The organism is Pseudomonas sp. NPDC087358, assembly GCF_044900785.1.
Lineage (GTDB): Bacteria > Pseudomonadota > Gammaproteobacteria > Pseudomonadales > Pseudomonadaceae > Aquipseudomonas.
In genome coordinates this window covers 130,708-188,378 of sequence record NZ_JBJDOA010000011.1, presented here as the reverse complement: position 1 = coordinate 188,378, position 57,671 = coordinate 130,708, and the positions used below count along the sequence as shown (strand labels likewise).

Below are 57,671 nucleotides of genomic sequence, written 5' to 3'. Positions count from 1 at the left end.
TGCCCATGTGACCGACCAGACGCTGCATATGGCGTTGGTGGAACACATCACGAACCAGACCGTTGTCCTTGCGCAGGAACAACCGGCCGTCATGGCTGGTCACGATACCGGCAGCGTCCTGGCCGCGGTGCTGGAGGACGGTGAGCGCGTCATACAGCGCCTGATTGACGTTCGACTTGCCGACGATACCGACGATGCCACACATGCGACACAACCCCTACTTAGTGGAACTGGATTTACCGAGCACTTCCTGCGGCGTTGTAGGCCCCAAGAGGTGATCCTTGAACGGGATATCAACAGGTACGCTGATCCCGCTGGCTAGCCACTTGCTGGACATCCCGAGAATCAGGTTTTTCGACCAGTCAGCGACCGTGACAAACTGCGGCAACAGCCTGGACTGCTGCCACCATTGATCCTGTTGTACCGGGCCCAGGCTCAACAGCCCGGCCGCGATCACCACCAGCAGGCCTCCACGCGCCGCGCCGAAGACCATGCCCAGAAAACGATCGGTTCCGGAAAGGCCGGTCACGCGGATCAGTTCTCCAATCAGAAAGTTGACCATGGCGCCAACCAGCAAGGTGGCGACAAACAGGATGGTGCAGCCCGCAATCACGCGGGCCGAAGGTGTTTCGATGTAATTGACCAGATACTGCGAAAGCGAACCGCCGAACATCCAGGCCACGGCACCGGCAATGATCCAGGTCAGCAACGAAAGCGCTTCCTTGACGAAGCCACGCTTGAGACTGATCAATGCCGAGATGGCGACAATCGCAAGGATCGCCCAGTCAACCGGAGTAAAAGCCACGTTGAAGCCTGCAGACGGATAAGGCGGCGGATTTTAACAGAGCGCTCGCTCGGCGGTAAGCAGCGATTGTGGGTAGGTGCCAATTAAAGCGAACTATTGGACTTTGGAAGTATCTGCGGGTTTGGTCATCTGCAAGATTGCTGATGATGCGCTTCTGGCCGAAGGCCGTAGGAGCCGGCTTGCTGGCGAATGCGTCAGGTCAGCCACTAAGAGGGTGGCTTCACGACCGAATCGCCAGCAAGCCGGCTCCCACAGGATTGGACGCGCCTTAACCTGCGGCGCCTCGCGAGTTACTTACGCTCAGGCACGAAGCGCACGACGATGCCCTTGAGCTTTTGCTGCTTGTCGAGCTGATCACGCAGACGATCGGCTTCGGCACGCTCGACCAGTGGCCCCACGAATACCCGGTTCACACCCTCGGAGGTGCGGATATAGGCGTTGTAGCCCTGGGTACGCAGGGTTTTCTGCAGGTTGTCGGCGTTGGCCCGATTGGACAGGCTGGCGACCTGGACCGCCCAGGTAATCGACAGGCCATTGGCATCGACCCGGTTGGTATCGGCAGCCAGGGCAGCGGGCGCCGCCGGTGCTGGTGCTGGAGCCGGTTTGGCCGGTGCTGGAGCAGGCGCCGCCTTGGCCGCCGACGCAGACGCCACAGGCCTGGCGGGTGCCGGCGCAATCGGCATGGCCGGAGCTTGCTGCCGTACAGGCGGCTGGGCGGTTTGCGCCAGATCCTCGTCGGTCGGCACTGGCTCCTGAGGCAGCGGTTGCTGCTCGGGAACCGCCACCGGATCGACCTTGACCTGCGAAACGGCAGGCGCTTGCGGAGCAGCCGGGGCATCCACCTGCACATGGCGTGCTTCGTCCTGACGCGAAAACAGCATTGGCAGGAAAATCACCGCAATGGCGATCAGCACCAGGGCACCGACCATGCGTTGCTTGTACGCCTTATCCAGCAAAGCCATGTGTCACTTCCTCCGTGACGCGCCAGCAAGCCATTCCAGGGCCTCGGCTACGCAATAAAAAGACCCGAACAGAACAATTTCGTCATTCGCGGTGGCGTGTGCACATTGCGCTTCAAGCGCCTGCGCAACACTGGGGTAGGACGTCACACGGGCGCCAAGGTTCTCCAGTGCCTGTGCAATCTCCTGCCCTGAGCGGCTGCGCGGGGTGGGCAACGGAGCCACGGCCCAACTGCTGAAGCAGCCGGCCAGCTCGCTGAGCACGCCATCGAGGTCCTTGTCATTGAGCAGACCGAACACCGCAAGGCGCTCGCCCGCCATTGGACGCTGGCTCAGGCGCTGCGCCAGGAAGGTCGCGGCATGCGGGTTGTGCCCGACATCGAGCAACAGATGCAGTTGCTTACCCTGCCACTCGAACGAGCGACGATCCAGGCGCCCGGTTACCCGGGTATTGAGCAACGCCGACCGGATCGACGCTTCGTGCCAGGGCAGATCCATCAGCACGAAGGCCTGCAGCGCCAAAGCGGCGTTCTGCATCGGCAAGTCGAGCAGCGGCAGATCGCGCAATTCGACACGCTGGCCGCTGGCATCGGTGCCGAACCAGTTCCAGCGCGCGGGTTCGACACTCAGGTCGAAATCGCGGCCGCGCAACGACAGCGGACAATCCAGCGCGCGGGCCTGATCGAGCAATGGTTGCGGCGGATCCAGGTCACCACACAGGGCAGGACGGCCCGCACGGAAGATACCGGCTTTCTCGAACGCCACTGTTTCACGGGTATTGCCCAGCCATTCGACGTGATCGACACCAATACTGGTGACCAGCGCCAGGTCGGCGTCGATCAGGTTCACCGCGTCCAGCCGTCCGCCCAGACCGACTTCCAGCACCACCGCATCCAGCGCGGCTTGCTCGAACAACCAGAAGGCCGCCAGCGTGCCCATTTCAAAGTAGGTCAGCGAGATATCGCCACGCGCCCTTTCGATGACCTCAAAGGCCTGGCACAACTGCGCATCGCTCGCCTCCAGCCCTTGCACCTGCACGCGCTCGTTGTAACGCAGCAGGTGGGGCGAGCTGTAGACCCCGACTTTCAGACCCTGGGCCTGGAGCAGCGAAGCGACGAAGGCACACGTGGAGCCCTTGCCGTTGGTGCCGGTGACCGTGATCACCCGTGGCGCCGGACGGCTCAGGCCAATCTGCAGCGCTACCTGCCGCGAGCGATCCAGACCCATGTCGATGGCAGACGGATGCAACTGCTCCAGGTAGCCAAGCCAGTCGCTCAGCGAGCGTTCGGTCATATGTTCGCCGGAGCCGGTGGCACGACGATGGGTTCAAGCTTGGGCGCAACGAACTTCGGCGTCGGCAAGCCCATCATCTGAGCCAGCAGGTTACCCAGACGCTGACGCAGCTCCTGACGGTGAATGATCATGTCGATCGCGCCGTGATCGAGCAGGAACTCACTGCGCTGGAAGCCTTCGGGCAGCTTTTCACGAACGGTCTGCTCGATCACGCGAGGGCCGGCAAAACCGATCAGCGCCTTGGGCTCGGCGACGATCACGTCGCCGAGCATGGCCAGACTGGCCGAAACACCGCCGTAGACCGGATCGGTCAGCACGGAAATGAACGGTATGCCTTCTTCACGCAAACGCGCCAGGACTGCCGAAGTCTTGGCCATCTGCATCAGGGAAATCAGTGCTTCCTGCATCCGCGCGCCACCGGAAGCGGCGAAGCAGATCATCGGGCAGCGGTTTTCCAGCGCATGATTGGCGGCCTGGACGAAACGCTCGCCGACGATGGCGCCCATGGAACCGCCCATGAACGAGAACTCGAACGCGCTGCACACCACCGGCATGCCCAGCAGCGTACCGCTCATGGAGATCAGCGCGTCCTTCTCGCCGGTCTGCTTTTGTGCAGCGGTCAGGCGGTCCTTGTACTTCTTGCTGTCGCGAAACTTGAGGCGGTCGACGGGCTCCAGATCAGCTCCGATTTCATCACGGCCTTCGGCGTCGAGGAAAATGTTCAGGCGCGCGCGAGCGCCGATGCGCATGTGATGGTTGCATTTGGGACAGACGTCCAGGGTCTTTTCCAGCTCTGGTCGATACAGCACCGCCTCGCAGGACGGACACTTGTGCCAGAGGCCTTCAGGTACCGAGCTTTTCTTGACCTCGGAACGCATGATCGAAGGGATCAGTTTGTCTACCAACCAGTTGCTCATGCTTTCTTTCTCCAGTACCGGTGGCTGGAGCGCGATGGCGATCAATGCCACGCGCATGCCTTAATCAATGTTCGTTTGCAGTGTCGCGAACCCGGTTGCAACGATCGGTGCCAGCGCCTGACCTGCTGAACCGGCAGTTCGTCGATCACTGCCCGCTGTTTGCTTCGCGAGACGCCAGTGGTCTTCGCCTGTTCAATTTTGGCAACCCACGTATCGTGGTCGCAGGCTAGTGGACGGCGACCGCCGGTCCGCCGTCACATCCGTACACACCGCAGCGGAAAAAACCCTCATGCCCCATGCACCGCGCTCATGAATGCGCGAATCTTGTCGTGATCCTTCAACCCCTTGGCTTTTTCCACCCCGCCGCTGACATCCACTGCGTAGGGACGTACCTGGGCGATGGCTTGGGAGACATTGGCTGAAGTCAGCCCGCCAGCCAGAATGATCGGTTTGCTCAACTGCTTTGGAATCAAAGCCCAGTCGAAAGTTTCGCCGGTGCCGCCCGGCACTCCTGCGACATAGGTGTCGAGCAGGATGCCGCAGGCCCTGTGGTACAGGGCGCAGCTCGCCGCGATGTCGTCGCCGGCCTGGACGCGCAAAGCCTTGATGTATGGGCGATGGTAGCCTTCACACTGGTCCGGGGTTTCGTCGCCATGAAACTGGATGAGATCCAGCGGGACGATATCCAGCAGCGTCTTCAACGCCTCACGCTCAGCGTTGACGAACAGCCCGACCGTGCTCACGAAAGGCGGCAGCTGGGCGATGATGGCCTGCGCCTGCTCTACGGTGACCGCCCGCGGACTCTTGGGGTAAAAGACGAAGCCAAGGGCGTCGGCTCCCGCATCGACAGCGGCCAACGCGTCTTCTATGCAGGTAATCCCGCAGATCTTGCTGCGAACGGCTGACATGTAGTGAATACCTCAAGCCTGGCGAAAGTCCCGGATGGTAGCAAATGCTGTTCCTGACGTCAGCCGCCAAGTTCCGTGAAGCCTGTGAGAAAGTGCGGTCCCACGTAGCGCTCCGGCAGCGGGAACTCGTCACGGTATTCGACCTGCACCAGATACAGACCAAATGGATGCGCGGTCACGCCGCCAGTGCGGCGCACACGACTCTGGAGCACCTCCCCCGCCCATTCGACCGGCCGCTCTCCCGCGCCGATGGTCATCAGCACACCGGCGATGTTGCGCACCATGTGGTGCAGGAAAGCGTTGGCACGTATGTCGATGACGATCATCTTGCCGTGGCGCGTGACGCGCAGGTGGTGCAACTGCTTGATCGGCGATTTGGCCTGGCACTGCCCGGCGCGGAACGCACTGAAATCGTGAGTTCCCACCAGATACTGCGCCGCCAGCGCCATGCGCTCGACATCCAGCGGCCGGTGGTTCCAGGTGATTTCCTGGCCCAGATGCGCCGGGCGGATCTGGTCGTTGTAGATCACATAACGATAGCGCCGGGCAATTGCCTTGAAGCGTGCATGGAAGTGCGCCGGCATCACCTGGGCCCAGGTCACGCTGATGTCGTGAGGCAGATTGATATTGGCGCCCATGGTCCAGGCCTTCATGCTGCGCACCGCCCGGGTATCGAAGTGCACCACTTGCCCGCAGGCATGCACGCCGGCATCGGTACGACCGGCGCACATCAACGAGACCGGCGAATCGGCGACTCTGGACAGGGCATTTTCCAGCGTTTCCTGGACCGTCAGCACGCCGGTGGACTGGCGCTGCCAACCGCTGTAGCGCGAACCTTTGTATTCGACGCCCAGTGCGATCCTGGAAAAACCCTCGGCGGCCATCTCGGCTGCCGCTGTCTGTGCCTCAGTGTCTGTAGTTGCCAAGAGCTTAAAGCCTGTCGATATGCGCAAGGGCGGCCATTATACGGATCGAAAGCAAAGACGCTATTGGCAAACCCTTGCACACCCTCGGGGCAGGCATACGCCCGGCAGCAATCCAGCCGGGCGGCGTTGCGCTTGCTGGCGGCAGGGGTCTTGGACTCGCTTCGTCGGCTAGGCGTTCTTTAAGCCAAAGCAGCACCAACAAAAAAAAAGACCGCCGAAGCGGTCGTTGCGGGTACAGCGTAGAACCGGATCAGACCAGGCGCGACAACATGTCCTTCGCTTCGGTCTTCTGCCCGTCGTCACCTTCGGCGACCACTTCGTCGAGGATGTCACGGGCGCCATCGGCGTCGCCCATCTCGATGTATGCACGCGCCAGATCCAGCTTGGTCGCCGCCTCGTCGGTACCCGACAGGAAATCGAACTCTGGTTCGTCGTCGGCCAGCAGCGCGTCGTTCTCGTTGAAGGTCGGGGTGTCATCGAACGGCTTGGCCGCCGACGGCTGGTCCAGGCCCTGCGACAAACGCTCGAGCTCGGCATTGACGTCATCGATTTCGGATGCGAAGGCGTCAGAGGCCTGCTCGGTTTCCATCTCGTCCGCCAGCGACAGATCGAAATCAGCCGGCAGCTCGAGATCATCTTCCTGGCCCGACTTGCCGGCACCCAGATCGGCTGTCTGCTCAAAGGCAGGCAGATCGCGCAGCTCGTCTTGCATGCCCAGCAGGTAATCATCCTCAGCCTTGAGCCCTGGCTGATCCTCCGCCAGATCCAGGTCAAAGTCGGCCAGATCGGTGGACTCGCTGTTCTTGGCCTCGGTCTGCTCACGCAGGATGGCATCGAAATCCAGGTCGTCCGGGGTGTTGGCGAACGGAGCATCCAGGTCCAGATCGTCGTCAGCCAGCGGCTTGCTGTGATCCTGCACCTCTGCAGGCGAAGCGGCTTCCAGGTCATCCAGGCTCAGGTCGAAAGCCGTGTCGAAGTCGTCGGGCTGCTCGGCGACCGGCTCTAGAACGGGTTCAGCCGCAGCGACCGGTTCCGGCTCCGATTTGTCGTTGAGCAGGTCTTCGACGTATCTGGCGTCCAGCTCCGCAGCCAAAGCCGCCGTCGCCGCAATACCCGCAGCGGCCGCAGCGGCGACCGCCATGGCGGGAAAACGGCTTTTCAGCTGTTCGACTTCAGCGTGGTTCTTTCCCGTGGCCACCAGTTGCCGCTCCTGGGCGACGAAACCTGCCTGATTGTCTTGCTGGGCATAGATCTCCATCAGCTTGAGGCGCAGATCACTGCGCCCAGGCTCCTGCTTGATGGCATCTTCCAGCAACGCGGCGGCCTGATTGATCCGACCATAAGCGATATGGATTTCTGCCTGTACCAGCACATCAGCCGGCGTTTCGCGGGCCGGCTCGATGATTGCGCTCGGCACCGGTGCCATCTTTACATTGGGCGCAGGGACCTCGAGACCCTCGAAACTGCTTTCAGGTAGATCCATGTCAGAAGCGAAATCGGCCTCGTCTGACAGAGCGCGAGCCATTTTCCGATGTCTTTCGGCCTCGATCATTGCGTTGCGGCGACGTGCCAGCAGCAACAAGAGCAATAGCAGGACCAGCAGCGCGCCGCCGCCGATCAAGCCCATGAGCATCGGGCTTGCGAGGATCTTGTCCAGCGCGCTCTGGTTGTCAGTGTTGGCCTGGGTATCGGCCGGTACGGTCAGCGGCTGGTCGGGCGTAGCGGCCGTCACCTTGGCACCATCGACCGGCAGCGCGTCCTCCGGGGCGATTTCGTTCGGCGGCTTGCCGGCCGCGTCTGGCGCTGCCGGAGCCGGCACGATCGCGGCCGGCATGGCCGGATTCGCGGCATTGTTGGGGTTGGTCACGCTATTGGGGCTGACCGTGCTGTTGGCATCGTCGACTGGCGCAGGCACCGCAGCACCGGCGGCCTGCATCTTGGCGAGCTGATCATTCTTGAGCTGAATCAGGCGCTGCAGTTTGTCGAGCTGGCTTTGCAGATCGCCCATGCGGCTCTTGAGCTCGGCATTGTCACGGCGGGTGCTGTCCAGATTTTCCTGGGCCACCGCCAGCTTGTTGCCCAGCTCGGCATCACCGGCAGCGCCCTTGGCGCCCGGTTTGGCATTGGCCGATACCAGACTCAGGTTATCCTTGGCATCGATCTGCGCCGGGGCAGCGCCTGCGCGGTCACGGCGGGTGGCGTCGACCTGACGTGCGCCGGTCGGCATGCGACGGCCTTCACGCCAGGCGCGATTCTGCTCGGCGACCTCGGCAATGGCACGAGGCTGGGGCGTGGCGCTGACTTCTGTCGGCGACGGCAGGCGCAAGACCTGGCCTTTCTTCAGACGGTTGATGTTGCCAGCGATGAAAGCGTCCGGGTTGAGCGCCTGAATCGCCAGCATGGTCTGCTGCACCGTGCCACCGTTGCGTACACGGTCGGCAATCTCCCACAGCGTGTCGTTGTTGGCCGTGGTGTATTCGGTGTACTTGGGCTCGGCGGGTGTTGCCGGAGCAGGCGCAGCGGCGGGAGCCGGCGTCTGTGCGGCAGCTGCCTGGGCCGGCGCGGCGGCTGGCGCGGTGGAAGGCAGTTGCGCTGCCGCCGCTGCCGCCTGCGGCGAGAACTTCGGCGGGTCGAGCAGCAAGCTGTATTCACGCAGCGCGCGACCGTTTGGCCACAGGACCTGCACCAGGAATTTCACGTAGGGGTCGCGAATCGGTTTGCTGGAGGTGATGCGCAGCACGCTCTTGCCGCCGGGATTGACCACCGGGGTGAACGTGAGGTCATCGAGGATCGCCATGCGTCCCACGCCCGCCTGCGCAAACTCGGCGGAGGTGGCCAGACTCGGCACCACCTGTGCGGAGTTGAGATCCTGCACCTGCGTCAGTTCGATTTCGGCAAGCAGCGGCTGATTCAGGGTCGACTTGACGGTCAGACCACCGAGGCCCAGCGCCTGGGCCATACCCGACGACAGCGCCGAAGCCGCAGCGATTGCCAAAACCAGTTTACGAACCTGAACCATAGCCCATCCCTTGTTTAAAATTTCCCCGGCGACCGAGAAGATAAAGCCTGCTAGGGCGTAGGGCGTTTCGACACGCCGCAGCTAGAATGATTCTTTGAATTGTTGGCAAGTATCTTTTACACAACGTCTTTTATCAACAATTCAGCCACCTGCACAGCGTTCAACGCCGCGCCTTTGCGCACATTGTCCGACGTCACCCAGAAATTGAGTTCGCAGGCGTCATCGATCCCGGTGCGCAAACGTCCTACATAGACAGCGTCCTGGCCCACGGCATCACCCACCGGCGTCGGATAATCGTCCCTTTCCACCAGATCAATGCCCTGGGCGGCATCCAGCGCGGCAGCCACCGCCGCCAGATCCACCGGCGCTGCGGTCTGCACCGACACGCTCAAGCTGTCGCCGAAGAACACCGGCACCTGAATACAGGTCACACCGACCTTGATTAAAGGCAGGGAGAGCAACTCGCGCAACTCGCTGACCAAACGTTTTTCCAGCGGCACGTGCCCTTGCGCATCGGGTATGCCCACTTGAGCAAGCACATTGAAGGCCATCTGCCGGTCAAATACCCGCGGTTCCAAGGGACGCACGTTGAGCAACTCAGCGGTTTGCCGGGCCAGCTCCGTGACGCCTTCGCGCCCCTGACTGGAGACCGCCAGACACGCCGTCACACTGATTCGCTGCACCTCCAGCAAGCCCCGCAACGGACCCAGCACCAAGGCCAGCGCCGCGGCAGCCGGGCTCGGACAGGCAACTTGATGCGGCCTGACCTGGCTCGCCAGCTGTTCGCCGTTGACCTCTGGAACCACATTCGGCGCCTGCTCGACCGGCAGCCCCGCAGACAAGTCAATCACCGCACACCCCGCGGCAGTCGCGCGCATGGCATGAGCGCGGGTCACGGCGGGGCCCGCTGCGAAAAACGCGATGTTCACTTTGTTGAAATCGAATGCATCGACTTCCCGCACACGCACGTTCCTGCCCCGATACGGCACGGAGCTGCCAGCGGACCCGGCGCTGGCCAGCAGGTGCAGTTCTCCAATCGGGAAATCGCGCTCTTCAAGAATCTGGACGATGGTTTCGCCGACAGTACCGGTGGCGCCGATCACGGCGATATCAAAGGACTGGCTCATGCAAAAACCTCAGAAAAATCGGGGGGCGGCACTTTAACCGCGAGTTGACAGCCAGGCAATCGACCGGCTCGGACAGACACGTGCAAACCGTGCGCCGGTCAGGGCTCCAGACCGATCGGGAAGAACGTTCCACTGCTCCACACACCCAGCCAGCGCTGCCCCTCGATCTCCTGGGTGACCGCAAGCTCGACCAACTGGTAGAAGACATTGCGATGGATCAACGCCTCAAGATTGTTGCGTACCAGAAGGTAAGGCGCAGGCTGCTGAGTCGTCGGATCGATGATGACGCGCAATGGGTGCTCAGCCCCCGCCTGCACCTCGTCGTCGACGTTGGTGGTAAAGCGCAGGACCTGTGATTGCCCTTGACCTTCAACGTGCAGCAGCACCGCTACGAACGGCGCGTCATCGACCGTGATACGGACTTTCTCGACCGGCGTGATCAGGAAGTAATCATCGCCGTCACGGCGAATAATCGTGGAAAACAGGCGCACCATCGGCTTGCGGCCGATCGGTGTTCCCAGATAGAACCAAGTGCCGTCGCGGGCGATACGCATGTCGATATCGCCGCAAAAATCCGGGTTCCACAAGTGCACCGGTGGCAAACCCTTGCCGCTATTGGGTAGTTGTGCCAACAAATCGTTGGCTTTGCCCGGGCCATTCATACGCTACTCCTCAGCGGGCAGGAACGCCCAACAGGCTACGAGCGTAATCCTCCATCGGTGGACCTAGCAAATCCTCAGGCTTGGTATCGTGCAGGGTGAGCAGGCCGCCACGGCTGTGAATCCGCGCCGAATCGATCAGATATCGGGTGTTGGTTTCGATCAGCATCAGTTGAATCACACCGCTATCGATCCCCAGACGGTCCACCGCTTCCTGATCGGACCACTCGTCAAAGTTGCCGATACGGTCGTCGGCCTTGGCGAAGCGGGTATACAGCAGGTAGTGGGCGCCCGCAGCGCGCGCCTCGTTCATTGCCTCATCCAGACCTTCCGGCGCACGGGCGCGACGCACCATCGGGAAGTATTCGACGAAACCATTGAAGGCCTCTTCGGCAACCACATTGGGGCGCGGATAAGCACCACCCGGCGGGACGAACGAACCTTGGGCGATATAGATGAAGGAGTCAGGTTGCAGACGGAAGTTGTTGATCCGACGTGTCGAGCTGTGATCCAGCAGACCTGCATCGCTGAGCTCGTCATGAGCGCCCTGTGCCAGATCGCTGACGTGCATGCAGCCACTCAATGCCAAGGACGCCAGCAGTAAAACCAGGCTACGCATTATTTCCTCCAAAGTCCGGTGACGGAAAACCGGCGAATGGCGGGGTAATGCAGCTTTTGCGCCATGTCGGGTATTGAGCCAGGTAATGCAGGCAGGGCTCATCGAACGTCGCTCCCTGTGCACTCCGCTGTAGCAGCCCGGGTCGCCGGCGGCAGCGCGGACCAGGAGGCAACCGCGGGCAAGCCGGACCGCTACAAGTCCTGGGTGAAACGATGAGTTTCGATGAACGATGGGCGTGAGGAATCATCCACCAATGATCTTCATCACTGTCGCGCCGCCGGAAAACGCCACCGGCTGCTTGTCGCCCAGTGCCTTGACCAACAAACGTTGCAGCGCGGGCAAGGCCTCATGCCTTGGTTTATCCAGCAGATCGCCGACGTAGTGGCGGTTGCTCGAAGAAAGACAGCCGTGCAGCCACCCTGTGGAAGACAACCGCAGACGCGAACAACTGCGGCAGAACGGCACACTCTCGTTGGCGATGATGCCAAAGATGCCTTTGCCAGGAATTCGGTAGCGCACAGCCGTAGCGTCCGCCGCTGCGTCGGTTTGCTGATAGGGGTAACGTTCGCCGATCAGCGCCAGCAACTGCTGCAGGCTGACGAATTGCTGCGCGAACGCGTTTCGATCACCGGCAAGGTGTCCCATGCGCATCAGCTCGATGAAACGCAACTCGTAGCCGCGCTGCAGACAGTAGTCGAGCAACGCCAGCACCTGATCGAGGTTCTGTCCGCGCAACGGCACCATATTGACTTTGATCCGAATGCCGGCCGCCCTCGCCTGCTGCATGCCATCGAGCACCGTTTGCAGGTCGCCGCCGCGGGCGATCACTCGAAACGCAGCCGGGTCGAGGGTGTCCAGCGACACGTTGATCCGGCGGATGCCCGCATTGAGCAAAACCGGCAGTTTGCGTGAGAGCAGTTGCCCGTTGGTGGTCAGACTGACGTCTGCCAGCTTCATCTGCCCCACCTGACTCATGAAGCGCTCAAGCCGCGGACTCACCAGCGGCTCCCCACCGGTAATGCGCAGTTGCTCGATCCCTGCGACTTCAATCAGGTACTCCACGGCGCGGGCCATGGCATCAGCCGACAACTCGTTCTGCGCGGCAACCAGGCGCTTGCCGTCAGGCACGCAATAGGTACAGGCATAGTTGCAGGCGGCCGTCAGACTGATCCGCAGATTGCGGAAACGTCGGCCTTGGCGATCTACGATCATGGAGAACTCCGGAAAGATTACAGCGCGCAAAAGCTGACTCATAAATCAGCTTTTAGCAAGCGGCATTCCGGCAAACAAAGAGTAGCGTGATCGGCAGACACCCATGGGTGCCTGCCGGGCCAGTCGATTGACCGGCGGCGGGTGTCAGGATTCGGAGATTTGCGGCTTGAGATCGTGACCGGTTTCCGGATCGCGCTTGCGCTTGTTGCCCATGCGCACGCCGATATCCATCAGGAACTGGAAGAAGCCTTCCTGATCTTCCAGCACATTGCTCCAGAACGGCGAGTGGTAGAGCGCAACCGCGCCGTGCACCAACGCCCATGCCGCGCAGTAGTGAAAGTAAGGCGGTACGTCTTCAAGCTTGCCTTCGCTGATACGGCCCTTGATCAGCAGGGTCAGGTGTTCGAAGTTCGAGGCACGAATCTTGTGCAACTGCTCGACCATCTCCGGCACCTGGTTACCCTTGACCACCTTCTCCTCAAGCCTGTCGAACAAGCGATAGCGCTGCGGGTCACGCATGCGGAATTCAAAGTAGGCCCGCGAGAGGGCTTCCTTGTCCTTGTCGACATCGGCAGAGTGCAGCAGCTCGTTCAAATCACGCTCGTAGTCGAGCATCAGGCGCAGGTAAATCTCCGCCTTGGATTTGAAGTGCTTGTAAATGGTGCCTTTGCCAATACCCACGGCATCAGCAATCATCTCGACGGTGACACTGTCTTCACCCTGTTCGAGAAACAGCTTGAGCGCGGTATCGAGAATTTCTTGCTCACGGCGCCGAAACTCACGGACCTTACGAGGTTCTTTCTGCATAGGAAGGGGCTGTGGGTTCAAAATCGAAGCCGCACATTATGCCTAACTTGCAGCAAATTGCACGGATCATCCGACCATGTCTACGTTTCATGACGAATTCGCCCAATCCGCCGATCTGCGTTATCTGAACCATGCAGCGGTCGGCCCATGGCCAAAACGCACAGCCGCGGCGGTGCGCAAGTTCGCCGAAGAGAACGTTTTGCTGGGCGCGCGGGACTATCCGGACTGGATGAAGGTCGAGCAGCGCCTTCGTGAACGCCTGGCTCGCCTGTTGAATGCACCGTCGACCGACGACATCGCCTTGGTCAAAAATACCTCGGAAGCCCTGTCATTTGTCGCTTTTGGCCTCGATTGGAAAAGCGGCGACCAAGTGGTCATCAGCGACGAGGAGTTCCCCTCCAACCGCGTGGTATGGGAAGCCCTCAAACCCCAGGGCGTCGAGGTGATTCAAGTCAGTCTCAAAGGCCCGGACCCCGAAGGCGCCCTGCTCGCGGCCTGCGGTCCGCGCACCCGCCTGCTGTCGGTCAGCTCTGTGCAATTTGCCACGGGCACGCGTCTGGATATCGAACGCCTCGGGCAAGGCTGCAAGCAGCGCGGTGTGTTGTTCTGCATCGATGCAATTCAACACATCGGCGCCCTGCCCTTCGATGTACAGGCCAGCCACTGCGATTTCGCCATGGCCGATGGCCACAAATGGATGTGCAGCGCGGAGGGTCTGGGGGTGTTCTACTGTCGTGCCGAGCTGCGCCAGCAACTCAAGCTGCACGAGTACGGCTGGCACATGCTGGAGCACTCTGGGGACTATGCGCGCCGCCAATGGCAGCCCGCTGCCAGCGCTCGAAGATTCGAATGCGGCAGCCCCAACACCCTCGGCGCGATGGCGCTCGATGCAAGTCTGTCGCTGCTCGAAGAAGTCGGCATGCAGCAGATCGGCGAAGCCGTCATCGAACGGGTGATCTGGCTGGAGCAAGGCCTGAGTGCCATCAAGGGCGTGCGCTTGCATTCATCCCGGGCAGCGCAACGCCGCTCAGGGATTCTGACCTTCAGTATCGAGGGTCAGGCTGCGGCGCATGTCTGGGAACAGCTGATGAGCAATCAGGTGGTGTGCTTGCCTCGCGGACCAGGTATCCGTTTTTCGCCGCATTTCTATACCCAGTCGCGGGTGATCGAAGAGACATTGGCCATAGTCCAGCGTATCGCCATGCATTGAGGTATCAAGAGCCGAATCGGTATTCCAAAACTGTTTAAAAAACGTACAGTTCTGCGCTGGACGGCTGCCAAATCTGACCAATACTTATATTCGCTGATGCGGCATCTCCCCCAAGTGTTGGCATCGGTAAAGGCACCAAGGGATAGTGTGTCTTTGTTTTACTCCTAATGGTCTTAACCCGGATTCACCCCCCAGAACCCGGGTTTTTTTTGCCTGCGATTCGGCGACCTCAAACGGCGGTGGTCACATGTGCCAAAGGGAACAGACGCTTGAAGTTGTCAGTGGTCTGTTCGGCGAAGCGCTCGTAGCTTTCGCCACGCAGCATCGCCAGGAACTCCGCCACCTCGCGCACGTACTGCGGCAAGTTGGGTTTGCCGCGATAGGGAATCGGCGCCAGATACGGCGAATCGGTCTCGACCAGCAGGCGGTCACTGGGGACCTTGCTGGCCACCTCGCGCAGCGCGTCGGCATTACGGAAGGTCACGATCCCTGACAAGGAGATATAGAACCCCAGGTCCAGCGCGGCCTTGGCCATGTCCCAGTCTTCGGTGAAGCAGTGCAGGACGCCCGCCTGTGGCAATGCCGCCTCGCGCAGCAAATCCAGCGTATCGGCGCGGGCGCCCCGGGTATGGACGATCACCGGTTTGCCCGTGACATTGGCCGCTTGCAGGTGCAGGCGGAACGACGCCTGCTGCAGGGCGGCCGCTTCAGGCTCGTAATGGTAATCCAGACCGGTTTCGCCAATGGCGACCACGCGCGGGTGATTCAACTCGTCGAGCAACCAGTTCAGCGCCGGCTCCTCGCCGGGCTTGAGGTCCAACGGATGGATGCCGACCGAGCAGTCGACATCCTCATAGCGTTCGGCCAGCGCCTTGACCGCAGCGGCGTTGTCAGCGCTGACGCCAATGCACAGGAAATGCCCCACCCCACGGCCGCGTGCGGCTTGCAACGCGTTGTCGAGCGAGCCTGCGTGTTCGGTGAGATCGAGACGATCAAGGTGACAATGGGAATCTACGAGCATGGGAACCGTGACACTTACATCGTATGGGTGGGACGGTCGGACTTGAGGGCGCCGGCCAGGTAATTTTCGATCATGTTGCGGGCGGTGTTGTCACCGTCGTTGAACTGCACGCCCACCCCCGCTGCGCGGTTGCCTTGAGCCCCCTTGGGGGTGATCCAGGTGACCTTGCCGGCAACCGGAATCTTTTCAGGCTCATCCATGAGGTTGAGCAGCATGAACACTTCATCGCCCAGCTTGTAGCTCTTGCTGGTGGGAATGAACAGCCCGCCATTCTTGATAAAGGGCATGTAGGCAGCGTACAGGACAGATTTGTCCTTGATGGTCAGGGACAGAATGCCGTTACGTGGACCCGGGCTCAGTGGCACGCTCATCTCTACTCCTCGGCTGATACTGATGTCATGCAGATGGCCAGTCTAACCCTGTCCGGTCAAGGATGCCCACTGCACCAATAATGCTTCGAGCAACAAAACGCGATTGAGGTTCGCCTTGGACAGCACTTTCTGACGCTGCAACAGCACCCAGTCCTGCATCGCCAGCACCTTGCCCTGCGACGACTTCTGCGCCAGATACTGCAGGACCTTGCGCATGTCAGGCAGGCCGAGACCGCTTTCATCGTCGGTCAGCTGATAACGCAGGATCAGGTTCGACCAGTCACAGAACCAGTCGAAGAGCAGCAGCAGCGGGACATCCTTCCAGCCTTCGGCCAGTTGGGTCGGCGACTGCTGGCCCTTGAGCAGCTTTTTGACGCCTTCCACCACCAACGCGCGCTGTTCGCGAACACCTTGGGCCTGAAGACTGACGGCCGCCAGTGGAGATCCAGCGGCCAGGGTCAGCAGTTCGCTGCGTTCCTGCTCGGTGCATTCGGGCAAGGCATCGGCCAGCCAGGCGATGCTCATCGACTCGCTCGGCAGCGGACACGCCTGCTGCACACAACGACTCTTGATGGTGGCCAACAAACGGCTCGGCTGATGGCTGACCAACAACAGTACGGTATTGCCTGACGGCTCCTCCAGACTCTTGAGCAGGGCATTGGCAGCGTTGATGTTCATCGACTCGACGGGCTCGATGAGCACAACCTTGCGACCGCCCATCTGCGCTGTCTGCACCACGAAACTGACCAGATCGCGGACCTGATCGACCTTGATCGCCTTGTCCGCTTCCTCCGGCTCCAGCACGTAGTTGTCCGGGTGACTGCCCGCGTTGAGCAGCGAGCAGGACTTGCAATGACCGCAGGCCTCAAGCCCCTGTGGCTGCTGACACAGCAGCAGGTACATCAAGCGTTCGGCCAGCGCCCGCTTGCCGATACCGGCAGGCCCATGCAGCAGATAAGCGTGAGCGTGCTGGTTGCGTCCGGCCAGGTGCTGCCAGAGACTGGCCTGCCAGGGGTAGGCGTTAGCCATGTCGCCGTTCCGCCAGCATTTGCAGCAGCTCAGGCAGCAGCGTGTCGAGCGAAGCCTGGACCTGATCCAGCGGCAAGGCGGCTTCCACCAGGCGATACCGCTGGGGGGCGGCTGCGGCGCGATTGAGATAGGTGCTGCGTACCGCGTCGAAAAACGCCCGGCCCTCCTGCTCGAACCGGTCCAGACGTCCCCGCGCGCTGGCACGCGCCAGACCGATTTCCACCGGCAAGTCGAACACCAGTGTCAGATCAGGACGCAGCTCGCCCTGGACGAAGTTTTCCAGGGCGGCGATGCGCTCCACCGACAGCCCTCGCCCGCCGCCCTGATAGGCATAAGTGGCATCTTGTATTCGTTTCTGATGAGAGGTAAACATAGACTTAATATACGGCCCATTCATTGCAGGTAAACAACGTATACTGATACTATACCCAGTTACGTCAGTGGAGTGATCAACAGTAAATGCCAATAATGATAGGCCTAGCAGCGAAAGCTAGATCTGGGAAGGATACGGTCGCAGCGATGCTGCTTGAGCATCCCGAGGTCGCAGCGTACGCATTAGCAGACCCGCTAAAGGAAGGGTGCCAAGCCCTGTTTGGCCTAACCGACTGGGAGACTTGGTCCGACGAGGCCAAGGAGCTAATGATCCCAGACTGGGGCATGTCGCCACGCCAGATGTTTCAACAAGCAGGTACGGACTGGCTGCGCGATCATAACCCAAACCACTGGCTCATGCGCGCTGAACGGCAGCTCAACCAGCCCCCCTCCCCCACTACAAGCCCTTCTATATATAGAGAAGCCTTTGCCCCCGATGCGGCAATTTGGTTTGCTACCAAGGCGTTCTGGGGCCTGAGCGACTCCCAAGCCTGGGATGAATCGGAGCGAGGCCAAGTGGATCCCTTCTGGCATCTGCGCCCAATCGAGATGCTCTCCATTATCAAGACCCATCTTGCCAGGGATATTCCAACTTACGCAGAAGCTAGATTCCGCCTTCTTCAATCGCGCCCCATTACCCCGCCGTTTCCGAAACATCCCGACCTGCAAGGGAAAACGGTCCTGGTAATAAAAGACATCCGCTTCGAAAATGAAGCCGATTACCTTCGTTCGCGAAACGGCATCATATGGCACATTTCGCGAACTTCAGCTGCGCAGGTAAATCTTCATTCATCCGAAGCCGGTATTTCCATCCAACCTCTTGACACACATATCGATAACAACGATACAATTGTGTCATTGCGGTTACAAGTAGACAAAGGCTGGTCGCGATTGCGCTTGTAAAGCTCAATTCAAGGACGCAGATCACCTGCGTCATTGAAATGAGAATTATGGATGACGATAGATGAAACACTTAGGCTTGCCAAAGTTGTGGCAAGAAACGGAAGAGTCGTACCGGCGAAATACCTAAATCACCCGTACTTTGATAAAACCTCGAATTTGTGCCTAACGCTGCACTATGCTTTTGTGCGATACGTGCCTACAGTGGCGCATACGCACGGACACGCAACGGGCCGAGCAATAAACCTCTTCTTTGACTACCTCGCAGAACACAGAGCCATTAATCCTGCTGCCTTGCATCCAAGACAGTACACCGATATTTCCATAGAGATCCAACTTGGCTTTCAAGACTATCTATTGAGAACTGGGGGGACTCCACTCCATGCCGAGGCTCTGAAAAAATGTGCTAATTCGGTTGCCAGGAATTATGGCACGATCCCGATGGTCATGATTGCGCATATCAATCGCAGGCAGCCAAAGCCAACCGAGCCGCTGAGCGACGGGGCGTATGACGCCCTGACGGCGGCGCTGGTCCGCCATACGGACAAGCTGTATCAGAAGCTTGAGTGGCGCAAATTGGTAGATGCCGCAATTCCGCTAAGCCAGGAAAGCGTTGACGCACACCAAGGCCCCGTCTGCAAATGGGTTCCAGAACATACCCGCAGCTTGAAGACGCTACTCAACCATGGCTTCCCCATGCAGCTTTCGCTCGAACAAATTTATGAGTTCACTGGGCGTCCTAATCTGACTAGCTTCACAAGAATCCGCACTGAAGTTCTGAAGGCGATAGGCCACAAGTACATTGTTCAGTCTGTATCTGGCATAAAACTAGATCAGCTCCTCGAAATGTACTTCCCCACAGTCATAGACCAATGCGCAATCGGCCTATTCTTGATGCTGCAATCTGGATGGAACAAAGAGACCGTATTATCAATAGACGGAAATGACTTCGAGCATATTCTGACTGGCTCAATTGACGACGATATGGCTGTCATTTTTTCAGAGAAGTTCAGGTCGCAAAGCAATGGCTTGCCTTATGATGCTCCGAAACAAATGACTGCTTCGAGCGATAAAAATGATAAGTACTCTATCTACAACTTGATCATCCTGGCTGGAAACCTATCAAAACCGCTGCAAGGTTTTGAGTTTGATACTGATCCGTTTCAAAATGTTGGCTTTGAGCGAAACGAGCTGTTTCTTTTTCTACGTACATTTGGAGACTGGTACAAAAACGGCAGTCGTCACTCATCAATCAATATTGTCAACTCATGGCAATACGGCATCGAGAGCTTTCTCCGCGAGTACGAAATCATCGACAACGGGCGCAGGCTCACTAAGACTGGTGAACTCGCGCGCCGGTTGCGCTCTACTTGGCTGAAGCACAAGAAGAGGACTATGCCCATGGGCATGATCAGCGCACATTTCGGGCACTCCGATCCATCGACAACGGATGTCTATTACAACAGCTCAGGCGCAGCTATGCAGGAGCGCAAAGAACGCCTACGGACCGAGCTTGATGCGGTTGTGGAGTTGTTGGTGACTGGTCAGTTTCGCGGCCTGCTTGGCAAGCGTGCAAACGACCAAGCTTCAGCTGCTGTCACGCTCTTTACGATCCCTGGGCATGATCGTCCGATGTGGGGGTGTGAAGATCAAACTTCGCCAGATTGGAAGGGACATGAGGATCAGGTAGCCCACGGCAAGCGTTGCTTCCGGATGGAAAAATGTATTGGCTGCTCGCAGATTCGGCTGTTTGACGATTCGCTGCCGTATCTGTTGGAGCGCGTATCTCACATTGAGCATGAGCTTGACTCAGAAAACAGCAGCGCACGGAACGATGACCTGGAATGGGAAAAACAGCTATTGGAGCATCTGATTCAAGACTGCCATGACGACGATGAAATCAACGCAGCCGCTCGATACCGGCGAAAGCATTCTCCGTTGTTGCCCCGCGACCTCTCCAGCCTGCGGGTGATTTTCGACGAGGAGCTTGCTGATGTCTGACTACATCGAGATGCAGGATCGCATTATTGAGGAATTTGAGAGTGACGCCGAGGAGGCGGCTCTGGAGCGCTTCGAATCGTTGCTTGATGAGACTGCTGACGCACTGGCTCCCAGTCAGAGCGGTCTGCGTGCGAAACTGGCACTTTATCCGGAGGGCGATTTTCCGGTATCGGCACTCTCTCAATACCAGTCATCCGCCTGGCGATTTGAAGGATCGGAGAAGACTATCTACTTCCGTTCAGATATTCCTGGACTGAACGAGCTGAAGCGCGCCCTCACTTATCAATACATTCCTGCGTTTACACCCTACGCGCGGATCAAATCTTTCATGTCCACGTATCAGCACGCTTCGCAATTTCGGCTCATCGAGATTTACTTGCTCACTCCGAATCGGTTGACTGGACTGCCAGGGCATCTGGCCATGATCACCAACAGAATGATCAACCGCGCGCTTGACGATGCTAAAGCCTCGACCATGTCAAGTCACTATCTCCAGTTGTTCATGATGATGCGGACCTGGGCAGCGCTGTCAGTTCAAAAGCTGCTCCCGGAGGAAATGTGTCTGCCTGCGTCGGCTCAGAGCGTAGATACCCGTGAAAGGAGTCGCGATGTACAGGATGTCTTCGCGGGATCGATCCAGTCTTGGATACCTTTCTCAGAAAACGAGCTGGAAAAGCTCGTCAACCATTCGCTTTTCTGGATCCAGAAAGCAATGCCAAGACTGCTTGAGGCCAGGACTTTTCTGATCGACTCTGGGATCTCCGAATTCCATAAGGGCGTGGTGAGACGGGCTAAGCGGCAAATCGACATTGAAGAAGCGCTGACAATCGAGATCGACGGCATTCAGGTGCTGACTGTAAATCGTAAAGATGGAATGAATAGTGGTCGGCCATCTTTTACATACAGGTGGGTGTCAGAGTTTGGTCATGCCATTGATGAGGTCAGAAACGCGGTTTTTGTGTTCGTCGCGCTTGTGACTGGAATGCGAAAAAGCGAGCTTGGCATACTTTCGTTCGACGATATCAGAGAGGGCGAGTCTGGCATTTTTTGGGTAGACATGACGCGATTCAAAACCTCCAACGATCCCAACCATAACGGAGAGAAGGAGGAATTGCCTTTGCCCAGCTTCGTCGGGAAGTTACTGATGAAATTCAAGGTGCTGCGGAGCTTCTGGTCGTACTACAAAAAAGGGCTCGTTTTCCAAAACGCCTTTGCAAACATAGCAGTCGGGGACGGGAACACATTTAATGTCACAGCGATCACATCAGCCTTGGAACAGCCGTGCGGCGTTGACCGAATTCACGCGCATCGGTTTCGAAAGACTATTGCCGAGATTTTGATCAACCGGAGCGAGCGGAATATTGACCTGATCCGTATGCTTTTTGGGCACCACAGCTACAAAATGACGCTCCAGTACATATCGCGCAACCCTTACATGGTGAGGGCTGTAGCCCAAGCACTTGAAGAGAGCTATTCGAAAGAATTTCATGAGATCGTGACTGCGGTGCGGGATGGAAGCTTTTCGGGCCAGCCTGCGGAACGGCTTGCGAATCAAATGATCAAGCGCCCGGAAGAGTTCAGAGGCAAGCGACTCAAGACATCGATTCTGGTCTACATCGCACACTTGCTCAACTCTGGCACACCATTGTTTGTGGGGCGGACGGCTGTCGGAACGTACTGCGTGACCGGTAATGACCTTGACCGAAGCTCTCCTCCGCCGTGCCTCCACGGGCGACCGCTGCCAGAGGGGCGTATCTTTCCTGACCCATCAAATTGCCAGATTGAATGCCGGAATGCCGTAGTAGTCGCCAAGGCAGAAAAGTCCTTGGCGGAAAACGTGCAATTTTACGAGTCCCTGCTGGCAAGCGGTGGTGAAGTGCTGCCACCAAAAACACGCCGAAAAATCATGGCGAGAATTGAGGCCCACAAAGCGCACCTGGTCAATTTGAGAGATAAGGGCCCGAAAGAGGCCGCAGCTTTGTTGGGACTGGCTGCGCTTATCCCAATGGTAGAGGTGGCCTGATGGAGCACAACAAGACTCACCAGAGGCTCGTTGAGCTTATCATCGACCACCACACCGTATTTCCTGGGACACCACTGGGAGTGAAAGCCCTTTCGGACCAAGCGGGCATCTCAAGGCAGGCTTTTAATCGCTACTACAGTGGTTTGAAAGACTATGCCATAGGTGTTAAACCATTGGCTGATTTGTTGAGCGGTGCAGGAACATTCCTTTCGCACGAATTGATCAATCAAAATCAGGCGACGATCCGAGATCTTCAGAATCAACTCAAGCAGGCTGAGTCCAGATATGAAAAGAAGCTGCAAGACACGCTAAAGCACTACATAACGACACTTATGATCGGGGATATAACTGCTCACGCGGCAAATGATATGCGTGTCAGCCTTGAACGCCAGAGCCTTTACGCCAGTGAAATGAGAGCCCAAAACAACACGCTTGAGCTTGAGCTAAGCAGAGCCAAGCAGAGCCAAGCTTGCGCTGGAAAACGACCGCATGGACGTGAAATCTCTTGGGGTATCTCTGGACGTTGGCCAAAAGCAGAAGGTGGACGTTGATCTTGCGGGAGCGGTTGCTGCCTATAACAAATCGGGCGACATCGAGGATTTCTTCAGCCAGAAGGATCGCGCCCTCGACATGGCCTGCAAGTCAATCAAAACCATGTCAGGCGATGCGGAGTGCACGGTTGTCATCTTCGCCGAGCGTTACATAAGCAGGTTTAACATTTTCGTAGATAACTTCAAGCCGAGCGATAGCTCCAAACACATCATTGTGAGATTCCCGGTATTTGATCGAACAATGCTAGACCTTTACAGACGCCGCCTTCCACCTGTCAAAAGCACGGTGATATACATTCCTTACTTACAATCCGAAAGTGACATTAATGCCCAGCGGTCGTTTTTCTTCAAAGGGATACCTGAAGAAGAGTTGAATCAGGCTGACAACGCAGACCCGATCAATATTGCACATGGCTATGAAGAGGTTGTTCATTTTAAAGTAAGGCAGGGCAACTGATGACGTTCAGCATAAGCCGCCAGATAATTGAATATGAAACACCCGATACCGGGCTGCATGTCCGGCACCACATATTGATCGCCGGTATTGGTAACAGGAACCATTTGCTGAGTCATGCCAATCTATACCTGCTGAATTATGCTCGCCAATCGCTAAAGACTTCCAATCGCTACTCAAGCGTGATTTCAATGTTTTATCGATATCTGTCGGCTGAGCCGAGATTCGCTGATAAGGATATTGCAAATTACCATGTCTTTGTGACCAACAATGATATTCGTAGATGGCAAATATCGCGTCAAGTCACTAGGGTAAGAAACCAGAGTGCGGGACCGGTTTCTGAAACCATCTTTGAAGACGCGAAGGTGCTCCTTGGCTATTTTCATTGGCTCAACACCAATGGCTACCTTACGAACGTAGAGGTGGCATTGAAGACCTGCATCGCAAATTTCAAATCGGAGAGAATGCTTGCATACGTCAAAGCAAAGGCGCGCGTAACCAGGAGCGGCAAAAATATTCAAACGCTTGATAAGGAGTCCAGACAGTGCCTTTTCAATTCCCTGATTACCTCTGATGAAATCAGGCAATATCTAGATGCTTTTGCTGACCCAGTGTACCAAACGCTATTCAAGCTTGCCCTAGGTACAGCGATGCGCCCTATCGACCTCTGCAAGTTTCCTTATCTGGGTGACAGAAAAAATGTTCATATATTGCCGTACTCCGAAATGGACCATGAGAAACTGACATTCGAGTACACGGCATACGGCAGCAAGGGAAATAAAACAAGGACAATCGTTATCCACAGAGATGATCTTAGAATGATTGACGAAAGCTATATAAAACCGCTGTATCAGGATAGGCGTAAGTTATATAAGGAGCGCTATGGAAAAGACTGTCCGCTGTCAGTGCTTTTCTTGAACAGCCAAGGTGTTCCCATTACTGAGACTATGATCTCCTCGCGTGGAACCGCAGCGAAGAAAAAAGCTCAGGCAACCCATAAAGGTTTCAGGGACAGTGTGACGTTCTACGATTCACGACACTGGTGGCCTACGGTTTTTCTGATCAAGTATTTTGGAGACGACTTGCTGACCAAGGCGGTAGATTTCCTTTGGGCTGCATGTGCAGAGGCGCTAAAAACTCAGATGGGCCACGAGAGCCTGGAAACAACTTTCCACCACTACGTCGATAAGGCCCGCGTTGTGATGGCTGCGGCGAAAGGAAGGACGACAGAGTTGGTGACGCAGGCAAATTCCGGCGTGCACGCAATGATCGCTGAATTTCATTGTCTTCGTTGAAAAAAACGAAACGCCTTCTTGCTGAGGTGTTCACCCTCGGAATCCAAGGTTTTGAGTCATGGCGCCCTTCCAACGACCCCACTTAGTCTCGAACATCACTGCCATGGGCAGTGCAGCGGCTCCTTGCCCACTTATCGGTAGTTACAAGGCTGCCAGGAGATCCGCATACCTCACAGACCCTAATGGACAATCTACGTGCGAATTCGGCCCAGGCCGTCGTCTGCGGGTGATTTACGCTGGTCTGAATCCTTAGCTCTCCGAACTTTTCCTTGAGGACCGCTATTGAGAGCCCTTCTGGTAGTCCGTTCGCATCATCCTCCATCAGCACACACAGCACCTCAATGATGCTGAACCATCCGCTTCCACACTCGATGCGGACCGATGATGGCCCGAGGAGCGCGGGGAAATTTTCCCGCAGCTGGGTAACAAGGTCTGCTCGCATCTCTACTCCTTCGTCAGCTCGGATGTATCGTCAGGCTGAACTTGGTCACGAGGCCGGTCGAAATTCAATGGTTTGACGGAATCACTATTAGCTTGCGACCAGTTAGCTGTGTTGGTCGCGATCTGGGCAACCATTGCCCTGATGTCGCTCGCCAGCTTTTCAGGGTATTGCGGATCAATCTGCGGCCTGCGTGGTCGGCCGACGTGGCCATCTACTGATGTGGGTACGCGAGGGGATGCCTTCGTGACTTTCTTCGGTCTGAAGAGTTTTGAATAGTCGATATCATGGAGCCGATCCACGATAAAGTCTGGCTTCAGGGGTCGCCCTGGTTCAAGCGCCTGGTGAGCCTTGTACAGGCTACCAATGTGGGTCCACCCTAATGGTGCGAATGAAATGATCCCGTAGACGCCGCCCGTTTCGGTTTCTATCCAGATGCTGTCACCTGACACGCGAATCAAGCTTATGACTGCGGTAACAATCCTCTGGCCATCAGAGAACTGCCCCTCAGGCGTCACGCGAACGTGCTGCCATACCCTTCCTACGAGTCTGAGAGAAGGCTGGATGTTGGCATCCGCGATGTACGCGGTGAATGATTCAATTCCAGAATCGTCCCGTAAGCGAGCCATCGCATCTTCGAAAGTCTCTAGCATCCCAGGCTCCGTAATGTATCCACCAAATTGGCTCCTTCTGAATCTTCGATCTGAAAAACGCATACCGGATTCGGAAAATTCGCGGAAATAGTCAGCCGCTTTTGCTGCGCGCGCGCCTATCCACAGACAGAATCAGCTCGCCCGTAAACAGCCTCCTGAGCGCCAATCGGTCGCCTTCTTGCCATCCAAGATGCACACAGAGGCCTGGGGCTGGAAGTAGCACCAAGGGTCCTTCCGGCGAGCAGTGCACATGCATCTTCCAGATCGAATCGGCCTGATTGCTAAGCGACCGCCGCATGATCACCTGATCCTGCTCCGAGACCTCTGGACGATGTTCAGAGCTAAGCGTCCAATACGCGGCTCGCCCAGCGTTTTTGTAGGCATCCGAGCCAGTCAGATCCTCATCATCGGCGCTTACGATTCCGTCTTCAGAGATTCGTATAAGTCCCGGTTGAAGCCGTCTCCTGCGAAAATAACTGTCAACGTGATGGCGCACTCGCAGCCAGATACGAAACATATCTCCTCCTAGGCGCCTACCACCCACCTAGCCCGGCCCATGAGGGAGCGAACGTTGGATAACTAAAGCCTATATAATATCGACGAAACGCTGAAAATGTGTCGAGTTCGATATGGTACTTTACATATCGGGCCTGCCTGATGCTACCTTTTTGTGGGGGTAGCTGGTGGAGCTGAATAAAGCCTATGGCATGGCGCTGAGGCACGTGCGCAAGCAGAAAGGGCTCACCCAGGAAGATTTTGAGCCGGTCACCTCACGCGCTTATATCTCAAGAGTCGAAGGTGGGTACCATGTCCCAACGCTGGAGAAAACCGTGGAGCTTTGCACAAGACTCGCGGTATCGCCGTCATTGCTTCTGAGCTTGTGCTTTCTAATCGCTGAAGACTCGTCCAGCGGAACTGACCTGCTGGCAGTCCTGAAATCCCAACTGGAAGAGATTGGCCTACCCCAGCGCTAGGTGCCTAGACCGGTAGTTGAATGCCGCGAGACAGGGACACAATGCGGCCTGAACTGATACTCAGGCGCCTCGATACAACCAGGTAATGGAAGCCAATATTTTCAAATCATGGAGCGAACTGAATGCTTTCAATTTTATATCCCAAGGTAGCTTGGCTTGTGCGGGAGCTTACGATGGGGCTCATGCCGTTCACCGCAAAAGCCGACTCGATACCCAAGCTTATAGTCAAGATATCCAAGGAAGGGATCCTAGCTGCGAAGGTACGACAAGGTTTTTCAGTTCACTTGGTCCCCTATGATGTGGATGGGGTTAAGTCAGTTGGCTTTTTAGCAGCATTCTTCGATGACCAACAGCATCCGCTGATAGCAGGCGGAGCATTCATCAAAGAGTTTTTTGGCCGACAGCTGGCCCGTCTGCTCCTGTCAAAAGAAGTAGATGTGCATTTTTTTGATGAGGCGGGCCACGAGCTGCTTGCTTACCGCGCCGAACTTAATACAACGAAAAAACATCGAAATCTGTTGATGGAAGCGGTATTTCCAAGCCTAGAAGACATGCATCAAGGCCGAGTGATGAACGCCATGTCAGAGTGGTTTCAATTAAGCACTCCTGATGATGACGCAACGGCGGTTAAGGTTATTTTCAAATACCCCTTAATGGATGAAGATATCGTTATCTTCGATCTACGACCGGAATATAACTCATACCAAGGCAGTCCAGGTTTCAGTTATGTGACGCTGGAGCGCGAAGAACCGGGCGCCTTTCAGGAAAAAGAAATCGCTCGATTATTGCAACGCACCTTTGCAAATGAAGATATTTATTTATCCCCGCTGCGCACTTATGACAATGAAGAAATCACTGACCTTCTGATCATCAGCGAAAACAATGTTCTTATCATTCAGGCGAAAGATAGCCCTAATATTGAGCGCATAGTAAACAACACCATCGAGCGGAAAAGAAAAACCGTCAACGGTGCTCTGAAAAAAGGATTGGCTCAAGTGACAGGTGCAGTCAGTTACCTCAGTCGCACCTCTCCAATGATAATGCGGCTTGATGGTAAGGATATTGAAGTCAGCTTAGAAGGCAAGACCATATATTCGCTAGTGATATTGAAGGAGCTATTCAGCGATGACTACGACGAATACACGCCGCAGATAATGGCCGTCGCTAATTCAACAGGGGTGCCATGTATAGCATTATCATACAGCGAACTTCACCAGTACACGCGCCATTTAACGACAGAAGATGCATTCTTCAAAGCGTTCATGACCGTATTTAATCACGGGGTTCAATCAGGAATGTTTCCTCGCCTAAGAGTTCACGCGCCCGGAGCGATGGGGAGCTAGGAGGTCCAACTGAGCTTGTTCAGCCATATCCCTTACCCAGTCGCGCAACCTGATCCGATTTTCAGCTTTTTCGCTTCCGCATCAATAAATTTTATTGCGAATTCAATGCGTTAACCTCGCTTAGATTCCTCATTGCGGCTGTTCAAGCCGCTCCACCCTCGCCTAGGAATCAACCATGGCATCAGATAAAAAACAGGCTAAGCGAGCAAAGCGCTCCAAGTCGAAAGCCAAGCAGGCTCGAATAGTCCGAAATGGCTCGGCTCAGGGCGAATATGTAGAAACGATTGAGGTCGCAGAGGGAATGGTCAACTTACTCGTGCGGATGGCAGAAGCTGAGGCAATCAGCCAAGTCGAAATGCTTACCACCATTATTGGTGACTCGGGGATGTCCAAAGCAGAAACGTTAGACGACGAAATCGATATGCAGATCGTAATTCTCAAGGTCTATGGAAGGAAGATCGAAGGAAGAACAGATGACTGGATGGAACATGCTGGATTCCTTGAAGCTTATGCGGAAGCTGCTCGTATTCTCGGTAGAGAGGAACTCATCGACGCCTGGCATGATGCCCATGACTTTTAATGGCAGGTCGCAGCGGAGTCGGAGCGGTCGAGCGCCTTCCATATGAAGAGTCTTCTTTGGCATGTGCATTTCGTGACGAGGGCCGCCAATCCCAACCCGTCGATTCATAGAGCAGGCACTGTGATGCATGTGCCTGAGTCCTAATGTATCGATGCCGTAAAGCGGATGGGACACCGTCAAGAGACCGCACCCCTCCCCCTCGACACCGCCAGTGGTCACCTTCGGCGGAGCCGGTCATGAGCTTCATCCATACCGGCTTTGCCGAATGACCCAGTGGTGGTTGCTGTGCTCATCCTTGGCTGGGCGGAGGGACGCCGGTGAAGGCTGTTGGCCTCCCTAGCACTGGATAAAGTCCTCTCAGGACCAGGCTTCTCGACCACAATTTCCCCGCCTGGATCAGTCCCTTGGAAAGTTGGCTATTATTGGATTGCTCAGATCATAAGCGTGCAGTAGAGCCGACAGCTGCAACAATAATTGATCACTGGCCTAAAGCTGGGATTGCTCAATAAAACGGTAGGTATCCGCCAATATCTCTCGGGTTTCAGCTTTGCGGGCACTCTCGGTGACTACCCTCGAATGGCTATGAAGGAAGCCGCTCACATGATCGATGGACCTAAGCGTATAAAGCCGTACCTACTCACGGAGTTGCCAGTGGACTTAACCGTGAGAATGAAGCTGCTCGCAGGCATTGACACAACAGTCCCTGAACGACATGAGAAAGGGGATTTTGATAGGAATGACCGCGCTGAAATCTACACGATCATTAATGCCCTATTGATTGACCCGCATTTACCAATCCCTCTGCCGGCCTCAGTGTTCCATTCCGACAGACCGGACATAGTAGTTCGAAGCGCAACAAGCGCCATAGGAATCGAAATCGTTGAAGCGGTGTCCCAGACCACAGCTGCAATGGACTGCGAAAGAGCCCTCCTACCAGATGCGCCTGAATTTCATTGGGCAACGAAGCAGCTATTGGGCGAGGGGAAAAAATTTGCTTGGGAGGTTCGCGACATGATTTCCAATAATGAACCTGGCGAAGGGTTCATCGGTGACGGAGCCGTTGATTGGGCAAAGGCCATGGCGAATTTTGTTCGCCGCAAAATGGCTACGGTTTCCAAGCCAGGATTTCAGCGATTCGAAAAAAATTGGCTCCTGGTTTACGATAACTGGAGAGAGCCAGCCAGGGATCTCGAAAAAGCAGATATTTTCCTTGATGGATTGCTGAAAGAAATGACGGCCTTCGCAATCTTCGACCTGATCCTGGTTCTCGATGATGCGCGGCTCAGCGTTTTCCGAGCGTAGTACATTTGGTCTGGTTCGAAACCGCTTATACAGGTATTGACCCGCTTGTTGTCTACCTAGCGGTCTCGCTTATTGCTCTGTAGATCGTAGAGCGATGAACATCAAAGAGCTTAGATATCTCGGAGATCGGACGACCAGCATTATTCAGCTCTCGCACATGTGCTATCTGCGATGCGCTCATCGATGGCTTCGGCCCGAATCGTACGCCGCGAGCTTTCGCAGCCAGTCGGCCAGCGGTGGTACGCTCTGAGATCAATGAGCGTTCGAAGTCAGCAATTCCCGCAAAGACCGTCAGAATCATTCTGCCTGCTGGAGAGGTCGTGTCTGCCCATGGCTCAGCCAATGATCTTAGGCCTGCGCCACGGACTCGCAGCAGCTCTGCGATCTGCAACAGATCAGATGTAGATCTGGCCAAACGATCCAATCGAGTAACCACCCGGATGTCGTCGGATCGAAGGTGGTCGAGCATCCGGATCAGCTCTGGCCGATCCCGCTTTGCACCACTCAGCTTCTCCTCAAAAATTCTCGCGCAACCTTGATCGATTAACTGCGAACGCTGCTGCTCAAGGTTTTGACATTGGGTCGAAACCCTCGCATATCCAATTAAGTGATTCATGAAGACTCCGTCGCAAGTTATATCTCAAGTATAGCACAATATGCGACAGACTTATGCGACACTTAAAATCAATTGCAAAAGGCACGCTCATCGTGTCGCATAACTTCTAACTTGTGCAACAGCACCGCCGCCAGCTCACCTCCTAGCTGTGGGATTACGCTCTAGTTATGCAACGGTCTTTTCTCACGAAATTTAAGTGTGAAGGGACGCCAACGGCTTGCTGATGGTCGGCGATAGCGTTAAGCAGCCAAATGCACTTGCGATATCCCCCCATCACATTTTTGTTGTTTTGGCCACCTTGGTCGTGGCTGGCTTAGGAACTTTACAGCTTAGTACGACTTCCAGAACGGTAAGAGTTTTCGATTTCTAGAGCGGAGCGACGCAGGCAGCACTGTTAAAATTTTAGGCATGGCTTGTTGTTTTATTTGCTGTCGTATTAGGATAAATACTCTGCAACTTCGGGAGATAGATCCAGTCTATTGCTTGGCAGTAAGTGAGGTGAGCCCGATAGTGAACACACCTACTGTATCCACCAAGCTATGGTGTTGAATGGAGTAGCTTATAAAGCGAAGCCAAAAATCATGTCGCAGGCTTGCAGCATAGAGATGACTTTTAAGATTAATAGATTCAAGCATCGGAAAGGGCCAGCGCATTCGCCACACCGGCGGCGAATGCGGTATAGAGTTTTCATCTCCAACTGTATTTTTTTGATGGCAGCATCTACAAATGTAAGCTAAGCCGTTACAAAATAATATTTAATAGCTCAGGGCGCCCTAACTGGCAGTAGAACATGGTTTCCATCAAAGGATGTTGCTCTTTGACTGCCGTAAAAAGTTCAGCGTCTCCCACCCCCAGAACTTGCGACACTTCGTTTATTAAATAATCGTACCAGGCTGGGTCTAAAGAATTAATGCGCAGATTTACTTCGAAGTGTATTTTTTTGTTATCTTTATCTGTCAAACCATACTCACTATTGGTAAAGAAGTCTAGGACGTCGGTAGAGTAAGACATTTTCAAAAATTGTGAAATGCAAACTCTCCAAGTGATCGCGTCGTATCCCATACCTTTTAGCAATGGAAGAAAAGTGTCTACTCGATAAATAATTCTTGCCATGAACGCAGAAGAACTGAGAGCATCAACCGGGAGAAAGGTTCCGATAACACTTAGGGCCCCACAACGTAAGAAGCCATTGGCAACCGATGCGTGTGATCCGCTAATTGCAGATGTCGAACATGCACTCAACATCACGATAGGCGGAATTTTAGCTTTGCCGTGCAACTCCCAGCTTATCAGTTTCTCCGTCCCAATTTCTAACCACCCGGTATCCTTAATACCCCCATGGTTACCATGACAATCAAATATTACGATTGCCCCCTCAAATGTATTGAGCGCGGCAACCACCTCCTCAATTGATGAAACATCTACAATAGAGATTTTTGATTTAGTACTTATTGGAAAGAGCTTGATAGCAGCTTCCAAATATAAGCCTAACTTGTCAGACTTACTAAAAGATCGAATAATGAGGATATTCTGTAACACGTCGAGTTTAAGCGTGGTAAAACGGCCCATAGTCGACAGCTGCAAAAGCATGTTGCCAGGAGTCATTGGTATTTTACTAACTTCATGGCTGATCATTAGAGGTAGTTTGTCTAGATAGACCCACTCAAGCGGGACATCGCTACAGATTTTGCAGCGAAGAACCCGGCTCGCAATTATATAATAAAGTTTCGAGCCAAATGCTGAGCGCAGAGAATCTGACAGAGCTTTAAATTTTACTTGGAGAAGTAGCTTAGACTTTTTGTCATCCATATTATAGATGCGCTCAATCTCCTTAAGCTTGGATAAGTGGAGATTTACAGAGTTCGGAAGCCGGATCGCAGGTAATGACTCAGTACCTGCAAGAAGTCCAACTGTAAAATTTGTTATCCGTAACTCCCTCTGACGCTCCTTTGTTATCGTAGAGGTCATGGGGTCTTTCGATGGATGATCCGTGTCCGCATTTGCGTTATTCACTGTCCATCCGGAATATTCTGGATTCTTAATAAGTCCATTTTTAATAAAATTTCTGTGAAAAGGAAGTTTTATTTCTCTTAATATTTGATTCCAAAAATGAGAATTAACATCATAAAGTGCTCCGTAGATAGCAGGTGAATATATGATGGCCTCATCTACATGCTCCTTGTGCTCGTCAGTCATAGCAAGGACTGCCTGGGCACTTTCATAGACGGCGTCATAGTAATTTTCAACTTTTCTAGGGTCAATGTATTTATGCATTGAAGGCCTGAAGCCGAGCCCTATTAGTACCAGCTCGTTCGCTACTGTGCATCCTGCTTGATAGAAAGTACATCTTGCAATCTTTCTAAAGGCCGCGCGCATCTTAGGAATTTTTGCTTTAGGTGCAAAGATTTTTTTCGCCTCAATCATCAAACGATATATATGGTAATCTAAAAACTGAGCAGTGATGTGACTCTGATACTCAGTAACATTTATCACGCCTTCAGCCCTTTCGGTTGAAACCAGCAAACGATGAATGCTATCTGAAAATTTCAGTTTTTTGATTTCGTCAATATCTTGAGGCAAAGCTAACACGACTACAAAAGCGGAGTTGATTAGCTTTGGAATTTCGGTTATTAATTGAGACCCTATAGTAACTACATTTCTGCGCGTACCGCCACAGCGAAGCTCGATAAGTTTCTGTTGGTTTATAAATACTTCGCCCGTATCAAAGGGAGCTACCGAGACAACTCCCATAAGTAAGAGAAAATCATTGCTTGTAGCTGCCCTGCTCCACCCTTGAAACAAAGTTGTTGCTTCGTCTGTGGGTACAACTAATACGTAAGTAATTTCAGCCATATCACATCCCTTTGAATAAAACAGTCTTATCACAGTCCGCCACCCTATCACAAAAAGCAGCCATTGCCTTTCAATACCAAGCAGCGAAAACCAATCCACAACCCTTGATGGCCGAGCCCACGTCATAAATGCATCGAGGCGCGCCAAAAGCAGAACGCTATGACTGGTCTATAACGGGACGGCTTATCAAACTATTTTCGCCTGTAAATTTCAGGTAGCACGCTGCATGACTGCAATTGTAGTCGTTAGGTTAAGCTTATGTCTTACGCACGTGACCAATAATTGCTTGACCTATTGCCGCACAGATCCAAAGTTGTCTGAAAATGACATTTGATTTTTAGCCGCCCCGCGGCCGGTACTTGGATGCATGTCCATAACCGCCAGTAATCCTTCTGTCGATATTTGGACTCGCAGAATTGCGCGACGATTTTGATTCAAGCTGCCTCACACAACGATGACCTCGCGGCTCTCCAGATTGCATACCTAATAGGGCAACACGAACCCGCTGGCACCCTTCCCCCGCGAAGCTGGGGTTCCCTTTTTTCCGCTTGGTACCCACAACCAAAGTGACCCTCCTACTGATTTCCGAATGCACATTTAAGAAGTGCAAGCGTGATTTGTAGGCAAAGAAAAGCCCGCGACGGGATTAGCGGGCTTAGGAATCTTTCAGGAGCGGAAATCGATTCTATCCGCGCTCATTAGAAAAATATGTAAATCGTTCATTGGTTCATTGGCGAGCTGAGATACCTAAATTCATAGCTATTTTGGGTACAGAGAAGCTATTCAAGCCCCTCATAGCAGCCGGCAGGCTGGCATGCTCATCCTTTCAAAGAGTCGTATGCCTCCAAAGCATGAAGCGAGTATATGTACGCCGCACCGGCATTGAGGGAGATCGCTGTAGCCAACGCTGCCGCAACCTCTTCACGGGTGGCCCCTGCTGCGATCGCGGCAGCTGAGTGGCTGCTAATACAACCGTCGCAGTGGGTGGTGATCGCCACCGCCAACGAAATCAATTCACGGGTCTTGGCATCCAACACATTGTTTTCTGCTGCTGCCTCGCCAAGCGCCATATAGGCCTTAACCATTTTCGGATTGGACTTGGACAAAGCGCCGAATGATTTTTTGACTGTGGCAAGCAGATCTGGCCAATTGCTAAACATGATGGTGTCTCCTGAGTGTGGCAGCTGGATAGCGCCGGGAATAAGTTTATTTTCCACCTCGGGAGGCATTCGAACTTGTTCGTTCACCTCATATTTTTGTCTAAACGCCTCATATGAACTCAACAGATACCCTAATCATCCAGGAGGGGGTCTTATACTGACCTATGATGTCTGACTCTACTACGAGTGGTTCCTTGATAATGGTTGACCCATGCAAGGCCAGAGCCCTGTAGACATGGATCTTCGCGCTCAGTCGAGCAAGGCGAAACCTTCGGCTGTACAGCTGGTCATATCTTGGTACTCCGACGAAATCGCCACCAGGCGTCTGCGGAGCACTTCTAAATTAAACCTGCATAGTGCGCAGAAACATCAGCGTCTAATGACCCACCCCAATTCTTGGGATACGGCATGTGATCGTCGTATCAACTCGTCGTTGACCCAGTGCTGAAGCTAATGTGTGTCTGAAAAGGCATCGAGCAGTCAGATACGATCATCAGCTACCGGAATCGTTACTCCGCCGAAGCTGGCCAGGTGCGCTGCCATAAGTATCTTTGAAGACTTTGCTGAACGCCGCTTGGGACTGGTAACCCACCTGAATAGCGATGTCGCTTAGCCGGTTTTGGGTGCGAGTCACTAACCCATACGCCCTCTCCATGCGCACTTTTGTCAGCAGTGTCCAAGGCGAGCTGCCGCTAAGCTTGCTGAAAGCACGGATGAAAGTTGCACGTGACATATTGGCCAGGCCTGCCAATGCTTCGACATTCCAGTCATGGGCAGGATCATCAAGCATTGTCTGCCAGACAGGACCCAGACGCTTATCGGTAAGCAACGCGAGTGTGCCTTCGATTTGGGTAAAGTTTTGAAGGTGGGCGCGCAGCACCAGCGCGAACAACGCGGAGGACAGTGAATTGACGATGAACTGACCAGCCATTTGATTTAGGTCGGCTTCACCCCGTAGTAAGGCCACGAGCGAAGACAGTGGCGCAGTGTTGAGACAGACGCTGCCAGCAATGAGTAAATGATCGGGTAATGCAGCGAACAGCATTGAATCCTGCTGGTAGAGGAAATGTCCACAAAGCAAATCCAGTTCGGCCCCATCTCCGAAACGCTGGACCGGCACCAATCCACCAATGATTCGTTGCGGTGAGCTGGATGCGACACGAATGCCGTTGCTCAGCAAAACATGACTGCTGCCGCCGGGTAATACTAAAATATCACCTGCCGCTAGCGTAATACGTCGCCCATCCGGTAGCTCCATTCGACACTGACCGGCAAGAACGATATGGTAGGGCGCAACGCCGCTGGCTTCCTGCGCATGGTCAAGAGCCCAGTCGCCTTGGAATTGGCAACGCAAGTCCAGGCTGCCTCGAACGTTAGCGAGCGTGATGAGCGTATCGATGGCAGTCATGTTTTTGGGTTCAAAAATGTGGCGGTCCGCAATGGTTATGGAGGTCCGTACAATGACACCCTCCTACCTAATCAACCCTCAAGGTCATGTCAGACAAATTGAGTGCCGCTCCTCGCCCGAAGGCATCAGTAGCAATCCAAACTCATTCTCAGACATCAGGTTCGAGCACGAGTATAGAGTCGAATAGCGTGGAGCTTTCGAATTCGACATGCGTTGGATTAGGTATTAATTCCCTGCCATGTTGACCGTCTCGCTCAGCTGCGCGCAGAGGCGGATCCGCGCGGTGATGGCCCTCAACGTCCGCTGCCGATCTAATCAGGCACTCTCTCAAGCAGCTTGAGTTATCCCTTACCTATTGGCTGTGCCAGGTATTCCGGTCCGGATGATGCTCCGCGTGTGAAATGTGGAGCTTCTCCTTCAGTCGCTCCCGTTACCGCGTGGAGCCGCTTCATGGCCAAGAATTCGCCGAGCAGAATCTGCAATCATAACCACACTGCCGGCAAGCATCAGTACATCTTTGAGTACGAGTCTGCCGCCGCCTGACAGGTAAGGGAAACCGAAGTCAGCATCGCCCAAACTGGCAACCCATGCTTCCGGTGTCGTGACCAAAAACGATAGCGTCACGAGGGGTGTCAGGAAGGCAAGTACGGAGCCAACCATGCCTAGTCGGCGAGAAAACGTATACGAAAGCACCAGCAAACCGATCAAAATTTCTACGGTGCCCAGTCCATCTGAAAAGCCGTAGGTATTGTTCGCCTGCTGCCACTCACGCTTTGCAGGATCCAACTGCCCTTCATGAGTCAGGTGTTCTTTGTATTCATGCGGATGCTCGTAGAAGAACGACATCACCGGACTGTTCGCCACAAATGGCGTAATGCTGTCAGCCTCGTAAGGAACGAATTTCAATGCGCCGATCCATATGAAAATGAGAGCGACGCACACTCTGATTAGATGGATACCAAGTTTGTCGAGTCGACTAGCTTTACGAAGCAGTGTGTTAAGCACGAAATTGATCATGGTTCAGGCCCGGAAGGATTCAGTGGGCCCATCGTAGAACCCCCCGGGAAACGAGTCGCGTTTGATCAGCTCATTTTTTTGCGTGATCGTCTCACCCTCGCCGCGTACGCATAAACCGCAACGATCTAACCGCAAGGCATAAAGGCCAAATAACCTTGTATATTGATCGCTTAAAATTAGGCAGTGGGCAATATTTAGTTCAGCGCAGGCCAAAACTCAAAGCCGTTTGTTCGTACTCAATACCTGCTCTTGCGATGCCACTGCCTGGCTTGTTCTATTTCTGTGGTTTGTGCGTCGGGAGCGTCGGATGCTTTGGTTTGGTCTCGGGGTTTACATGATGTCGACGATCATCCTTTCCGTCGTCACGCTTGGGTTTAGGACCTGGCTTGATGTGAGTGGACATACCTGTACTTCCTTTGTTGTTGGAAACCGACTCTGGATAAAGCATGCATTTTCAGCCCTAGGCGAAACACCTGCCAGCCTATTTCTTCATCTCTCGACAGGCTGCTGCGCCGCATGCACGTAAACAACTTGTTTATCCCGACCCACCAGCAGGCCAGAGATAATCAGGATTACGCCAAGGAAAAACCCAATGAACCCGAGTGCACCACTGACAAGCGCTCCGCCGATCGTGGCGCCAGCTGCCTCAGCCGCGGCATGCGCGCTGTTATGGTCCACCTTGGTTGCAACGTAACTGCCAGTGAAAATAATACCCGACAGCGGTAGCATGAATGCCATCAGACCTGAAATGAGTAGTAGTCGACGCCAAGCTTTTCCTGCTCTTGGTGCCGTCAGAGCGATCACCAAAGCTATGCCCCACGCGCCTAAAAACGCCCCTGTACTCCCTGTTCCGCCTGAAGAGGCTGCACCAGCGAGACCCACAACCGTGGCGGCAAGTACCGCGAGGATTAAGCCGCCAATCAACCCTGCTACAAATTTCATACGCTACTCCACGAAATATTATTAGGTCCTGAGGCACCAGCCATGTAGCAAGTTTTGCAGGTGAATAATTAGAATTTCTCCACAGGCTTTTTAACTTCACTTAAAACCTTGTTAGCTTCAAGCTTTGGAAGAGAAAAGCGAATCATCATGTTATTACTAGCACCGTCACTGACGAGCATCAATTCGGCGGCCCGAACATTGTTCGGTGCGGCGGCAAGTGCGCTGACGAAACTTTTATGCCCTGCTGTCGGAATGCTCTTCTCCATGAATGTGTACGTCAGGTTGCCAGAGTTCAACCCTACGGACTCGTAATTGGTCAACGCTGTAGCATAATCCGACTTATTGGAACTCTTGGCGCCGAGTTCAACAACGTCCAATTGAGATTTATTATCTGCCAAAGTTACGAGGGTAAAAGACTGAGCCAAAGCGCCAATTGCCTTGCCGTACAGGTTTTGGTCAAAGCTTGCCCGCAGAGAGACTGAAATCAATTTGTCTGCTGAGAAAACTAGGATCGCGGTAAAACTGTTATCTATGAATCTTACATCGTTCAAGCACAGTGCTTTAGCGCCAATGTCTTCAGTGCAATCATAGTAACCTTGAGCCGAGGAATAGCTGGTGATTGGCGAATCGTGCGCATACGTTTTAAAAAGCAAGTCATCAGCGCTTGCATAATGAGATGCCAGCGCTGTACAGAGCCCAGCAAAAAATAAACGGGGAATCTTGGGCACAATTTCTTCCTTGAAAATTTGAATGACATCATAAGGCTATCATCACTACTAAGCTGCCTACAAGCCGCAACTTCGGTTGAAGCAGGTGCCTGAGCCCAAGCGTGTCGAACGAAACGTGTCGCTGACGCCATTCAGCAACCCACCAATAGCCGTTCTGATTTACCGCAGCAGAGCATGACCTCCAAGCATCAGTGCCGCAACCATACCCACAACGGCAAACGCTTGCTGCAAACGAGGGCCTGCCAGACGATGGGCAATCTGTCGGGCACCGATCAGACCCATTACTGAGCCCGCGCCAAAAGTGATACCGGCTTGCCAATCGAGCGTTCCGGTCAACGCCGCAGTCGTCACACTGCCCATTGATACGATGGCGATGACGGCTAACGATGTGGCAGTGATACTTTTGATTTCCAGATTAGTGCAACGAGTCAATGCAGGCACGATGACGAACCCTCCGCCTACACCCAGTAGCCCTGAGAGCAACCCCGAAAACAATCCGGTAAAAGCCAGTGCCCTTGCGCAGGGCAACGTCCATCGCAAACGGCCCCTGGCCGCATTGAGCAAGCACGGCATGACCTCAGCGCGAGGCGCGATCTCCTCTCTGAGCAGATCCACGGAAGCTTTGCGCAATATGCGTACGCAGACGTAAAGCAGGACCAGGGAGAACCCAAGTGCAAGGGGCGGATTGGGCACGCGTTGCGCGATATACAACCCGAGGGGTGCCACGACGATTCCAGCCACTGCGACGAGTATTGCCGCCCGGTAGCGAACCACACCATCGCGCAACCCCAGCACTGCACCGACGCCCGCCGAAAGGCCTACTGCCAGCAATCCGACAGGAGCTGCCTGCGCCATGGACAGGTCAAGCCCGAACACCAGAACTGGTACGGCAAGAATTCCGCCACCGGCGCCAGTCAGGGCTAAAATGGCACCAATGAAACCGCCAAGCAGGATGCTCAGCGCACTGTGTTCAATCATTTGACTACCTGCTGATATGGCCTGACGCTGACGGGGCATCTTTAAAGGGCGTTGAGCGGGATTCTCAAATACCGTATGCCATTGCTCTCAGGCTCAGGCAGATGCCCGCTGCGCATGTTGACCTGCACTGACGGCAGGATAAGCACGGGCATATCAAGCTTTGCATCACGGGCTTCCCTCATGGCGACGAAGTCATCTTCAGTGACGCCGTTGCACAGGTGGATGTTGCCCTTTTGCTGTGCTTGGACAGTGGTCATAAACTGTATGGGGCGGCCGTTAGGCCGATAGTCGTGGCATAGGAAAATCTGGGTAGACGTCGGCAGTGCGAGGATTTTCTGCATCGAGCGATACAGGGTCCGGGCATTCCCACCCGGAAAATCACACCGCGCGGTGCCATAGTCCGGCATGAATAGCGTGTCGCCTACAAACGCCAATGTGTCTTCATCGACGCTGATAACGTAGGTCATGCAGGCCGGGGTATGTCCGGGCGTATGCATCGCCTCCGCCTTGAGCGTGCCAATTAAGAAGGTCTGACCATCCCCGAGCAACACATCGAACTGACTGCCGTCGCGTTTGAATTCACTCCCCTCATTGAACAACACACCAAACGCGGTCTGGACATCGGTGATACGGCTGCCGATAGCGATATTTCCACCCAACTTTTCTTTCAGGTAAGTGGCGGCAGAAATGTGATCGGCGTGAACATGAGTTTCGAGAATCCACTGCACTGACGCGCCCAGTTGCATTACTCGCGAAACCAGAGCATCAGCGGATCGAGTACTGGTATGGCCAGACTTTGGTTCAAAATCGAGAACGCTATCAATGATCGCGCACTGCTGCGTAGTACGGTCCATCAGCAAGTAGCTAAACGTTGAAGTGGCTTCATCCAGGAAGGATTCCAGCAAAATCTTGTCGCCAATAAGCATGTGTTAGCTCCTAAGGACTGCTCGCGTGTTCAAGCTCGCACTTGGATTGGCGGACTGCGCAGCGGTTGTACCGATGAGTCACCGGCCGTGCTGGCCGCACGACCGGCCTTCTGCTCAACGCTGTCAGTAGCTTTTGTACGGCAGAAATTTGCCTGACAGCACAACGTTGACGCGATCACCTTTCGGGTCCGGTTCGCGCTGAATATCCATCGAGAAATCGATGGCGCTCATGATGCCGTCGCCAAACTCCTCGTGGATCAATTCCTTGATCGTGGTGCCGTAGACATTGACCATTTCGTACCAGCGATAGATCAGTGGGTCGGTTGGCACTGCGGTCGGCAAAGAGCCCTTATAGGGAACTACCTGCAACCATGCCACTGCCTCATCCGACAGTTCGAACACCTTACCGAGCGTCTCGGCCTGCGCTTTATCGAACTTCATCTGCCCCAGGCAGCCGGCCGTTGTCCACTCCTTGGACAGGCCAATGGTCTCTGCAACGTCACACCACTTCAGGCCCTTGCGAACCTTGGCAGCGAGGATCAATTGGGTCACTTGGTCGCGATTGGAAATCATGGGGAACCTCTTTGATTGAGTTGTGCAGTTAAGGGGCTTAAACGGTGGCTCAGGCGACAATTCGCAGCTTCGAATCCGACGGTCCATCAGGCCCCGGAGGCGGACTATCGTCGGCCAGGCCCGGATATACGACCAGTGGATCGGCCAACGTGCTGGACTGCGCGTTGTGCTCCTGAATCGTTTTGGAGCGACGGACTAAAAAGTCCACCAAATGGTTACGGATACGATAGAACTGAGGGTCGTGGTGGATGGTTTCGCGTGAGCGATCACGCGGTAAGGTGTTGATTACGATCTCGGCGATACGGGCGTGAGGGCCATTGCTCATGAGCATGATCTTGTCGGCCAACAGAATGGCCTCGTCAACATCGTGGGTGATCATGTAAACCGTCTGCTGGGTAGCCGAACAGATGCTCAGCAGCTCATCCTGAATCACCCCGCGAGTCAGGGCATCGAGTGCGCCGAACGGCTCATCGAGCAGCAGCATCTGTGGCTCAACCGAGAACGCTCGGGCGATGCCGACCCTTTGCTTCATACCACCGGACAGTTCGCTGGGCTTTTTCTGCCCTGCCCCTTTGAGGCCGACCATCTCCAAGAAGCGTTTGCCATGTTCGGCGACCTGCGCCTTGGACCAATCGGGATGACGGGAGCGCACGGCGAACGCGATGTTTTGATCCACTGTCATCCAAGGCAGCAGCGCGTGGTTCTGAAACACCACGCCCCGGTCTAGGCTCGGCCCGGAAATTTCCTTGCCCCCCATCACCACGGTGCCACTGCTGGCCTCGTCGAGCCCAGCGAGGATGTTCAGGATGGTGCTTTTGCCGCAGCCGGAGTGGCCGATCACGCACACGAACTCGCCACGCTGAATTGAGAAACTGATGTCCTCGAATACGGGGGCAAGCTCCGGCCGATAGCGTTTGGTCAGCCCTTCGACCTTGACGAAGGCAGGTGTGCGGTTGGTGGTTTCATCCAGCATAAGTCACCTTCTTTTGCAGGGTGGCGAACAGCAGGTCCAGGAGCATGCCCATCACACCAATCATGAGGACGGCGAAGATCACGTTGGACAACGACAGGTTGTTCCACTCGTTCCAGACAAAATAGCCGATGCCCGTACCCCCGATGAGCATCTCGGCGGCGACGATGACCAGCCAGGCAATGCCCATGGAAATCCGCATGCCGGTGATGATCGTCGGCGCCGCAGCAGGCAACACCACCATGAACGCCTTCCTCAGCGGGCTGACTTCAAGGGTGCGGGCCACGTTGAGCCAGTCCTTGCGCACGGCTGCCACGCCGAATGCGGTGTTGATCAACATCGGCCAAACCGAGCAGATGAAGATCACGAAGATGGCCGAGATCGACGAGTCCTTGATGGTGTAAAGCGCGATGGGCATCCAGGCCAGCGGCGAGATCGGCTTGAGCACTTGTATGAACGGATCGAGCGCCCGATACAGCAGCGGCGACATACCGATGGCAAAGCCCAAAGGTATGGCGACCAGCAAGGCAATCAGGTAACCGATGGCCACCCTTCCGAGCGAGTACGCCAACTGAATACCAATGCCCTTCTCGTTCGGGCCGCGGTCATAAAACGGGTCACTAAGTTGCTTGAGCGCCAATGTCGAAAACTGCGCAGGCGTCGGAAAACCGCTGACCTTACGCTGCTCGCTGCTGAGGCTCTTGCCCATCAGCATCGCGTATTCCTCGTCCATCGCCACCTTCGCCGATTTAGCCGCCGGTAACGTTGCCATCTGCCACACCAGCAGCAAGGCTGCGAGCATCGCCAGTGACAGCAGAGCCGCCCTGAATCTTAGTGATTTCATCGAAAGCTCCTTCTATGCGCGCTTGATGGCAAAACCATCGAGATAGGCTTGGGGTTGAGTCGGGTCGAACGGACGGCCCATGACTGAAAACGCTTTGTAGCCCGATAGCGGTTCGGCGCTGGCCTCGCGCATATCCAGATCATGCATCTGACGACGAGCGTCGGTGAGCAGGAACACCTGCTCGGCGATACCGTTGAAATCCATGTCGCCCTTGATGTAGCCCCAGCGCTTGAGCTGCGTGAGCATCCAGGTCGCCATGGAGTACCAAGGCATTGGATCGAAGTCGGAGCGTCGGGGATCGTCCTGAACGACACCCAGACCATCGGCAAAACGCCCGGTGAGCCCTTGGCGAATGACGATTTCCGGCTGGTTCAGGTAGTTCGGTGTGGAGATGGTCTGCGCGATCATTGTTCGGTTGGCCGGGTCGCGGGCCATCGCCGCCGCATTGAGGATCGCCCGGTACAAGGCGGCAAAGGTGTTCGGATTTTCTTCGATAAACTTCTGCGAGGTGCCGAACGAACAGCATGGATGGCCGTCCCAGATCTCCTTCGAGAGGATGTGGATGAAGCCAATCTCGTCGTATACCGCTCGCTGGTTGAACGGATCTGGGCCAAGGAAACCATCGATGTTGCCGGCACGCAGGTTGGCGATCATCTCCGCAGGTGGGGTCACCCGGAGCTGCACGTCGCGATCAGGGTCCAGCCCGTGCTCTGCCAAGTAATAGCGCAACAGGAAGTTGTGCATCGAGAACTCGAACGGAATGGCGAATTTGAAGCCCTTCCAGTTGCGAGGATCGCGGTTGTCCTTGTGCTTAAGCGCAAGGGTGATGGCCTGACCGTTGGTGTTCTGAATGCTCGCAACGCGCATCGGTTGAGCGTTGGAGCCAAGACCGAGTGAGATGGTCAGCGGCATCGGTGCGAGGAAGTGCGAGGCGTCCAGTTCACCGTTGAGCATGTTGTCGCGAACCAGCGCCCAGCCTGCGGTTTTTTGCAGCGTGACATTCAGACCCTGCGCCTTATACAAGCCCAGCGGGTCAGCCATGATCAGCGGCGTGGCGCAGTTGATCGGGATAAAACCGATCTTCAGATTCTTCTTCTCCAGCGCGCCAGGCTTGTCTTCAGCCATGGCCTGCATCGCCTGGATCGGCAACAGGCTGTTGATGGCCGCCATGGCAGCGCCAACACCTACTGCTTTGAGAAAGCGTCGACGGGTGTTGTCGTCAGGAAACAACGCGCGTATCGCGGCAGTCTCGACGAAATCCCGGGACAGGGCCTCTGGGTCTTGCCCGCGTGCCAAGCGGGCGCTTTCGGCACCGGCATCATGCGCCTGCTGGCTGGCGTGCTGTCCGCAATTGCAGCCCGACAAGATTGAATCGGTGTTGTACGGGCGGTAAAAGTTGTCGTCGCTCATGCCCAGTGTCCTTGTGGAAAGTGAGGGTCAGGCCGCTGCCTGTCCAACTTGCAATGTGGAGGCCATCAGGCCGTCGAGGTCCTGCTCCATCCGAAGATGCCCCTCGCCCTGTTCGACGACGCGCCAGGTCCCGGCCGCTGACGGCAGCCCGCGCAGAACGATGGGTAATGAACGGGTTTTCAAACGAATGACCGGCTGCACATGGACGTAGCCATCGTGAGCTTTACCGAGCAGCGCATGGGCAATCACATTGGCCTGCAACGAGATCGGCTCGACGAATCGGCACGGCATGCCCGCCAGGCTGATGCAGTCGCCCAGGGCGTGAATGTCAGGGTCACTGGTCATCAACGTGGCTGGATCGACCTGAATGCCCCGATCGAATGCCAGGCCTGCGTTGCGGGCCAATCGGCCATCGGTAATCAGACCAGTCGCAGCGACGACTTGATCGAATTCCAATTGCCGGCCGCATTCGGTTGCCAAGGTCTTTACACCTCTGGAAACGCCCTTGATTCCTGCGACCTGCACGCTACCAACGAACCTGATGCCCAGACGCTGCTGACTACTCAGCAAAAGCTCTGCGGCAAGGTCAGGCAACAGGCCGCTCAGTGGCAGAGCATTGCGATCAATCAAGGTGACGCTGTGTCCAGCCCGGGCGAAATCCTCGGCCAGTTCACAGCCCACCATCCCGGCACCGACGATGGCGATACGTTGCGGGCCCTGGCTCAAACGATCTTGTAATCCTGACCATTCGTTAAGGTTGTTGACGCGCCAGCACAGGCCTGGCGGCAACGCGGCCGGCAGTGCCGGGCGAGCGCCTTGGGCTAATACGAGCTTGGTGTAATTGAGCGTGCCGCGAGTGGTGCGTAGCTGACGCAACGCTGGCGTAAGGCCGACCACCGAGGTTTCGGCATAAAGACGTACACCCAGTCGGGCAGCAGCGTCATGCGCGGTTTCACGCACCAGCGATTGCGCGGTTTGTCCGCGACTCACGGCCAGTGACAATTCCGGCTTGTGGTAGCGGTTGCCGTTGCAGGCGCTGACCAGAGTGATAGGCACTGAACCGTCCAGTTCACGAATGGCCTCAACCATCGCCCAGCCCGACAGACCTCCACCTACAACGACGATACCGGTGCCTCGATGGGCGCTCGGCACGTGGCTGACCGCTTCGACCTCACGTTTGATGAACAGCTCGAAATCGGTCTTGGTCACCCCGCAGAGCGGACATTCCCAATCATCCGGAATGTCTTCAAAACGTGTGCCGGGTGGCAGACCGCTGTCTGGATCACCCAGTTCTTCGTCGTAGATCAGCCCGCAGGCGCGGCAGATGAATTGCAACCAGGGTGTGGTCAGCGCGCTCATGCTGGCAGCTCCTCTTTCATCAACCGCGCCATTTCCCAGCGCAGGTGTTTGATGGCGGGCGTCACGATGGCAACGAAGTGCGCCTCGCGGATCCTGCGCTGTGGAGCGGCACTCATCCGGTAGCCACGAGCGCCCTGGTGCAGCAAGGCCGATTGCGAGGCCTTGAGGGCCAGTTCCGCTCCCTGTACCCGTGCATCGAGGACGTCGAGCAAGTAATCCTTACTGGTTTCGTAAGGGGTTCGGCACAGCTTCAGAACCCGTGTATTCAGATCGTCGAGTTCGAACTGCAACTCATCAGGACCGTTGTGCAGGAACTGATTGACGTGGCCAAGCGTCGACTCGACTTCACGTATCGAGTCAATGCTGCCTTGTGTGACGCCGGTGGCCATCCCCGACTGAAGCAGGATGAAAGCGCCACGAATGCGTTGAATAAAAGGTCGCGCAGGATCGGCAATCAAGTTGTCCTGCGCGACAAAAAAATCGACCAGGCGGATACCAAAGGTGCTGGTGCCTTCCATGCCGGAAAACTCCGGACAGGTCTTGAGTTCAACGCGCTCATCGATGTCGAGCATGAACATGATCTCGTGAGAGATCGAACCGTCATCTCTTTCCACACCCGCGATAGCGCCGCAGTATTGCCCACGGTTGATGTGACTCACCCAAGGCAACGCTCCATTGACCACATACCCTCCGGCAACTTTGCGCGCCCGAAGAATGAGCGTCTCAATACCTGCCAAGGCCTTCATTGGATTTGAGAGCGCTGTACCGCCGAACGTCAGGCCTTCGGCATGCGCCTCCAGACGGCGACGAAGCGCGGTGTTGTCCGACTGATCCATGTACAGGCCGCAGACGTCATGGCACCACATCAGGAAACCGGTCGAGCCGCAGCTGCGACTGGCCTCGTGCATGCTGCCGATGGCGACGTCGAAGCGATTGCCCTGCTGCTTCAGATGCGCCGCAAAAGCACCGGCCTGTCCGAGGGTTGCCATGATATCCAGCGGGTAATGACCTTCATCGATCCGATGTGCAGCCTGTGCCAGCGGCCCGGTCGAAATGCGACTGACTTCGCTGAGCACCTGGCTGTCATCGTTCCAGTCCGCGGTATGTCCCGCAGTGGCGTAAACAACAGCAGTATTGTTCATGGCAACCCCTCCCTCAGTGGTGTACGTCAGCTGTGGTGCGCTCGATTCATTAGCCGTCGATCAATCAGCCAGGCTGATGCTGAACGGAATCGGATTGCGCAGGGTGTTGGCCATCGGCGAGGCAAAGTTTGCAAGGCGGACGATTTCGTCGAGGGTTTCGCGGGACGCATCGCCTTCCACCAGCACTTTCACGCGGATGTCCTGGAAACCCATTTCCAGCGGCTGCTTTTCCGCACCACCGGCACCCCAGGCAGACGGGTTGCCGATGTCGCCTTCCAGGAATACTTCGAGCTTGCTGAGCTTGACGTTCATCCAGGTCGCAACAGCCGTGATACCCACTGCCAAGCAACCGCCCAGGCCCGACAGAATGATTTCGCCAGGCGCTGGCGCAGTGTTTTCGCCGAACAGGTGCAGCGGCTCATCCACGACTACCGGGGTGTGGTCGCCGACGTAACTGAGAGTGCGGAACATGCCCTGAGTGACCGTGTGGACCTTGTTGGTGCCACGCATCTGAGGGTTATTGCGGCCCTTCTCGGCGAATCCTTCCAGGCCTGCACGGTCGATCGGCTTCAGATAGGTGCTGATGGTTTGGGCGGTTGCAGTGGACATGTTTTATCTCCATTGGACGTGATCATCGAGCCTGCTGAAACGCAGTACCCTTTCGCCAATGGACTATCGCAATGGATGTGCCAGCTTTAATCGACAAGATAGAGATAATTTATTAGTTAGTAAAATCATATGGTTACGCAAGACTATTTATATGTAACCAGCCTGCGGTCATAGTATTCGTCTTGCTCTGGCGTCTGAAAGAATGTCGACAATGTAAACAATGTCAACATTCTGAGAGCCACACTCAATCCCCTAAGGCGATCTTCTTCCATCGATAATTGAACTGGCGAGCGGTCATTCCTAGCATCTGAGCGGCGCGGGATTTATTTCCTCCACATCGCTGCACAGCTTGCCGAAGCTGTTCAAGTGAATGGGAGCTGGCCGCGACGTAGGGCCTCACAAGATCGTGGTTGAATGATGAGTCCAATCCGCTAGAAACGACAGTGGGGATAGTGGCCTCGTGAACGATAGGCAGAAAACGCTCGATGTCTGAACTGTCGAGCACTGGCTGGTCAGCCAAGAGCACCATACGTTCTATTAGGTTCGATAACTCTCGTATGTTTCCAGGCCAGCTGTGTTGTTGCAGACGTTCCATCGCAGAGGCGTCGAAGCTGACGTTGCGCTGATTCGCCTGGTTGATTCGGTTCAAAAACTGTAACGCCAACGCTGGAATATCACTGCGGCGGCTGGCCAGTGTCGGCAAATGAATCGGGATGACGTTCAATCGGTAGTACAGATCCTGACGAAATAACCCTTGGCTCACCTCGATGGCGAGATCCCGGTTCGTGGCAGCCACCAGTCGAACGTCGACTTTTAATTCTCGCTTGCCGCCTAACCGGGTGATCGTTCCCTCCTGCAAAGTACGCAGTAGCTTGGTCTGCATAGAAAGCGGTAACTCGCCAATTTCATCGAGGAATATCGTCCCGCCGTCTGCTTGCTCGAACCACCCTGCCCGCGCACTGTTCGCACCCGTGAAAGCACCTCGCTCGTATCCAAATAGCTCAGACTCAAACAGCGTGTCCGGGATTGCAGCACAGTTGATCTTTATAAAGGGTTTGTCTTGCCTTGGACTCGCCAGATGCAGCGCCCGTGCGAACAGCTCTTTACCAGTGCCGGATTCTCCCAGCAGTAGAACACTCGCGGTCGAATTTGAAACTCGCTCAAGTTCCGATATGGCTTGGAGAAGCTGCGGCGAAGTGCCCACAATTCCGTAATTGTTGGTACGAGTTTCTAGCGCGCGCGCCAGCTGCTGATTACGTAACTCTAGCGCTTGGGTCTTCTCTCTGACGTAGGTCCTCAGGTGCAGGATCTGCCCCGCCATGGTTGCCAGGATTCGCAGAATACTGAGGTCGTCCGTCAGAGGTCGTGCGCGCATGCGAATGCGGTGAGTCGCCAGTACACCAATCACCTTCTGCCCGATCATGATCGGCAGCGCGATGAACGAAACCGGGCCCGCAGGGAGGTTGGGCCGCTCAACAACGCGCCCTAGAAAGGATGGCTCCTTGTCGATGTCCTGCACGATGATCAATTGACCGCGCGCCAATACTCTTCCCGTGATCCCTTCTTCAGGTGCGTAAATGCCGCGCTTGATCTCCTCACGCGTCAGGCCATACGCATAGCGAATGTTTGCGACTTTTGAGGTTTCGTCGAGTAAGACGATCCGCCCCCGGTTCAACCCCAGCAGCTCGGACAGTAAATGCAACATCTCATTGAGAACGTTATCGGATGTGAGATCTTTCCCCATGAGGCCGGTGACCTGCTGCAACAGGAGCATTTCCTGAGAACGCCAGAATGCCGGTGTCGCTTCGAAATCCTGGTCGGCATTTGTGCTGTCCAATCGTTATCTCCTCTTCAGCCGTTGAGATGTAAATGGGCCATGGCGCCGCACGAATGCTGCTGAAAGATGGAGTCAGCAGTAATTGTGATCTTGCACAGAGCCGGTCGGTCTCACTGTCGTCTGCCTAGCATCCAATGGGACCAATGGGGGGGCAGGCTCAATGCGTGCTGGCGCCCGTAACCCAGTAACCACCTCAGCCGTCGATTTAAAATATGATAAGCATCATTGATGCCAGAAAGCGGCACGCTTTGGTGCATTAGCTAATGACGCTTTTTGGCGAACGTTGGCGGGCCAGCAGTCCACGCATCTGCCCCCGACCAAAATCCTGGTAATGACGCCATCTAGCGCTTGCAGGTTCTAAACGAAGCACGTGCTGCGCTGTCGGACCCGACCCTACGCGCGGAATATGATCAGCTTGGGTATCAAGTGGATACCAGGGCAGGAACCGGTAGAAACTTAAGCCCCGATTCTGTACTCACGTTGCGAAAAATTCTGCTCAGCCGCGGATAGTGATCTTCAAATTGGCGAAAAGCTTTCTCATTGTGACGATCAGGAGGCCCATCGCCGGCGCGTTCTGTAGTGACGCGCGAATACAATCGTTAGAAGCCTCGGTAACCCCTAATCGAGCGACTTTCAGTGTGCTTAATGACCATGCAATTAGAACTCCGGCGCCGCAGGAAACGGGTGAGGGTCATCTCCACGCTGCAAAGGATTAAATTTCAGCTCACAGGCTAGAAAAGTCTCAGCTATGACGTGGGCATCACCGAGATTGGCGATGACGTCCTTAACCTCATCCTCTGTCATATCACTCACTAGCTCGACTTCGACGTCTGGGAAGGTCTGGTCTGGAATGATCGTGAGACGGTGAACTGCTCGAATGCCAGGCGAGAGCATCAGCTCGAAAACATCGTGGATCGTGTCGGCGCGGAAGGAAAAGGTGGTCATGGCTTCTCTCAAATCTTTAGGGAGGGTAGTGGACAGCGAATTAGTATCGCGGGATAGAGCCCACAGGGCGACACTCGGGATGCAGGCGCTCATTGAAACGTCGGCTTTGAAAATCTTAGGGACGTCATTCCAGCGAACTCATGGCGGTTGTGGACTGATGCCCGGACCTCTTTGCAGAAGGCAGAACGCCTAGGCGTCCTGACGCTGCCTGACTCCACGACGACGTTTCCAGTGGGTACGCATATCCCATGGATCGATCCAAACTTTGTTCACAGGCCATTGACTGCCCAACAACTCTGTAGCCTCATTCGTCCGCCTCAACCAGCCCCGCTATCCCAGCATCCAAATCTTCGGATGTCTCGGCGTCGAATGTCACACCGGTTAGCATCCCGCGCCGTTTTACAGTAGTGACGGCGGTTAGCTTGGCTATCGGTACGCCTGCCTTAGCGATGATGATCGTTTCGCCCCGCGCTGCTGCATCGACTAGCCGCGAGAGGTGCATCTTGGCCGCATCTATATCGTGAGTCTGCATGGTGTTACCCCATGAGGGTGGTGGCGCTATTATCTTGATTTACGTGAGGCTATGCACAATTCTCTGTCGCCATGACGGCGACTTTACGAACCACCTGGGCTTCGAAATCTTTGGAATCGGAGGCTCGCTGGTGCATGGCGATCCCTACGGCAGGGCGATGATGTCGATGAATTTTTTTAGGTGGACACGATCGTCCTTATGGTTGGGATCGCGAACACTGCGTGGTGGCGTGCAAATCCACGCAAATCTACGTCCGCATCGAAGCGCATGATCATTATCGTGCCCCGTCGCAGCCTGGCTGTCATTTATCGAATCGCTGACTACGCTTGAACCTTGGCCCAGCCTATAACGCTGGGACGACCAATGGACTGACGTTTAAAGCAGCCCATCAAGATCATGAAATCCCCTACGGCATCGTTGCTAACACTGGAAGTGCTATGAACAACTCTGATCATTGGCTGAATTATCTCGTTTCCGAGGACGTTATCCTTGCTCGCTCAAGGGTGAACGGTGAATGGGGTATAGAACTGGAACAGACAGCGGGTGCTTATTTTCATTTCGTCGGTGAAGGTAGCGCTTACGTCCAAATTGAAGGCGGCTCAGAAATCCCGCTTGGGGCTGGCGATATCGTGGTTTTCCCCCAAGGTTCGCCTCATCGCCTTCGCGGTACTGTGACCAGCAGGGTGGTGCCACTCAGTCAGTTCATCCAAGACAACAAGACGCGCAATAGTATTGATCCTGACGCAACGACTCTGCTGTGTGGGTCGTTCGGAATAGCCCGGTACTTAATCATGCCAGCGATTAAGTCCCTGCCTAAGGTCATGCATGTGAAGGCTCCAGCCAATGGCACTAACGCTCCGTTTGCAGAAACCTTGAGGCAACTTTGTAACGAAGTCGAAAATGCAACTATGGGCAGCGATATTGTGGTCCGGCATCTGCTATCCACCCTGTTCATTTACGTCCTGCGCCATTGGTCTGAAGATCAACCAGTATTGGCAGACACGTGGTTTTCGTCGCTGCAAAACCAACATGTGGCTAAGGCTTTGGAATGCATTCACAAAAGCCCGGCAGAGAATTGGACCATCGACACGTTGGCACATGAAGCTGGTTTATCCCGATCCCTATTTGCCAAGCAATTTCATGAGTCAGTGGGTGAGACACCGCATCTATATTTAACACGATGGCGGCTCGGAATCGCTGCCCAGCTCTTGAGCCAGACTGACATCAAAATCAGCCTGCTTGCGAAGAAAATCGGGTATCACTCAGAGTATTCATTTGTCCGCGCCTTCAAACAGGCGCACGGAATGACACCTACGCGGCATCGAATCGCGCGGCAAAATGCTGACGGGGCGAATGGAAAAGCATGCGGAGTGACTGACCAACTGCTTGCCAGTTTATGAAGCACGGCGAGGTGGCTGCTCGCTAACATCTGAATAAGGGTTGCATACGATACTTGAATCACGCAGCCAAGCATTACAGCCATCATGTATAGACAATCAACCATAGCCCATCCGATTAAAAGCGGTTGGTGGCTTACTCCCAGAAACCAAAGGTTGGCAAAGTATTTACCCTCCGGGCAAATCCTTGCCAACCAAAGCTAATTTTCTCCCTAGCGTCAATGCATCATGACCGTTCCGAGGGGAAATTTGAATTGGCCCGCGGCTTGCTTAGGATGTCGTCCAACATATTAATTCGGAGGCTAATTATGAATGGAGTCACTGGAGCTATCGGTATCCAGCACGTTGTTCGGCACGTGCAAAAAACAGCGCCAGAAATCGATGCTGGGGCGTTTGCTGCGGCAGCACTTCAAAGCAATGCCGGGACGGAAAGTACCAAATGACACGACAAGCGATGGAACTGAGGAGCGCGTAGACGAGGCGTTTGCGAAAATTAAGATCGCGATGCAGAACACGGACCCAGCTTCTGAACCGAAAGCCTTAACCATAGCTGAGGGACAAGGGAAGAAAACTGCATCCCAACCATTTATGGATTTTATGCACCTGTCTCCAAGAGAGAAAGTCCGTACAGCCATGTTGGCCGAGTTGGGGATCGCGCAGGAGCAATATGACGCGATGTCTCCAGAAGACCAAGCCAAGATTGACAAGAAAGTCGAGGAGATGGTGAAGCAGGAAGCCCAGCAGCAAGTCGCAGAGACCTCAAGCTCACAGACGACTTCGCAAGCGAAGGAAGCCACCAACAACCAAGACGATCAGCATACTGCGTCTACCGATAACCGTGATAAGGAAGCCCAGCAAGGAAGTCTGGTAGACCTGCTTGAGTCATAAACCTCCGCCGCTTATCTGGTAAACCCTGAACGTACATCTCGACCTGCTCCGTACGTAGGTCGGCGATGTGACGAGGAACATCACGACCAGCCGAACTTTCAGCGCTGTGCACGATTTTAAGACCGCCGCTGTAGTTCGGGGTGCTTCGTCCAGTACTGCTGAGCGACCATCGCCCCTTGGGCCATGAATGATTTCTCTGCCTCAAGGCTAAATTTTCCGTCCTTGTCTGAGGTATATAAAACATATAGATCTTGGAAAACGCTGCTCCCCTTTGCATTCGTGCTCACAACACCTTTTACAAAGTCATCAAGGGAGAGGTTTTTGGTTTTCGAGACATTCAATTCCTCAAACAACTTAGCGGCAGCGTCTGACGACACCCCTACCCGTTTCATTTGCTGAGTGAACTCATCCAGGTTAAGCGAATTGTCATGGTCAGCATCTCCTTGAACAAATATTTCCGGAGCAGTAGCAACGCTCATGGGCATGCTGCTGAGCTTCCCAGTGTAGGTGGAGACCTCCGATACAGTGCCATCGCCCAGTGTTACCACGGTGGAGGGTTTCGGCTCGACTGGCGGAGTTGCGGTGGCGGCCATCACCAACGACTCTTCCTGCTTGGCTGTCGTTGTGGGCGCATACGGTGACGTAGGCGAGTTAACTCCAGAAACCGACATATCAAACTCCCTAGGATTAAATTGCGCTCATAAGGTGATCGTCACCATCTCGGGGTTCTTTAGGGTTGACGTAAAATGTACCGACAGAGGGGCACCGCCTCAGCGACGTTGATGCCGAAGAAGCGGCGCGCGTTGATGCCATGTCGTGGACACGGACGACAGCTGAAGCCCGATTAGAACTCCTGCGCGGTTGGACGCAGCACGATTTCGTTGATGTCGACTTCAACAGGCTGCTCGATGGCATAGGCAATTGCGCGTGCCACAGACTCGGCCGGAATCTCAAAGTTTTTCCAGAACTCTTGGACGCTTGCGGCGGTTTCTGGATCTGTGCTGTTGTGCTTGAGTTCGGAGCGAGTGGTACCTGGCAAAATAACCGTTGTGCGAATGTTCGGTCCGACTTCGGCACGCAAGCCTTCTGAAATAGCACTCACTGCAAACTTGGTGGCGCTGTAGACGGTACCGATCGGAGCAAACACCTTGCGTGCAGCAACCGACGAAATGTTGATGAAGTGACCGGAATCACGCTTCTGGAAATGTGGCAGGGCGGCAGCGATACCGTACAACACACCTTTGATATTCACGTCGATCATCTGATCCCATTCGTCCACCAGTAGCTTGCTCATTGGCGACAAAGGCATGATGCCGGCGTTGTTGATCCAGACGTCGATCTGCCCAAACTGCTGTATCGCTTTTTCAGCCAGAAGTTCGAGATCATCACGATGCGTTACGTCGGTGGCCACAGCGATTGCTTGAATGTTTTGGCCTTTGAGATCTGCAATGATTGCCTCCAGCTTGTCAATTCGACGTGCCGCGAGCACGAGTCGTGCCCCCATGCTACCGAGGTGACGAGCAGTCGCCTCGCCTAGCCCGCTGCTTGCGCCAGTGATGACAACGACTTTGTCTTTGATACCGATATTGGACATGGAAATACTCTTTAGAAAAGGTGACATAGACAAGATTCGTCTAATCGGAATTGTCCCTAGGTGATTGGAAATCAAACACCTGGTCAGAAAAAAGGCGCCCTCTGCAACGGGCGCCCTCTTGTCTTGTTACTAACTCATGCCGGACGACGACTTACAGCTTCGCGAGGAACTGGTCGACGGTCAGGTCAGCATGACCGATCAGCGGAAACGAATAAGTCAGTGCAGCAGCGTGCTCGCCACGGTTGAACTCAGCAGTAGCGTCATTGATAAACGTGACGTGGTAGCCCTCTTCAAAGGCATGACGACCGGTACTTTCAACACACTTGTGGGAAGTCAGACCGCACAGGGCAATCTTCTGAATGCCACGAGCTTGCAGCTTTTCCTGCATGTCAGTGCCGCGGAACGAGTTCCACAGGCGGTGCTGGCTGATCACGATATCGCCTTCTTGTGGACGCAGCGGCTCGTAGAACTCAGCGCCCCAAGTGCCTTTCCAGAAGTACTGCTGATCGCGGGTGTTCTTGTGCAGGTAGGAGTGCAAGAAAGGTACGTCGTCGAAGCTGTGCTCATCAACACCATGCGGTGCATAGATGATTTGCAGACCAGCTTTGCGAGCGCCTTCAACCAGACGCATCAGGTTCGGCAGGAAGCTCACGCGTTCCATCTCGTCTTTGATGCCGTCGTGCAACTTACCACCTGGGGACAGGAAGTCGTTCAGCGGGTCAATGATTACCAATGCAGAAATGTCGCGTGGATAGTCAGTACTCATCTCAATTCACCTGTTTATTAAGAACATCATTTTATGAGCCGTCAGAGGCCCGGTTTCTCCGAAGCTGAAACATCTCGGATAAGTCATTTAGTGCTGTATATGCAACATACAAAGCGCGGTAGCGGCTTCCATATTGCATATGCAACATAGCAAATAAAAAAAGCCAAATTATTCGCCATAAAACATTTCGTTGCCGACGTCCATGACGGCTGCAACCCCGCCTTCGCCGAGCATGACGCGAGCCCGTTCCTGAGCGGCCAACCATGCGGGATGAACGTCGTGAAGTAATTGGGTTCCAGACTTAGTCAGCACTACGGGCCGACGTCGCCCTCCTTCATCGCTAGCAGATTCTTCAATCCAACCACCGTCGAGCAGGAGCTTGATATTACGTGTCAACGTTGAGCGATCCTGATGGGTAAAACGCCCTATATCCGCACGACTCGCCGACTTCAAATTGAAGATTGCTACCAGCAAAGCGAACTGCGCTGAACTGATATCGTACGGTCGAAGTACGTCGTCGTAGACACTGGACAGTACCCTGGCGATGAGTCGCGTTCGCGAGATCATGCAGTCATGGACCATCTCATTGATAACCGTGTCTGACATTCCCTACACCCCAGCGATAGCCTAGCCGATCACGTGTTGCCTAATAACGGGTCTGAACGATGGTAGCTGTCTGCCTTGGGACAGACCGATCTCAACACATTCAATTCGCCAGCTGTTACAGGTCAAAACCAAGCTGATGAATCTATAGTTGCATATGCAACATAACTCGTCAAAGGTTTTTTGAGTTTCTGCCTCAGCTCGCCAAAAAGGCCAGGCAGCCGCGTCCACCCTTTTCACATTGCCAAGCTGAGCCGCGGCTCTGAGACCCCAGCACTACAGGGCGATGAGGCTCTATGGCTCTAGCACCTGATAGACAGATGAAGTCGTCGTAAGAAGCTTCGAAGAAAGCTTAGAACCTAGCTTTTGTTGAGTCTCAACCTGTGCCTGAGCCCAACCAATGTAGGCAGTTTTGTATTTTGCTAGGCCGGTTAGAGTCAGCTGTAAGCCGAATGAACGCTTATCGATAATCGTCCCCTCTGGCATGTCCACTGTCTCAATCCAGCCGACAGCGATCAGGGGCTTCAGCCCGCGACTCAGCGTGCTCCTGTCCATTCCCATTACATCCGCAAATTCAAGATTCGCTATTAGGCCAACCTGATGCAGGCGTTGAAGAATTGAGAACTGTGGCGCAGTGATACCGTGGGGAGTCAGATGAACCTCGTAGATTGCCGTCATGCGGCGAGCAAGCTGTCTAACGCTTGTACAAAGGCACTGGTTATTTACTGATTTACTGCTCATCGTTCCTCAACCACCGGCATCAGGGTACGTGCATCTTGTTAGCGAGCGTGGGCCAGGTCAACGCCTGGACCGATCATCTCGCTCACTCTCCTGCTACAAAAACAGCCTCCACCGGTGCCTTGATCGGGGTTTTGCTCATGAGCAACCGCGTAAGCGCTAACGCCACTACAGCCACGCCTGCTGCGACCCAAGCTGCTGCTCCAAAACCTGCATCGAAGCAAGCTCTCAGGGCGGCAAAGATATGCTCTGCTGACGACACTGGAAGTGTCGCTAGCAGCGAGGCTGTATCCCCTGCTGAAAAACGCTTGGCTATCAGTTCGGCTGCTCGTGACGATAGTCCCAGATTCTGGGCCATGGGAACAAACATCATCAGCATGAAGGAAACTAGGACCGCGCCGAGTGCAGCTACGGAAAACAGCAGAGAAGTGAAACGAATGGTCGACGCAATGCCTGAACCCACACCAGACTGATTTGGGGGAACGGCACCCTGTACTGCTTTCGCGGTTTCTCCATTCAGGATGCCCGCTCCAGTGCCGGCGACAATCATTCCGAAAGCAAATACGTAGTAGGACGCATCTGCGTTCGCCAGCAGCGCCATTATGATGTTTCCCGCAGCAGTGATGCAGAGCCCCGCTGAGAGAAGAGTCCGAGGCGAAACGCTCACCTTCGCGCTTAGCCGCGGCACTAAAAACATCGGTAATGCGAAGGGCAGCATGGCTATGCCTGCAATGACTGGAGCAAAACCAAACGCATTTTGCAGGTAAAGCGGCAGATAAAAGATCATCACTTGAGCACCCGCGGCATAGCCCACCATTGCGAAGGCTGCTCCGCCGAAATTGGGTGCACGGAAAATCTCAAAATTTACCATTGGGTTTGCTTGTAGCACTTCGACGAAGCCGAAAATTACCAAAAGCCCTAGGCCACCAAACACCCTCCAAAGAATCTCTGTAGCGACCCAGCCAAATGAGTTTCCATCGATGACGGCCCAGATAAGCAGAAACAAACCTGTACTCAATGTCAGGATGCCAAGGTAGTCCAACCTCTTGGCATCCGGGTCTAGCGAC

General features: G+C 54.9%; 54 protein-coding genes and 2 pseudogenes (2 of these 56 only partly in view). 13 read left to right on the top strand and 43 right to left on the bottom strand.

Annotation, left to right across the window (positions count from 1 at the left end; translation table 11 throughout):
* The 13 genes and pseudogenes from purF to ACI2KS_RS23140 form a co-directional block, all read right to left on the bottom strand.
* Positions 1–205, bottom strand: partial view of an amidophosphoribosyltransferase gene (purF, locus tag ACI2KS_RS23200; RefSeq protein WP_404623342.1) — the start only. Its footprint begins 1,304 nt before the window's first position; the window shows 205 of its 1,509 coding nt (coding positions 1–205); it begins with the start codon at positions 203–205; the stop codon falls past the left edge of the window.
* Between the two features lie 12 nt (positions 206–217).
* Positions 218–805 (bottom strand): CvpA family protein, encoded by a 588-nt coding sequence (locus ACI2KS_RS23195; RefSeq protein ID WP_404623341.1) that lies wholly within the window; start codon positions 803–805, stop codon positions 218–220.
* A gap of 290 nt (positions 806–1,095) precedes the next feature.
* A complete protein-coding gene (locus ACI2KS_RS23190) occupies positions 1,096–1,767 on the bottom strand; it encodes an SPOR domain-containing protein (protein WP_404623340.1) in 672 nt (223 codons plus the stop codon).
* Positions 1,751–3,057, bottom strand: a pseudogene (folC, locus tag ACI2KS_RS23185) (bifunctional tetrahydrofolate synthase/dihydrofolate synthase). Before folC ends, ACI2KS_RS23190 begins: the two are co-directional and overlap by 17 nt.
* Positions 3,054–3,974 (bottom strand): acetyl-CoA carboxylase, carboxyltransferase subunit beta, encoded by a 921-nt coding sequence (accD, locus tag ACI2KS_RS23180; RefSeq protein ID WP_404623355.1) that lies wholly within the window; start codon positions 3,972–3,974, stop codon positions 3,054–3,056. Before accD ends, folC begins: the two are co-directional and overlap by 4 nt.
* A gap of 287 nt (positions 3,975–4,261) precedes the next feature.
* A complete protein-coding gene (locus tag ACI2KS_RS23175; RefSeq protein WP_404623339.1) occupies positions 4,262–4,882 on the bottom strand; it encodes a phosphoribosylanthranilate isomerase in 621 nt (206 codons plus the stop codon).
* A 59-nt stretch (positions 4,883–4,941) separates the two neighbouring features.
* On the bottom strand, positions 4,942–5,766 hold the full coding sequence (truA, locus tag ACI2KS_RS23170) for a tRNA pseudouridine(38-40) synthase TruA (RefSeq protein WP_404623354.1): 825 nt from the start codon (positions 5,764–5,766) through the stop codon (positions 4,942–4,944).
* 292 nt (positions 5,767–6,058) lie between these two features.
* Positions 6,059–8,827 (bottom strand): FimV/HubP family polar landmark protein, encoded by a 2,769-nt coding sequence (locus ACI2KS_RS23165; RefSeq protein WP_404623338.1) that lies wholly within the window; start codon positions 8,825–8,827, stop codon positions 6,059–6,061.
* A gap of 116 nt (positions 8,828–8,943) precedes the next feature.
* Positions 8,944–9,954, bottom strand: a complete 1,011-nt coding sequence (locus tag ACI2KS_RS23160) for an aspartate-semialdehyde dehydrogenase (RefSeq protein ID WP_404623337.1) — start codon at positions 9,952–9,954, stop codon at positions 8,944–8,946.
* Between the two features lie 98 nt (positions 9,955–10,052).
* Positions 10,053–10,616 carry a DUF1285 domain-containing protein gene (locus ACI2KS_RS23155; RefSeq protein ID WP_404623336.1) on the bottom strand — a complete coding sequence of 188 codons (564 nt, stop codon included), beginning with the start codon at positions 10,614–10,616 and terminating at the stop codon, positions 10,053–10,055.
* Between the two features lie 10 nt (positions 10,617–10,626).
* Entirely contained in the window at positions 10,627–11,232 is a 606-nt protein-coding gene (locus ACI2KS_RS23150; protein WP_404623335.1) for a DUF4823 domain-containing protein, read from the bottom strand.
* A gap of 243 nt (positions 11,233–11,475) precedes the next feature.
* Entirely contained in the window at positions 11,476–12,444 is a 969-nt protein-coding gene (locus ACI2KS_RS23145; RefSeq protein WP_404623334.1) for a GTP 3',8-cyclase MoaA, read from the bottom strand.
* 144 nt (positions 12,445–12,588) lie between these two features.
* Positions 12,589–13,251 (bottom strand): TetR/AcrR family transcriptional regulator, encoded by a 663-nt coding sequence (locus tag ACI2KS_RS23140; protein WP_404623333.1) that lies wholly within the window; start codon positions 13,249–13,251, stop codon positions 12,589–12,591.
* A 76-nt stretch (positions 13,252–13,327) separates the two neighbouring features.
* Here ACI2KS_RS23140 and ACI2KS_RS23135 point away from each other — a divergent pair, with 76 nt between their 5' ends.
* Positions 13,328–14,461, top strand: coding sequence for an aminotransferase class V-fold PLP-dependent enzyme (locus ACI2KS_RS23135; protein ID WP_404623332.1), 1,134 nt, complete (start codon positions 13,328–13,330; stop codon positions 14,459–14,461).
* 229 nt (positions 14,462–14,690) lie between these two features.
* Here ACI2KS_RS23135 and ACI2KS_RS23130 read toward each other — a convergent pair whose 3' ends face one another.
* The 4 genes and pseudogenes from ACI2KS_RS23130 to ACI2KS_RS23115 all read right to left on the bottom strand — a co-directional run.
* Entirely contained in the window at positions 14,691–15,482 is a 792-nt protein-coding gene (locus tag ACI2KS_RS23130) for a TatD family hydrolase (protein WP_404623331.1), read from the bottom strand.
* Between the two features lie 14 nt (positions 15,483–15,496).
* Positions 15,497–15,853, bottom strand: coding sequence for a PilZ domain-containing protein (locus ACI2KS_RS23125; protein WP_037011754.1), 357 nt, complete (start codon positions 15,851–15,853; stop codon positions 15,497–15,499).
* Positions 15,854–15,895: 42 nt separating this feature from the next.
* Positions 15,896–16,882 carry a DNA polymerase III subunit delta' gene (locus ACI2KS_RS23120; RefSeq protein WP_404623329.1) on the bottom strand — a complete coding sequence of 329 codons (987 nt, stop codon included), beginning with the start codon at positions 16,880–16,882 and terminating at the stop codon, positions 15,896–15,898.
* Positions 16,875–17,234: pseudogene (locus tag ACI2KS_RS23115) on the bottom strand (dTMP kinase); the annotation flags it as partial. The gene ACI2KS_RS23120 and the pseudogene ACI2KS_RS23115, both read right to left, overlap by 8 nt.
* A 107-nt stretch (positions 17,235–17,341) precedes the next feature.
* Here ACI2KS_RS23115 and ACI2KS_RS23110 point away from each other — a divergent pair.
* From ACI2KS_RS23110 to ACI2KS_RS23085, 6 genes are read left to right on the top strand one after another with little or no spacing between them, the layout of a single operon-like run.
* The gene (locus ACI2KS_RS23110) at positions 17,342–18,157 is read left to right on the top strand and encodes a deoxynucleotide monophosphate kinase (RefSeq protein ID WP_404623328.1); all 816 of its coding nucleotides are present in this window, start codon (positions 17,342–17,344) and stop codon (positions 18,155–18,157) included.
* 51 nt (positions 18,158–18,208) lie between these two features.
* The gene (locus ACI2KS_RS23105; RefSeq protein ID WP_404623327.1) at positions 18,209–20,155 is read left to right on the top strand and encodes a hypothetical protein; all 1,947 of its coding nucleotides are present in this window, start codon (positions 18,209–18,211) and stop codon (positions 20,153–20,155) included.
* Positions 20,148–22,178: a tyrosine-type recombinase/integrase gene (locus tag ACI2KS_RS23100; RefSeq protein ID WP_404623326.1), complete on the top strand. Its 2,031-nt coding sequence runs from the start codon at positions 20,148–20,150 to the stop codon at positions 22,176–22,178. The genes ACI2KS_RS23105 and ACI2KS_RS23100 overlap by 8 nt, the downstream gene beginning before the upstream one ends.
* The gene (locus tag ACI2KS_RS23095; RefSeq protein WP_404623325.1) at positions 22,178–22,729 is read left to right on the top strand and encodes a hypothetical protein; all 552 of its coding nucleotides are present in this window, start codon (positions 22,178–22,180) and stop codon (positions 22,727–22,729) included. Before ACI2KS_RS23100 ends, ACI2KS_RS23095 begins: the two co-directional genes overlap by 1 nt.
* Positions 22,668–23,186, top strand: a complete 519-nt coding sequence (locus ACI2KS_RS23090) for a hypothetical protein (RefSeq protein WP_404623324.1) — start codon at positions 22,668–22,670, stop codon at positions 23,184–23,186. The genes ACI2KS_RS23095 and ACI2KS_RS23090 overlap by 62 nt, the downstream gene beginning before the upstream one ends.
* Entirely contained in the window at positions 23,186–24,478 is a 1,293-nt protein-coding gene (locus ACI2KS_RS23085; protein WP_404623323.1) for a site-specific integrase, read from the top strand. The genes ACI2KS_RS23090 and ACI2KS_RS23085 overlap by 1 nt, the downstream gene beginning before the upstream one ends.
* 444 nt (positions 24,479–24,922) lie before the next feature.
* On the opposite strand, the gene ACI2KS_RS23080 is transcribed toward ACI2KS_RS23085, so the two are convergent.
* Complete coding sequence (locus tag ACI2KS_RS23080) at positions 24,923–25,570, bottom strand: hypothetical protein (RefSeq protein ID WP_404623322.1); 648 nt, start codon at positions 25,568–25,570, stop codon at positions 24,923–24,925.
* A 683-nt stretch (positions 25,571–26,253) separates the two neighbouring features.
* Between ACI2KS_RS23080 and ACI2KS_RS23075 the strand changes: the two genes are divergently transcribed.
* From ACI2KS_RS23075 to ACI2KS_RS23060, 4 genes are all read left to right on the top strand, one after another.
* Positions 26,254–26,544 (top strand): helix-turn-helix domain-containing protein, encoded by a 291-nt coding sequence (locus ACI2KS_RS23075; RefSeq protein WP_404623321.1) that lies wholly within the window; start codon positions 26,254–26,256, stop codon positions 26,542–26,544.
* A 122-nt stretch (positions 26,545–26,666) separates the two neighbouring features.
* Positions 26,667–27,887 (top strand): hypothetical protein, encoded by a 1,221-nt coding sequence (locus tag ACI2KS_RS23070; protein ID WP_404623320.1) that lies wholly within the window; start codon positions 26,667–26,669, stop codon positions 27,885–27,887.
* A 175-nt stretch (positions 27,888–28,062) separates the two neighbouring features.
* A complete protein-coding gene (locus tag ACI2KS_RS23065) occupies positions 28,063–28,467 on the top strand; it encodes a hypothetical protein (protein ID WP_404623319.1) in 405 nt (134 codons plus the stop codon).
* A gap of 600 nt (positions 28,468–29,067) precedes the next feature.
* Entirely contained in the window at positions 29,068–29,769 is a 702-nt protein-coding gene (locus tag ACI2KS_RS23060) for a hypothetical protein (protein WP_404623318.1), read from the top strand.
* Positions 29,770–29,821: 52 nt separating this feature from the next.
* Here the strand turns inward: ACI2KS_RS23060 and ACI2KS_RS23055 are convergent, their stop codons facing one another.
* From ACI2KS_RS23055 to ACI2KS_RS22965, 19 genes are all read right to left on the bottom strand, one after another.
* On the bottom strand, positions 29,822–30,385 hold the full coding sequence (locus ACI2KS_RS23055; protein WP_404623317.1) for a recombinase family protein: 564 nt from the start codon (positions 30,383–30,385) through the stop codon (positions 29,822–29,824).
* Between the two features lie 741 nt (positions 30,386–31,126).
* Positions 31,127–33,238 (bottom strand): hypothetical protein, encoded by a 2,112-nt coding sequence (locus ACI2KS_RS23050; protein ID WP_404623316.1) that lies wholly within the window; start codon positions 33,236–33,238, stop codon positions 31,127–31,129.
* 818 nt (positions 33,239–34,056) lie between these two features.
* Positions 34,057–34,398, bottom strand: a complete 342-nt coding sequence (locus ACI2KS_RS23045; RefSeq protein WP_404623315.1) for a carboxymuconolactone decarboxylase family protein — start codon at positions 34,396–34,398, stop codon at positions 34,057–34,059.
* 493 nt (positions 34,399–34,891) lie between these two features.
* The gene (locus ACI2KS_RS23040; protein WP_404623314.1) at positions 34,892–35,806 is read right to left on the bottom strand and encodes an AraC family transcriptional regulator; all 915 of its coding nucleotides are present in this window, start codon (positions 35,804–35,806) and stop codon (positions 34,892–34,894) included.
* Between the two features lie 417 nt (positions 35,807–36,223).
* A complete protein-coding gene (gene rclC, locus ACI2KS_RS23035; protein ID WP_404623313.1) occupies positions 36,224–36,823 on the bottom strand; it encodes a reactive chlorine resistance membrane protein RclC in 600 nt (199 codons plus the stop codon).
* Between the two features lie 489 nt (positions 36,824–37,312).
* Entirely contained in the window at positions 37,313–37,765 is a 453-nt protein-coding gene (locus ACI2KS_RS23030; protein ID WP_404623312.1) for a hypothetical protein, read from the bottom strand.
* Positions 37,766–37,833: 68 nt separating this feature from the next.
* A complete protein-coding gene (locus ACI2KS_RS23025; protein WP_404623311.1) occupies positions 37,834–38,493 on the bottom strand; it encodes a hypothetical protein in 660 nt (219 codons plus the stop codon).
* Between the two features lie 159 nt (positions 38,494–38,652).
* Positions 38,653–39,471 (bottom strand): sulfite exporter TauE/SafE family protein, encoded by an 819-nt coding sequence (locus ACI2KS_RS23020; RefSeq protein ID WP_404623310.1) that lies wholly within the window; start codon positions 39,469–39,471, stop codon positions 38,653–38,655.
* A 41-nt stretch (positions 39,472–39,512) separates the two neighbouring features.
* The gene (locus tag ACI2KS_RS23015; RefSeq protein WP_404623309.1) at positions 39,513–40,397 is read right to left on the bottom strand and encodes an MBL fold metallo-hydrolase; all 885 of its coding nucleotides are present in this window, start codon (positions 40,395–40,397) and stop codon (positions 39,513–39,515) included.
* 123 nt (positions 40,398–40,520) lie between these two features.
* The gene (cynS, locus tag ACI2KS_RS23010) at positions 40,521–40,970 is read right to left on the bottom strand and encodes a cyanase (RefSeq protein ID WP_404623308.1); all 450 of its coding nucleotides are present in this window, start codon (positions 40,968–40,970) and stop codon (positions 40,521–40,523) included.
* A 49-nt stretch (positions 40,971–41,019) separates the two neighbouring features.
* Positions 41,020–41,943 (bottom strand): ABC transporter ATP-binding protein, encoded by a 924-nt coding sequence (locus ACI2KS_RS23005; protein ID WP_404623307.1) that lies wholly within the window; start codon positions 41,941–41,943, stop codon positions 41,020–41,022.
* Positions 41,933–42,784 carry a nitrate ABC transporter permease gene (gene ntrB, locus ACI2KS_RS23000; RefSeq protein WP_404623306.1) on the bottom strand — a complete coding sequence of 284 codons (852 nt, stop codon included), beginning with the start codon at positions 42,782–42,784 and terminating at the stop codon, positions 41,933–41,935. Before ntrB ends, ACI2KS_RS23005 begins: the two co-directional genes overlap by 11 nt.
* Positions 42,785–42,796: 12 nt before the next feature.
* Positions 42,797–44,194: a CmpA/NrtA family ABC transporter substrate-binding protein gene (locus ACI2KS_RS22995; RefSeq protein WP_404623305.1), complete on the bottom strand. Its 1,398-nt coding sequence runs from the start codon at positions 44,192–44,194 to the stop codon at positions 42,797–42,799.
* Positions 44,195–44,221: 27 nt separating this feature from the next.
* Positions 44,222–45,553 (bottom strand): FAD-dependent oxidoreductase, encoded by a 1,332-nt coding sequence (locus tag ACI2KS_RS22990; protein WP_404623304.1) that lies wholly within the window; start codon positions 45,551–45,553, stop codon positions 44,222–44,224.
* The gene (locus ACI2KS_RS22985; protein WP_404623303.1) at positions 45,550–46,695 is read right to left on the bottom strand and encodes an acyl-CoA dehydrogenase; all 1,146 of its coding nucleotides are present in this window, start codon (positions 46,693–46,695) and stop codon (positions 45,550–45,552) included. The genes ACI2KS_RS22990 and ACI2KS_RS22985 overlap by 4 nt, the downstream gene beginning before the upstream one ends.
* A 60-nt stretch (positions 46,696–46,755) precedes the next feature.
* Positions 46,756–47,304: an OsmC family protein gene (locus ACI2KS_RS22980; protein ID WP_404623302.1), complete on the bottom strand. Its 549-nt coding sequence runs from the start codon at positions 47,302–47,304 to the stop codon at positions 46,756–46,758.
* Between the two features lie 244 nt (positions 47,305–47,548).
* Positions 47,549–49,141 carry a sigma-54 interaction domain-containing protein gene (locus tag ACI2KS_RS22975; RefSeq protein WP_404623301.1) on the bottom strand — a complete coding sequence of 531 codons (1,593 nt, stop codon included), beginning with the start codon at positions 49,139–49,141 and terminating at the stop codon, positions 47,549–47,551.
* Positions 49,142–49,798: 657 nt separating this feature from the next.
* Positions 49,799–50,086, bottom strand: a complete 288-nt coding sequence (locus ACI2KS_RS22970; protein WP_404623300.1) for a hypothetical protein — start codon at positions 50,084–50,086, stop codon at positions 49,799–49,801.
* A gap of 304 nt (positions 50,087–50,390) precedes the next feature.
* Positions 50,391–50,618, bottom strand: a complete 228-nt coding sequence (locus ACI2KS_RS22965; RefSeq protein WP_404623299.1) for a type II toxin-antitoxin system Phd/YefM family antitoxin — start codon at positions 50,616–50,618, stop codon at positions 50,391–50,393.
* A gap of 437 nt (positions 50,619–51,055) precedes the next feature.
* On the opposite strand from ACI2KS_RS22965, the gene ACI2KS_RS22960 reads away from it, so the two are divergent.
* Positions 51,056–52,018 carry an AraC family transcriptional regulator gene (locus ACI2KS_RS22960; RefSeq protein WP_404623298.1) on the top strand — a complete coding sequence of 321 codons (963 nt, stop codon included), beginning with the start codon at positions 51,056–51,058 and terminating at the stop codon, positions 52,016–52,018.
* A gap of 309 nt (positions 52,019–52,327) precedes the next feature.
* Positions 52,328–52,903, top strand: a complete 576-nt coding sequence (locus tag ACI2KS_RS22955) for a hypothetical protein (RefSeq protein WP_404623297.1) — start codon at positions 52,328–52,330, stop codon at positions 52,901–52,903.
* A 116-nt stretch (positions 52,904–53,019) separates the two neighbouring features.
* On the opposite strand, the gene ACI2KS_RS22950 is transcribed toward ACI2KS_RS22955, so the two are convergent.
* The 6 genes from ACI2KS_RS22950 to ACI2KS_RS22925 form a co-directional block, all read right to left on the bottom strand.
* A complete protein-coding gene (locus ACI2KS_RS22950) occupies positions 53,020–53,574 on the bottom strand; it encodes a hypothetical protein (protein WP_404623296.1) in 555 nt (184 codons plus the stop codon).
* A gap of 173 nt (positions 53,575–53,747) precedes the next feature.
* A complete protein-coding gene (locus ACI2KS_RS22945) occupies positions 53,748–54,497 on the bottom strand; it encodes an SDR family oxidoreductase (protein ID WP_404623295.1) in 750 nt (249 codons plus the stop codon).
* Between the two features lie 151 nt (positions 54,498–54,648).
* On the bottom strand, positions 54,649–55,263 hold the full coding sequence (locus tag ACI2KS_RS22940; RefSeq protein ID WP_404623294.1) for an isochorismatase family cysteine hydrolase: 615 nt from the start codon (positions 55,261–55,263) through the stop codon (positions 54,649–54,651).
* A 168-nt stretch (positions 55,264–55,431) separates the two neighbouring features.
* Complete coding sequence (locus tag ACI2KS_RS22935) at positions 55,432–55,869, bottom strand: MarR family winged helix-turn-helix transcriptional regulator (RefSeq protein WP_404623293.1); 438 nt, start codon at positions 55,867–55,869, stop codon at positions 55,432–55,434.
* Positions 55,870–56,160: 291 nt separating this feature from the next.
* Positions 56,161–56,607: a MarR family winged helix-turn-helix transcriptional regulator gene (locus ACI2KS_RS22930; protein WP_404623292.1), complete on the bottom strand. Its 447-nt coding sequence runs from the start codon at positions 56,605–56,607 to the stop codon at positions 56,161–56,163.
* Positions 56,608–56,689: 82 nt separating this feature from the next.
* On the bottom strand, positions 56,690–57,671 hold the 3' portion of the coding sequence (locus tag ACI2KS_RS22925) for an MFS transporter (RefSeq protein ID WP_404623291.1). Its footprint extends 566 nt past the window's final position; the window shows 982 of its 1,548 coding nt (coding positions 567–1,548); its start codon lies off the right edge, out of view; it ends in the stop codon at positions 56,690–56,692.

Bases quoted from the DNA above. Each gene is read 5' to 3' on its own strand.
- ACI2KS_RS23015 (WP_404623309.1), bottom strand. From the start codon at position 40,397: ATGCTTATTGGCGACAAGATTTTGCTGGAATCCTTCCTGGATGAAGCC.
- ACI2KS_RS23065 (WP_404623319.1), top strand. From the start codon at position 28,063: ATGGCATCAGATAAAAAACAGGCTAAGCGAGCAAAGCGCTCCAAGTCG.
- ACI2KS_RS22985 (WP_404623303.1), bottom strand. From the start codon at position 46,695: ATGAACAATACTGCTGTTGTTTACGCCACTGCGGGACATACCGCGGAC.
- ACI2KS_RS22940 (WP_404623294.1), bottom strand. From the start codon at position 55,263: ATGAGTACTGACTATCCACGCGACATTTCTGCATTGGTAATCATTGAC.
- truA (WP_404623354.1), bottom strand. From the start codon at position 5,766: ATGGCCGCCGAGGGTTTTTCCAGGATCGCACTGGGCGTCGAATACAAA.
- ACI2KS_RS23120 (WP_404623329.1), bottom strand. From the start codon at position 16,882: ATGGCTAACGCCTACCCCTGGCAGGCCAGTCTCTGGCAGCACCTGGCC.
- ACI2KS_RS23030 (WP_404623312.1), bottom strand. From the start codon at position 37,765: ATGAAATTTGTAGCAGGGTTGATTGGCGGCTTAATCCTCGCGGTACTT.
- ACI2KS_RS22980 (WP_404623302.1), bottom strand. From the start codon at position 47,304: ATGTCCACTGCAACCGCCCAAACCATCAGCACCTATCTGAAGCCGATC.
- ACI2KS_RS23085 (WP_404623323.1), top strand. From the start codon at position 23,186: ATGACGTTCAGCATAAGCCGCCAGATAATTGAATATGAAACACCCGAT.
- ACI2KS_RS22995 (WP_404623305.1), bottom strand. From the start codon at position 44,194: ATGAGCGACGACAACTTTTACCGCCCGTACAACACCGATTCAATCTTG.
- ACI2KS_RS22965 (WP_404623299.1), bottom strand. From the start codon at position 50,618: ATGCAGACTCACGATATAGATGCGGCCAAGATGCACCTCTCGCGGCTA.
- ACI2KS_RS22970 (WP_404623300.1), bottom strand. From the start codon at position 50,086: ATGACCACCTTTTCCTTCCGCGCCGACACGATCCACGATGTTTTCGAG.
- ACI2KS_RS22960 (WP_404623298.1), top strand. From the start codon at position 51,056: ATGAACAACTCTGATCATTGGCTGAATTATCTCGTTTCCGAGGACGTT.
- ACI2KS_RS22945 (WP_404623295.1), bottom strand. From the start codon at position 54,497: ATGTCCAATATCGGTATCAAAGACAAAGTCGTTGTCATCACTGGCGCA.
- ACI2KS_RS22955 (WP_404623297.1), top strand. From the start codon at position 52,328: ATGGAGTCACTGGAGCTATCGGTATCCAGCACGTTGTTCGGCACGTGC.
- ACI2KS_RS23080 (WP_404623322.1), bottom strand. From the start codon at position 25,570: ATGCTAGAGACTTTCGAAGATGCGATGGCTCGCTTACGGGACGATTCT.
- ACI2KS_RS23045 (WP_404623315.1), bottom strand. From the start codon at position 34,398: ATGTTTAGCAATTGGCCAGATCTGCTTGCCACAGTCAAAAAATCATTC.
- ACI2KS_RS23040 (WP_404623314.1), bottom strand. From the start codon at position 35,806: ATGACTGCCATCGATACGCTCATCACGCTCGCTAACGTTCGAGGCAGC.
- ACI2KS_RS22935 (WP_404623293.1), bottom strand. From the start codon at position 55,869: ATGTCAGACACGGTTATCAATGAGATGGTCCATGACTGCATGATCTCG.
- ntrB (WP_404623306.1), bottom strand. From the start codon at position 42,784: ATGAAATCACTAAGATTCAGGGCGGCTCTGCTGTCACTGGCGATGCTC.
- rclC (WP_404623313.1), bottom strand. From the start codon at position 36,823: ATGATCAATTTCGTGCTTAACACACTGCTTCGTAAAGCTAGTCGACTC.
- ACI2KS_RS23020 (WP_404623310.1), bottom strand. From the start codon at position 39,471: ATGATTGAACACAGTGCGCTGAGCATCCTGCTTGGCGGTTTCATTGGT.
- ACI2KS_RS23100 (WP_404623326.1), top strand. From the start codon at position 20,148: ATGTCTGACTACATCGAGATGCAGGATCGCATTATTGAGGAATTTGAG.
- ACI2KS_RS23125 (WP_037011754.1), bottom strand. From the start codon at position 15,853: ATGAGCGTGCCACTGAGCCCGGGTCCACGTAACGGCATTCTGTCCCTG.
- cynS (WP_404623308.1), bottom strand. From the start codon at position 40,970: ATGATTTCCAATCGCGACCAAGTGACCCAATTGATCCTCGCTGCCAAG.
- ACI2KS_RS23090 (WP_404623324.1), top strand. From the start codon at position 22,668: ATGGACGTGAAATCTCTTGGGGTATCTCTGGACGTTGGCCAAAAGCAG.
- ACI2KS_RS23155 (WP_404623336.1), bottom strand. From the start codon at position 10,616: ATGAATGGCCCGGGCAAAGCCAACGATTTGTTGGCACAACTACCCAAT.
- ACI2KS_RS22930 (WP_404623292.1), bottom strand. From the start codon at position 56,607: ATGAGCAGTAAATCAGTAAATAACCAGTGCCTTTGTACAAGCGTTAGA.
- ACI2KS_RS23070 (WP_404623320.1), top strand. From the start codon at position 26,667: ATGCTTTCAATTTTATATCCCAAGGTAGCTTGGCTTGTGCGGGAGCTT.
- ACI2KS_RS23130 (WP_404623331.1), bottom strand. From the start codon at position 15,482: ATGCTCGTAGATTCCCATTGTCACCTTGATCGTCTCGATCTCACCGAA.
- ACI2KS_RS23145 (WP_404623334.1), bottom strand. From the start codon at position 12,444: ATGATCGTAGATCGCCAAGGCCGACGTTTCCGCAATCTGCGGATCAGT.
- ACI2KS_RS23165 (WP_404623338.1), bottom strand. From the start codon at position 8,827: ATGGTTCAGGTTCGTAAACTGGTTTTGGCAATCGCTGCGGCTTCGGCG.
- ACI2KS_RS22990 (WP_404623304.1), bottom strand. From the start codon at position 45,553: ATGAGCGCGCTGACCACACCCTGGTTGCAATTCATCTGCCGCGCCTGC.
- ACI2KS_RS23050 (WP_404623316.1), bottom strand. From the start codon at position 33,238: ATGGCTGAAATTACTTACGTATTAGTTGTACCCACAGACGAAGCAACA.
- accD (WP_404623355.1), bottom strand. From the start codon at position 3,974: ATGAGCAACTGGTTGGTAGACAAACTGATCCCTTCGATCATGCGTTCC.
- ACI2KS_RS23190 (WP_404623340.1), bottom strand. From the start codon at position 1,767: ATGGCTTTGCTGGATAAGGCGTACAAGCAACGCATGGTCGGTGCCCTG.
- ACI2KS_RS23150 (WP_404623335.1), bottom strand. From the start codon at position 11,232: ATGCGTAGCCTGGTTTTACTGCTGGCGTCCTTGGCATTGAGTGGCTGC.
- ACI2KS_RS23005 (WP_404623307.1), bottom strand. From the start codon at position 41,943: ATGCTGGATGAAACCACCAACCGCACACCTGCCTTCGTCAAGGTCGAA.
- ACI2KS_RS23175 (WP_404623339.1), bottom strand. From the start codon at position 4,882: ATGTCAGCCGTTCGCAGCAAGATCTGCGGGATTACCTGCATAGAAGAC.
- ACI2KS_RS23140 (WP_404623333.1), bottom strand. From the start codon at position 13,251: ATGCAGAAAGAACCTCGTAAGGTCCGTGAGTTTCGGCGCCGTGAGCAA.
- ACI2KS_RS22950 (WP_404623296.1), bottom strand. From the start codon at position 53,574: ATGTCGGTTTCTGGAGTTAACTCGCCTACGTCACCGTATGCGCCCACA.
- ACI2KS_RS23105 (WP_404623327.1), top strand. From the start codon at position 18,209: ATGACGATAGATGAAACACTTAGGCTTGCCAAAGTTGTGGCAAGAAAC.
- ACI2KS_RS23060 (WP_404623318.1), top strand. From the start codon at position 29,068: ATGATCGATGGACCTAAGCGTATAAAGCCGTACCTACTCACGGAGTTG.
- ACI2KS_RS23110 (WP_404623328.1), top strand. From the start codon at position 17,342: ATGCCAATAATGATAGGCCTAGCAGCGAAAGCTAGATCTGGGAAGGAT.
- ACI2KS_RS23095 (WP_404623325.1), top strand. From the start codon at position 22,178: ATGGAGCACAACAAGACTCACCAGAGGCTCGTTGAGCTTATCATCGAC.
- ACI2KS_RS23135 (WP_404623332.1), top strand. From the start codon at position 13,328: ATGTCTACGTTTCATGACGAATTCGCCCAATCCGCCGATCTGCGTTAT.
- ACI2KS_RS23160 (WP_404623337.1), bottom strand. From the start codon at position 9,954: ATGAGCCAGTCCTTTGATATCGCCGTGATCGGCGCCACCGGTACTGTC.
- ACI2KS_RS23055 (WP_404623317.1), bottom strand. From the start codon at position 30,385: ATGAATCACTTAATTGGATATGCGAGGGTTTCGACCCAATGTCAAAAC.